Origin of the sequence: Brevibacillus porteri, assembly GCF_003013475.1 — a bacterium.
In the GTDB taxonomy this organism is placed as follows: domain Bacteria; phylum Bacillota; class Bacilli; order Brevibacillales; family Brevibacillaceae; genus Brevibacillus; species Brevibacillus porteri.
In genome coordinates, this window is the sequence record NZ_PXZO01000067.1 from 1 (window position 1) to 57208 (window position 57208).

A 57208-nucleotide genomic window follows, 5' to 3' on the forward strand; every position below is an offset into this window, starting at 1 on the left:
CCCTCATAGACGATGAGGTTGATAGGTTCGGTGTGGAAGCGCGGTAACGCGTGGAGCTGACGAATACTAATCGGTCGAGGACTTATCCACACACTTAGCAACTGATCATGCAGATCCAGTTTTCAGGGAATAAAAGAAACCTTCTTGCTGATGATGGCAGGAAGGTTTTTTCGTGTAGAGAAAGCAGTGGCAGGAAAACTAATACAGATCGGACGGCAAAGAGGGAAGGGACATCCGGTGATTTCGGTGAAAATGTCTTCGAATAACCGAGGGGAAAGTATCCATGTGGTTATCCAAAAAATGTTCGACCAAATATCGCTCAACAAGTCCGTGAGACATCGTCAGCTCTCCCCACCACTCCGTTTCATAGCGGCAAAGCATGCTGAGTACATAAAGCAGCAAGTAATGACTAGCCCATTCGGGAAGAGGTAGAGAAGAAGCAGACCCATTCCAGAAGAAGAGGACGTTCTGATGCAAACGAAATAACGGGTGTTGATCCAGTTCAGACAGGGCACACTGAGGAAGGGTCAGTTCCTTTATATTTTTGTTATTTACCGAAGCGAGTTTTTCCAAGTTACAAATAGCTGGAGCAAGCCTGCGAATGTATTGGATGAAGGTCTCAGTTGAATAGGATAAGGGCCCGTCCGTTTTTTCAGGAAAGGTAATGCGAACCAAATCATCCTGACTGATTTGATCAATCTTTAGCGTTAACCAGTTACGTGGTTTATCCGTAGCAATTCCGTAACTATCGCTGACGCTGGGGATGGATGAAAATAAGTTATGGACTGAATAGCGATCTTGTAACGGCGCAAGCTGGAACGCGTGAGCTAATTGGGCAAAAAAACCTTCCTTTTGTGGACGAACTTCATCCTCCATTAGCATATAGGCGTTTCGTTTAAGCTTTCGTGTCGTGACACCATGTTGAAGAACACGACTGTTTTGGGGATAATACGGATCTCGAGTCAATAACATCGCCTTCAACAAGTGAGAGCATCCATAAAACAGCAGTAATGGCTGGATGGACAAGTCGGCAACAGCGGAAGTGGAATAAAAATGTCTGGCTTGTCTCCAGAGAAACAGGAAACGCGAGCTTTGTTGAAAAGCTAGTCGCTCGGCATGCTCAACACCCATGTCATGATAGCAGGCAGCCAAATATTTACGTGCAGTTGGTTCTGTCTCAAAATAGCGTAATGTTTTCCAAGCGTTATCCATGATACCCACCTTAGCAATTTTCGTAATATGGTTAAGTTTCCCTAATTGTTTTTTGATTTATCTGTCTAATTGAATCTATAACCGAACGATATACTCATTTCTTGACAGTAAATTAAGCCGTTTGTTAAACTGTCTTAAACCATTCGCCGAGAGGAGCTTTCAACTGTGCGGGAAGACAAATTTGTTAAAGAGGGCTTAACGTTTGACGATGTATTGCTCATTCCAGGAAAATCTGAAGTTTTGCCAAGGGATGTTGATCTACGAGTACGATTGAGTGAGAATGTGAAGCTGAATATTCCTCTGATCAGTGCTGGGATGGACACCGTAACGGAGTCTGGACTTGCAATCGCCATGGCTCGCCAAGGTGGTATCGGGATTGTCCATAAAAATATGTCCATCGAGCAACAAGCAAGCGAAGTAGATCGTGTAAAACGCTCTGAAAGTGGCGTTATTACCAACCCATTCTCTTTGTCCCAAGAACACACCGTCGAAGAAGCAAATGCTCTCATGGGTAAATATCGTATCTCCGGTGTTCCGATTGTCGATGAGAATCAAAAACTGATCGGAATTCTCACCAACCGCGATCTGCGCTTTGTACATGACTTCTCCATCAAGATCAAAGAGGTTATGACCAAGGAAAACCTGGTGACGGCTCCTGTCGGTACTACACTGCAACAGGCAGAATTGATTTTGCAAAAACATAAGATCGAAAAGCTCCCGTTGGTGGATGATAACAACATCTTGCGTGGACTCATTACGATTAAAGATATTGAAAAGGCAATTCAATACCCGAATGCAGCAAAAGATGCACAAGGCCGCTTGCTGTGTGGTGCTGCTGTTGGGGTTTCTGCAGACACGTTTGAGCGTACAGCAGCACTTGTACAAGCTGGCGTGGACGTACTGGTGATTGATACGGCTCATGGGCATTCTAAAGGCGTAATTGAAACGGTAAGAGCAGTTCGCAAAGAATACCCAACGCTCACAATCGTCGCAGGAAACGTGGCAACTGGACAAGCTACTCGCGATCTTATCGAAGCTGGCGCATCTGTGGTGAAGGTTGGTATCGGTCCTGGTTCCATTTGTACAACTCGTGTCGTAGCAGGTATCGGTGTTCCTCAAATTACAGCGATCCACGATTGTGCACAAGTAGCGCGAGAGTACAATATTCCAATTATTGCCGACGGTGGCATTAAATACTCCGGTGATTTGCCAAAAGCAATTGGTGCAGGTGCTTCTGTGATCATGATCGGCAGTCTGTTCGCCGGTACAGAAGAAAGCCCGGGCGAATTCGAGATTTTCCAAGGTCGTCGTTTCAAGGTATATCGCGGAATGGGATCGATCGGCGCGATGAAAGCCGGCAGTAAGGACCGTTACTTCCAAGAGAACGCACAAAAGCTCGTTCCGGAAGGGATCGAAGGTCGTGTTCCTTACAAAGGCCCATTGGCAGATGTTACGTATCAGTTGATTGGTGGACTGCGTGCAGGTATGGGATACTGCGGGGCGAAGACCATTGAAGATTTGATTCAAAACTCCCAGTTCGTTCGCATTACCGGCGCTGGCTTGCGTGAGAGCCACCCACACGATGTTCAAATTACAAAAGAATCACCTAACTACTCGATTTCCTAAGCGAAAAATAGTACGGAAGACCTAAATCCCCTTTCTTTTAATAAGAGAGGGGATTTTTACTAGCTACTAACATGTGGAAATGGGAGGAATCTCGCTTCAAGCCTCCCTACAACCTATGGTACACTTACAATTGTGTGCTTGTTTCATGAAAAATGAAATCGATAGAAATAGGAGAGTGAGAGATTACATGAAGCGAAAGACATGGACAAAGCGATTGACAGGTCTGTTCCTTTCGGTCGCTGTTTTTGCTACAGCAATGGGAGGAATGGTTTCAAAGGTGGAAGCTGCCCCTGTAGCATCTCAAGCGAATTTACAACTGGAAGCGAAGTCTGCCATTCTTGTTGAGGCATCGACGGGAAGGGTTATCTATAGTAAAGATCCTGACGTAGCACTTCCGGTAGCTAGCATGAGTAAAATTATGTCTGAATACCTGGTTCAAGAAGCCGTCAAACAAAAGAAAATTAACTGGGATGATGTTGTCCCGGTAAGTGAGTATGCTTTTTATATCGCGAAAATTTCAGATTCGTCTGGTGTGTACCTGAATTTAGGTGAATCATTTACAGTTAAACAATTGTCAGAAGCGATGACAGTCGTTTCTGCTAACGACGCAACCGTACTTTTGGCTGAGAAGGTCGCAGGCAGTGAAGCTGCCTTTGTTGAAATGATGAACAAAAAAGCAGTAGAGCTTGGTATGAAAAATACGATGTTTGTCACTTCTACAGGTTTGCCAGCTAATGAGTTGGGCCCGTATTCAGTGAAAACCGATCAACCAGAAAATCTGATGTCGGCACGCGATTCGGCTATCCTCGCACGTGCTCTGATCCGTGATTTCCCTGAGGCATTGGAAGTTTCCAAAAAAACAAACTTCACATTCCGAACAGGTACCCCACAAGAGTGGAGCAAGAAAAGCTTCAACTGGATGCTGCCTGGTCTGATTAGCTACTATCCGGGCGTAGATGGATTGAAAACAGGGCATACACTTGCAGCGGGCTATTGCTTTACAGGGACGGCTGTTCGTGACAACATGCGTTTGATTAGTGTAGTAATGAATACAGATAGCAATACAAAGCGTTTCGCGGAGACCAGAAAACTGTTTGACTACGGTTTTAACAATTACAAACTGACGAAACAAATGGACAAGAATGTACCAGTTAAAGGGTTTGAAATAGCCCCTGTGAAAAACGGTGTAGAGGTAACAGTTCCAGCCGTTACAGGTAGCGAAGTAAATATGATTACAAAGATCGGTACAGAAGCAAAATTCACACCAACTGTTACCTTCCAGGAGCTGACCGCGCCAATTACGCAAGGACAGGTTGTCGGTAAGATCGTATTGAAAGAAGAAGGCATGAAGGATACGGATTATTTGCAGCCTGAAGACGCGACAAAAGCAGGTGTTGATGTAGTAGCAGGACAGGCAGTAGAGGAAGCGAGCTGGATTCGTCTGTTCTTCCGCAGCATCATAGAGTTTTTCAGCAATTTGTTTAGCAGTGGAACAGGAAATTAAATAATGGTTGTTTTCCCCTACATCTATCGTTTACAATGACGGTAACAGGAACCATAACACCGCATAACAGTTTCGGTTCTGACTCATGATGTAGGGGGTAATGACATGGTACAAGTAGGAACATCCCGCGTAAAAAGAGGTATGGCTGAAATGCAAAAAGGCGGCGTTATTATGGACGTCGTAAATGCTGAACAAGCAAAAATTGCAGAAGCAGCGGGTGCTGTTGCTGTAATGGCTTTGGAGCGTGTACCGTCTGACATTCGTGCAGCTGGTGGAGTTGCGCGTATGGCGGACCTTAGCATTGTAGAGGAAGTACTGAAAGCTGTTTCGATCCCTGTTATGGCAAAAGCTCGTATCGGTCATTTTGTTGAAGCGCGTGTTCTTGAGTCTCTGGGTGTAGATTATCTCGATGAGAGTGAAGTACTCACTCCGGCAGATGACTTGTACCATATCAATAAAAAAGAGTTCACTGTACCGTTTGTATGTGGCGCCCGTGATCTGGGTGAAGCTCTCCGTCGTATCGGAGAAGGTGCATCCATGATCCGCACAAAAGGTGAGCCAGGAACCGGAAACATTGTAGAGGCTGTTCGTCATATGCGTACGATGATGTCCCAAATCCGCAAAGTGCAAGCCATGTCCTACGATGAACTGATGGCGGAAGCCAAAAACCTGGGTGCTCCATACGAACTTCTTGAAGCGGTACACAAAACAGGTAAGCTGCCAGTCGTAAACTTCGCAGCAGGCGGAGTAGCAACACCAGCAGATGCTGCCCTGATGATGCAATTGGGCTCCGATGGCGTGTTTGTTGGATCTGGTATCTTTAAATCAGAGAATCCAGAGAAGTTTGCTCGCGCGATTGTGGAAGCGACCACCCACTACACGGATTACGAACTGATTGCTCGCGTATCCAAAGGCTTGGGGACGGCAATGCCAGGTATCGAAATCTCCAAAATTCGTGAAGCTGATCGCATGCAAGAGCGCGGCTGGTAAGGTGAGTAGCATGAAAATCGGCGTACTCGCTCTACAAGGAGCTGTAGCAGAACATGTGCGACTGCTAGAAGAGGTTGGTGCCACAGCCGTCCCGGTCAAAAAAGTAGAAGAACTGGATGACCTCGACGGGCTGGTCATTCCCGGCGGAGAGAGCACCACGATTAGCAAGCTGATGCACAAGTACGGATTCATGGAGGCGGTTCAAGAGTTCGGTAAGGCGAACAAGCCGATCTTCGGAACTTGCGCAGGAGCGATCCTTCTGGCAAAACAGATTCAAGGACAAGACGATTGCCATCTAGGGTTGATGGACATCAAAGTCGAGCGGAATGCTTTTGGTCGCCAAAAGGAGAGCTTTGAAGTTTTGATGCCTGTTGCGGGTGTGGCGGCAGATTACCCGGCAGTGTTCATCCGGGCACCGTATATCATGGAAGTGGGAGAGAACGGTCAAGTCTTGGCCAAGCACGAAGACAAGATTGTTGTCGCCCGAAGCGGTCACTATTTGGCAGCAGCCTTTCACCCAGAATTGACCGAAGATACAAGACTGCACAAATACTTCCTCGACATGGTCAAGGAATACAGAAGCTAGCTGTCATACCGGAAGATCGGCCGTCAAAAAGGCGCCGATCTTCTTTTTTTCTGAAAAGATCGAGGTGGGCTGCTCTTTACATACGTATAGAACCTGTAGTACAGTTAACAATAATAGTATTCATGAATGAGAATGCGATGATGAGAACAAGTACTTCACAAGAGCCAGGCCTAGAGAGTCGGTGGTAGGTGCAAACCGATCCGGTTATGTGAAGGAATCCATCTCGGAGTGGTAAAGGAACAACAACTTTGCCCGGAACCGTCCCGTTATGACGGAAGAGTGGGCATATGCATGAAGGATTGCTGCATGTGTCAACGAGGGTGGCAACGCGGGTATACAACACTCGTCCCTTACCAGGGGACGGGTGTTTTTTGTTTTTTTTCAATACGATTCGGAGGGATTTACACATGTTGGACGTAAAAGTATTACGCCAGGATTTGGAAGAAGTAAAACGCCGTTTGGCTTACCGCAATGAAGATATTTCTGCGTTGGATCAATTCGTAGAAGTAGATGAAAAGCGTCGCCAAATCATCCAAGAAGCAGAAGCGCTGAAAAATAAGCGTAACACGGTATCCGAGCAAGTAGCGGTTATGAAACGCAATAAGGAAAATGCAGACCATCTGATCGCTGAAATGAAAGAAGTAAATGAACGCATCAAGGCTTTGGATGAAGAGCTGCGCCAACTGGATGAGCAGTTGGAGTTCATTTTGCTGAGCCTCCCGAACCTGCCGCACGAAAGCACGCCGATCGGTACGACAGAAGACGATAACGTGATTGCCTGGACATGGGGAGAGCCACGTGCATTTGACTTTGAGATTAAGCCTCACTGGGAGCTGGCTAGCCAAGCAGGCATCCTCGATTTTGAAACGGCGGCAAAAGTAACAGGAAGCCGTTTTGTTTTCTATAAAGGCTTGGGCGCACGTCTGGAGCGTGCACTGATGAACTTCATGATGGATCTGCACTCGAATGAGCATGGCTATGAAGAAGTGATCCCACCGTTTATCGTCAACCGCACGAGCATGACGGGAACGGGTCAATTACCTAAGTTCGAAGAGGATGCATTTAAAATCGAGGGACCAGATTACTTCCTGATTCCAACTGCAGAGGTGCCAGTCACCAATATGCATCGTGATGAAATCATGGATGGAGCAGATCTCCCTCGCTACTACACTGCTTTTAGCGCATGTTTCCGTTCAGAAGCGGGTTCTGCTGGCCGTGATACGCGTGGGTTGATTCGTCAGCATCAATTCAACAAAGTTGAGCTGGTGAAATTCGTGAAACCAGAAGAGTCTTATGACGAACTCGACAAACTGGTGAAAAACGCTGAAAAGGTGCTTCAACTGCTTGGACTGCCATACCGTGTCTTGAGCATGTGCACAGGCGATCTAGGATTTACGGCTGCAAAGAAATTCGACCTGGAAGTTTGGATTCCAAGCGGTGGCACATACCGTGAAATCTCGTCTTGCTCGAACTTTGAAGATTTCCAAGCGCGCCGCGCCAATATCCGTTTCCGTCGCGATACAAAATCGAAGCCGGAATTTGTGCATACATTGAATGGTTCTGGTTTGGCGATTGGACGTACAGTAGCAGCGATCTTGGAGAACTACCAAGAGGCAGATGGAGCTATCGTGATTCCAGAAGTTCTTCGTCCGTACATGGGCGGAGTAGACAAGATCGCACCGAAGTAATAAGCAAGAGATAAGGAAAGCAGCTCTTGATCCATAACGGGTCAAGGGCTGTTTTATATTGTGTACTAATACAGGTGGAATTTTTTAAAAAACGTGTTGCACTGTACTAATCTCTGTTATATAATAAAAACAAATTTTAAGAATATTGTTTTAATACAGAAATGGAGGAATGGAGAATGGACTGCTATCGATGTGAAGGAAACGGAGAACAAAATTGCCCAAAATGTGGAGGCGTTGGTCATGATGCCAACGGAGCGGCTTGCCACAATTGCTTGGGAGATGGTCATGTATGCTGCAGCCATTGCAGTGGCAGCGGGTATCAGGAGTAAGGACATTTTTTTTGCTCTTTCTGTTATATAATAAAAAACATTTTATCAATCTGTATCATAATAACTTTGAAGTGAGGGAGGAGGAGCTGTTTTGACTACCGTACCAACGAATCCATATCCGCTGGAGGTGCAGATTTCCGGTGAGATGCACCCCGGTTATCAAGATATCCTGACACCAGAAGCGATTCAATTCGTGATGAAGCTGGAGCAAAGATTTGGCGACAGACGACAACAATTGTTGGCTAAACGCGTGGAGCGTCAATTGCAGATCGATACAGGTCAACTGCCCGATTTTCTACAGGAAACAGCGGATATTCGTAAAGGAGATTGGACTGTTGCTCCATTGCCCAAAGATTTGCAGGACAGACGGGTGGAGATTACGGGACCTTCGGGTGATCGGAAAATGGTCATCAATGCACTGAACTCGGGTGCTCGGCTTTTCATGGCTGATTTTGAGGACGCCAACTCACCGACATGGGAGAACACCATCCAAGGCCAAATCAACATGAAGGATGCGGTACGCCGCAATATCTCTTACATCAGTCCGGAAGGCAAATCATACACCCTCAATGAAAAGACAGCGGTTTTGATCGTGCGTCCTCGTGGCTGGCATCTTGAAGAAAAGCACATTCTCCTCGATCGAAAACCGATCTCCGGCAGCCTGCTTGACTTCGGACTTTACTTTTACCACAACGTAGACGCTCTTATCGCGAATCAGACAGCACCGTATTTCTACTTACCGAAACTGGAGAGCCATCTGGAGGCTCGCCTCTGGAACGACGTCTTCCTTTTCGCGCAGGATGAATTAAATATTCCACGCGGCACGATTCGCGCGACAGTATTGATCGAGACGATTCTTGCAGCTTTTGAGATGGATGAGATTCTGTACGAGCTGCGCGAGCATAGTGCAGGACTGAATTGCGGACGTTGGGATTACATTTTCAGCTATATCAAAAAGCTGCGGAATCAGCCTGATGTCATTACACCGGATCGTGCCCAAGTAACCATGACAGTTCCGTTCATGAAAGCATACACCACGCTGGCCGTGAAGACTTGCCATAAACGGATGGCGCCTTGCATTGGCGGAATGGCTGCACAAATTCCGGTGAAAAATGACCCGGTACAAAATGCAGAAGCCATCGCCAAAGTGCGCGCTGACAAAGAGCGGGAAGCGTACGATGGACATGATGGGACGTGGGTTGCTCACCCAGGGCTAGTGCCGGTAGCTATGGAAGTGTTCGATCGCTTGATGAGAGAGCCGAACCAAATCTGGTACAAACGTGAAGATGTGGATGTATCCGCTAAGAAACTGCTGGCAGTTCCAGAGGGCACGATTACAGAAGCGGGTGTCCGTACGAACATAAGCGTAGGCATACAGTACATCGAGGCTTGGTTGCGAGGCTCTGGGGCTGTACCGATCAACAATCTGATGGAGGATGCGGCTACAGCAGAAATTTCGCGGGCACAAGTCTGGCAATGGATGCGTCATCGTCACGGAGTCTTGCAGGATGGTAGAAAGGTGACGGAAGGTTTGGTGAAGCAATGGTTGAGTGAGGAGCTGCAAGCGATCAAGCAAGCGATCGGCCAAGAGAGGTACGACAACAGCAAGTATCCGATTGCTGGTGATCTGTTCTTGCAATTGGTAACGACAGAAGATTTCGAAGACTTCCTAACTGTACCGGGTTATCGCTATTTGTAAAAATAAAAAGAGTGGGGGAAATGAAAATGACGAAGGCAAACAAGCAAGAAGCGATTCAACAGGTGGAGCAAAGCTGGCAAGGCGAGCGTTTTGAAGGAATTACACGTCCATATACGGCAGAAGATGTCGTTCGTCTGCGCGGTTCCGTACAAATTGAACATACGCTGGCTCGTTTAGGGGCAGAACGTCTGTGGAGCCTCTTGCATACCGAGCACCATATTAAAGCGTTGGGGGCTTTGACCGGGAATCAAGCGATTCAGCAGGTAAAGGCAGGATTAAAAGCGATTTATTTGAGTGGCTGGCAGGTAGCGGCCGATGCCAATCTGTCTGGTCAGATGTATCCTGATCAAAGCCTCTACCCGGCAAACAGTGTTCCCCAAGTCGTAAAAAGAATTAATCAGGCATTGCAACGGGCTGATCAGATCGATCAATCAGAAGGGGGTACCGAGACGAATTGGTTTGCTCCGATCGTAGCAGATGCAGAAGCGGGCTTTGGTGGGCCACTGAACGTCTTCGAATTGATGAAGGGTATGATTGAAGCGGGCGCAGCAGGGGTGCATTTTGAAGACCAGCTGGCTTCCGAGAAAAAATGCGGCCATATGGGTGGGAAGGTACTGATTCCGACGCAAGCAGCCGTCCGTAACCTGATTTCCGCACGATTTGCGGCAGATGTGATGGGGGTTCCAACGATTATCGTGGCACGTACCGATGCAAATGGCGCTTTCCTGATTACCAGCGACATCGACGAGCAGGATAAACCATTTCTGACGGGTGAACGAACAGCAGAAGGCTTCTTCCGTCTACGCGGCGGATTGGATGCGGCGATTGCCCGTGGACTGGCGTACGCTCCTTATGCAGATTTGATCTGGTGCGAGACCTCTGAGCCGAATTTGGAGGAAGCACGCCGTTTTGCAGAAGCGATCCATGCCAAATACCCGGGCAAGCTGTTAGCGTACAATTGCTCTCCTTCTTTCAACTGGAAAAAGAAGCTGGATGAACAGACGATTGCTCGCTTCCAGGAAGAGATCGGCGAGATGGGCTACAAGTTCCAATTTGTCACGCTTGCTGGCTTCCACTCCCTGAATTACAGCATGTTTGAACTGGCGCGCGGCTATCGTGACCGCGGAATGGCTGCCTACTCTGAATTGCAGCAGGCTGAGTTTGCCAGCGAAGTACATGGCTATACGGCGACTCGTCATCAGCGTGAAGTTGGTACCGGGTATTTCGATGAGGTCGCGCAGATTATCTCTGGCGGCAATTCCTCTACGACTGCGCTTAGCGGGTCGACGGAAGAGGAGCAATTCGCCCATAATTAAATAGGAAAAACGAAGGACTACGGTGGTTCTCTGGTATTCAGAGGGCCACTTTTTGCGTTCACGTCTATTTTTCATAGAGTCTTAATAGCTTTTTAACAACGCATTTATATCAGTTTCATTTTTGTTGTTTACGATTAGCTTAGAAAAAACAAAGGAATCAAACACAAATAAAAACGAAAAGGGGCCTTAAAGATGAGAGGGAACCAGTTAAGCTGGAAACGAACTGTTGTTGTCATGACATCCGTTTTTCTGCTTGCGGGATGTGCCACCGAGACGAAATCAGGCACTTCTCTGGATACGTCGCAATTGACCCTGGATCAAATCGTGGAAAAAGCAAAGCAGGAGGGAGAAGTCAACTCCGTGGGTATGCCGGACACGTGGGCAAACTGGGGAGAGACTTGGGGCAATCTCGCAAAGGAATACGGCTTGAAGCATACGGACACGGACATGTCGAGCGCAGAAGAATTGGCTAAATTTGAAGCGGAAAAAGAAGACGCCACAGCAGATATCGGTGACGTAGGCATCGCTTTTGGACCGTTAGCCAAGCAAAAAGGGCTGACGCTGCCTTACAAAACCTCTTACTGGAACGACATTCCCGACTGGGCAAAAGATGATGAAGGACATTGGTTGCTGGGCTATACCGGAACACTGGCCTTTATTACGGACAAGACAAAGGTACAAAATCCTCCCAAGACCTGGGCAGATTTGAAAAACGGCAGCTTCAAGATCGCGATCGGCGATGTCATGAAAGCGAATCAGGCACAATTTGCCGTACTGGCCGCGGCCTATGCTAATGGGGGAGATGAGAAAAATATTCAGCCCGGCATAGACTTTTTCGCTGAGTTGGCAAAAAACAAGCGGCTCAGTACGAGCGATCCGAGCCTTGCCAATCTAGAAAAGGGTGAGGTCGAAGTCGCTATCTTGTGGGACTTCAACGCGCTCGGGTACCGGGACAAAATCGATAAAAACCGCTTTGATGTCCTGATCCCGGAGGAAGCATCAGTCAGCAGCGGGTACGCAACTGTAATTAACAAGTACGCCAAGCACCCACACGCTGCTATGTTGGCTCGTGAATACATTCTCTCCGACGCTGGACAGTCCAATCTGGCTCGTGGCTATGCTCGACCGATTCGTGCTAACGCCAAGCTGGACGAATCCGCTAAAGCCATGCTGCTCCCCGATAAAATGTATAAAAACGCACGTCCGGTGGGCGATTTGACTGCTTGGGAAGAGACAGCTAAAAAATTGCCGCAGCTATGGCAAGAGCAGGTGTTAATCCATGTGCGCTAGTAAGCTCGCCATGATTGTGCTCGACGGATTGAGATTTGACACAGCCATCTCGCACATGGGGTACCTGCATCACCTGGTCGAGTACGGTATTGCGGCTCGCTTCCAGGTACGATCGGAATTGCCCAGTCTCTCTCGTCCTTTGTACGAGGTTCTTTTAACGGGAACCCCTGTGTGGAAAAACGGAATTTCCAGCAATCAGGTGGTTCGGCTTTCGCACCAAGAGAGTCTCTTTCACTTGACGCAGAAAAATGGGATGTCCAACGCTGCTGCCGCTTATTGCTGGGTAAGCGAGCTTTATAACAAGGCCCCGTTCAATCCGTTTCACGACCGAATCCAATTGAACACCGATAAGCCGATACAAAACGGGATGTTCTACTGGGAAGATCACTATCCGGATACACACTTGTTTGCTGACGCCAACTTTTTGTTGAATGGGTACAATCCGGATTTTCTTTACGTCCACTCCATGAATATCGATGATGACGGACATAAGCATACGGCCGATTCCGCGCGATATCGAAATCGGGTTCTGGCGGCAGATTCGATACTGGCAAATGTGCTTCCTGCGTGGATCGATGCGGGTTATCAAATCATCGTAACAGCCGATCATGGGATGACAGCTGATGGAAATCATGGCGGCACTTCTAGCGCTGACCGGGACGTTCCCTTGTTTGTCATCAGCAACCTGATATCTCCGGGTATTCGCGAGGAGGCAATTCCGCAATTGCAGGTCGCGCCGCTTGCCTGCCATTTGCTCGGCATCTCCCCCTCCAAAGAGATGCAGCCATTGAACGTATGAGGGCTGAGTAAGACGTCTCCCTAAGGGGGCGTCTTTTCCTCTAAGAAAGGAGCTTTTGCGATGAAACGATTTGTCAGTATGCTCTGGGTCACGACGATTCCGTTCTTTGCAATGATCGCTCTGTTTCTCCTCGTCCCATTGCTTTCCATGATCGGAGGGAGCTTTCAGGCCGAGGGGGGCGGCGGTTTTACCATCAGTCACTATCGTGAGATTTTTTCAAATCCGTATTACTTGCAGGCTTTTGAGAACAGCGTGCTCATCTCATTCCTGTCTGCTCTCATTGGAATCGTCGTTGCTGTTTTCGCTACCTATGCGATTACCCGTTTCCCACAGTCACTGCAACAGCGAATTCTTGTCATTACGAACTTAACCTCCAATTTTGCGGGGATTCCGCTCGCATTTGCCTTCATTGTCCTATTGGGAAACAGTGGATTGTTTGTTTTGCTCGCGAAGCAACTGGGGATTGATTTTGGTCAGTCATTTACTCTGTATTCGTGGAGCGGCTTAACGCTTGTTTATATTTATTTTCAACTGCCTCTGGCAGTCATGCTGTTGTATCCCCTGTACAACGCCATTCAGAAACAATGGATGGAAGCGGCCGAGCTGCTTGGGGCCAGTCCCTCGAAGTTTTGGCTGAGAATCGGTTTTCCGGTACTGCTTCCAGGCATCGTCGGCACATTCAGCATTCTGTTTGCCAACGCAATGGGTGCGTATGCTTCTGCCTACGCGCTCACCGGGAGCAACTACAATCTGGTGCCCATTCGGATTGGTGCGTTAGTATCTGGCGACATTTTTGCCAGACCCGAGCTGGGTAGCGCTCTCGCTGTACTGCTCGGCCTGACGCTTGCCGCCGCCCTGCTCGTGAACGAGTGGCTGACGCGGAAGATTCGGAGGGATTTGTCTTGAAGCGGATCAGTTTGCCATCCTTGTCGTTTGCGTTGCTCTTGCTGTATTTGTTTTTGCCTGTCGCGGCTACCATCCTTTACTCACTGGCAACCGAGTGGAATAGCACGGTTTTGCCGGAAGGACTCACAGGAAAATGGTTTGCGGAGCTGTATGCCGATCCCCGATTTTTGCAGGCATTCGGGCGTTCTTTTTTGCTCAGCTTTCTGACGACTGTCGTTGCCGTTGTCATTATTGTTCCTGCTGTATTCTCCATTATCGTCTACGCTCCCCGGATGGAGAGGCTGGTTCAAATTTTGGTGATGCTGACCTATGCCGTTCCGGGTGTCATTATGGCGGTCGGATTGATCCGTACTTATTCAGGAAACGGAATTCCAATGGTCATCATCACCGCCGGGGCGTATTTGGTCGGTTTGCTTCCGTATTTATATCAGGGAACGCGCAACAGCCTGCTTGCCTTGCAGGCACGTTCGTTGATGGAGGCAGCCGAGCTCTTGGGTGCGAGCCACTGGCAGGCGTTTGTACGGATTATCGTTCCGAATATCATGTCTGGAATTTTCGTGTCCTCGCTCTTGTCGTTCTCCATTTTGTTTGGTGAATTCGTATTGATTAACATCCTGGTGGGAGGAAGATACGAAACCCTGCAGATGTATCTATACGCCAAGCTATCGTCAAGTGGGCATGTCGCCAGCGCAATTACCGTCACTTATTTTGTCCTCATGGCTATCATCACTGGCCTGGTTGTAAAATTCACGCGCCGAAGCTTCGCACGCAAGGAGGTTCCCTAATGAGCTACGTCCAAATCGAACACTTGTCCAAAACCTTTCACGGTCAACACGTGTTGCAGCAACTCGATCTTGCGATTGAAAAAGGTGAGCTGGTTACCTTGCTTGGTCCTAGCGGGTGTGGCAAAAGTACGCTGTTACGCATCCTCAGTGGTTTGACGGCCCCTGATACGGGCATGATCTACATTGACGGCAAAGATGTGACGGACGTGTCTCCAAAAAACAGGCAGATCGGCATGGTGTTCCAATCGTATGCGCTCTTTCCCAATCTTACGGTCAGTCAAAACATTGCCTTTGGCCTGGAAATGAACAAAATCTCGAAAACGGAGATTCGGGTGCGTGTCCAAGAAATGATTGAGCTGGTGGGATTGGTGGGAAAGGAGCAGGCTTACCCGCGTGAATTGTCTGGTGGCCAGCAGCAGCGTGTGGCACTTGCCCGTTCTCTGGTCACCCGTCCAAAAGTGCTTTTGCTCGATGAGCCGCTTAGTGCGCTTGATGCTCAGATTCGTAAAAATTTGCAAAAGCAGCTACGCACGATCCAACGAGAGTTAAACATGACGACTGTGCTGGTTACGCACGATCAGGAAGAAGCCATGGCTGTCAGTGACCGCATCTACATCATGAATGGTGGACGAATCGTTCAGCACGGCAGTCCTCAAGAGATTTACACGCAACCTCGCTCTGAATTTGTTGCTCGCTTCATTGGCAATTACAACGTGCTGACTGCCGAGCAGCTTAGCCAAATCGCGCCTCATTTGTCTCATCCGGCAGTTGAACGTTTCGCAATTCGTCCCGAGACGTTTCGCGAACAGCCTTTGACTGGGGAGGACATCTGCTTGACCGGGAATATCGCTCAAGTAACCATGCTCGGCAACATTACCCGTTACGAGCTGAACATTGGTGAAGTTCCTGTACTGGTGGACACTCTGCACCTGTCTTTCGAGCAGGAGCAGATAGGCACAACAAAAACAATGTATGTAGGTCCCAAGGATGTGATTCCGCTTTATGACACTATTGCCTGAAGAACGACAGCAAGTGATACTAGACGAATTGAACCGCCACGGTAAAATTCAGGTGATGAGTCTGGCAAAAAACCTGGCAGTAACACCGGAGACAATACGACGTGATCTGGACCAATTGGAACAGCAACGTTTGTTAAAACGAGTGTACGGAGGAGCTATCCCGTATCATTTGGCGAAGCGTGAACCGCACTTTGAAAAGAAACAGGCGATTCAACAGACGGCAAAAACGAAAATCGGGCAAATCGCGGCAGAACTTTTGTCTGACGGGGATACCATCGCACTCGATGTCGGGACGACAACACTGGAATTGGCACGTGCTATAAAAGGCCTCAACCAATTAACGATTGTCACGAATTCGCTCCCCGCGGCTTCTTTACTAAACGAGCTGTTGGAAGCCAATCAATTCAACGGTCAGGTCATTATGCTGGGGGGCCTGACCCATCCGGCCCAACAATCGGTTGCCGGGGCGTTTACCTGCGAGCTGCTCTCTCGTTTTCATTTTGATAAAGCGTTTATTTCCTGTGGAGGAATGACGGCTGATGGCTTCACCGACTATGACATGGAAGAAACGCTATGCTCGACCATGATGGTACAGCGGGCAGAGCAAGTCTATGTATTGGGAGACACAACCAAGATCGGCCAAACGCAATTTTTTCGTATTTGCGGCTGGCAGGATGTCAGCGCGGTTGTTTGTGACCAGCCGATGCCGGATGAATGGCTTTCGTCTGGCATTCAAACTACCTGGATAAGCGAACATCCGGGAAGGAGAGACTTCACATGCTGATCGACTATCATCTTCATCTGGAAGAGGGGCCTTTTTCATTGCGTTGGCTCGACCGTACCAATACTGCCCTCGACCACTTTTATCCGCTCACTGAACCTCGACATACCCGCGCCTGGCTGCTGGATAGTCTTGCGCGATTAAATAACCGCATGTCTCTGGGGTGCTACGACCCGTCCTGGATCGATCTGTATTTACGTGAAGCGTTAAACAAAGGCTTGAAGGAAGTGGGGATTGTCGATCATTTATACCGCTTTCGTGAAGCCCGTCCCTATTTTGAACGGTATCTAGACCTCAGTGATACCGATTTGGGTCGCTTGCAGCGTACTTGGCTTGATCAAGTATGCACCGAGAGTCTTAATGACTTTTGTGTCGCTATCGAGGCAGCGAAGCAGCGTTGGTCGGCAAGCGGTGTGGAGTTGCGGCTGGGGATCGAAGCGGATTACTTTATCGGCGGGGAGGCAGAATTGAAAAGCTTGCTGGCAGGCGCTTCGTGGGATTATGTGATCGGTTCTGTTCATTTTATGCAAGGATGGGGCTTTGACAATCCCGAGACTCGCCATCTGTTTGAGCAGCATGACCTGAAACAGTTATACGCGGACTTTTTCCACACGGTTGAGTCCATGATCAGGAGCAATTTATTTGATTTTGTTGCCCATCTGGACAATCTGAAAGTGTTCTCCTATCGCCCAGAGGAATCGGAGATAGTTCCCTATTACCACCGGATCGCAACTGCTTTGAGAGAAACGGATACAGCGACCGAAATCAATGCAGGCCTGTACTACCGCTATCCTGTTAAGGAAATGTGCCCAAGTCCCGCTTTTCTCGACGTTTTGGTGGCGCATGGTGTTCCACTGACACTCTCGTCCGACGCGCACTTTCCCGACGATATTGGGAGATACGTGGCGGCGAATCTGGAGATCCTCCATTCAATGGGAGTAACGGAGATTGCTACTTTTTCCGGTCGTCAACGGATCATGAAGCCAATCCGTTATGCATCAGCTATTCCAGACGAGAGCTGCTGATAGGAACTGGAACGGTTAGGATTTGCCGAAAAATGGATATACACATATAATAAGAAAGTAGGTGATCATATTTGTCCCCGTAGCTCAGCAGGATAGAGCAACGGTTTCCTAAACTGTAGGTCGGAGGTTCGAATCCTCTCGGGGACGCCATTGTAGGGAAAACCTTGGTGTATCAAGGTTTTTTCTTTTTTTGTGGGCGCTTTGATGACCAACAGTTTACCTTTTGAAATCAGGTAGACTGTGGTTTCAAGCGGCATGAAACTGTTGGTGTAATAGCCTAGCTTATGAATGACTGTGTTATCTCCTGTAGTCGATGTCAGGAGGAATAGACATTGGAAACAGGTACAGAAAGCAGAAAAGGGAAAAGAATCGTTCTGCAACGTGGGAAAGCTTCATCAGGGGATATAAGTACGCTTAGAGAGAGCCAGACGACCATTCAAGAGGCGTTTGAGCTGTTTGTGTGCATTAAGGAAGCAGAGAATGTAAAACCACGCACAAAGAGCGAATACTATGTCCAGTACCGATACTTTGTGGATTGGCTCCAAGAGCAGCATTCAGAGGTTTTGTACGTGCAAGACGTTTCCACTACATTGATTCGTTCTTACATCAATTACTTAGCGTATGACAAGGAGAAATATGAGGGAATACCCTACCGTAGTGCAAAGCTTGATAATCAAAAGGGGTTATCCCCTTACACCATCAATATCCGTATACGGTTTCTTAAATGCTGGTTCAACGTGCTGGTCAAAGAAAAGCTGGTGCTTGATAGCCCTGTAAAAAACATAAAGTTGATGAAGGTCGATATAGACGTGAAAGAGCCGTTGTCGGAAGATGAAGTTCGTTTGCTGCTTCAACAGCCAAATCAGCGGCAATATGCCCAATATCGTGATTATGTAATGCTCATGCTATTTATAGATAGCGGAATGAGGGTTCAAGAGGTGTGCGCCCTTGATGTGGAGGATATTGACCTTGCTACCAGATGTGTTCACTTGCCAGCAAGCAAAAATAAAAATCGGAAATCGAGGGTAATCCCGTTGTCCGTGGAAGTCATTCGCCTTCTCCAAGAATTGATTACGGAAACACGGCAATATTTCGAGACTAATACACTCTTTGTCAGTAACTTTGGGGAAAGATTGACACCAGACGGGATTAGGACGAACATCAAAAAATATGCAAAACGAGCAGGTCTTAGGAAGACCGTATCACCTCATGCATTTCGCAGGTTTTATGCGAAGTACTCTGCGCTTAACGGCATGGATTTGTTTTCGTTACAACGTATATTAGGGCATTCGGATCTCGCCACAACACGGCGCTATGTGCAATTAAATAACGAGGACTTGGTTCAGCAACATAATCAATATAGTCCCTTGTCAAATGTACTAACGAAGAAAAAGAGAGGATACTAACCACTTCAATAACAAAACGCAGGAAGTATCCCGCTTCCTGCGTTCATTTTTTATCTATAATGTATATTCACTTAAAATGAATTGTGGAGATAAAAAGTAATCAACAGGGTATAAATCGTCTCTCCTAGAAATTAAAGCTTTAACTAAACCAATGTTATACTGTTTCGTAATTTCAATGATTAAGAATACGTCATTCCTTTGGGAAAGTGGATATATTACGTTATTGGAATCAAACACTTTATGCTGATGATCAAAAGTTGCAATGTGGTATGGAAAGCTTCGCCATTCTGTTTTATATAGTTTATATGCTCCATTAGCCACTAAATCAATGAATTTCTCTTTAGACAGATTCAATTCAACACCGATTATATAACCATTATCATCAAGGTCATTTTTATATTCCTCACCTACCTCTGTTCCAACAGCTTCCCGATATGTTTGATATGATAATCTCATGGTTTCCAACAATTGCTCCATACACATATCTGTTAGCAAAGGAATATGTAGCGAAGACAAATCCACATAGTTTGCAATGCTATTCTCTTTTGTTTCATGGTATTCACTAATTTTTTTGTTTGGTGGCTGTAAATAGATATAACCCATACTGCAATAAGCATCACATGTAATAATCATTGTATATTACCTCCTGGTAGATGTGTTTAACATGAAAGGTGGGCATTATACTATTACTCTCATCCAAAATTTCCGCTATTAAAGTCATCATCGTCACCTTTTATTTTGTCGATCAGTTCCTTCAACTCTTGCTTATACATAGTAACTATTATTGCAATGTTGAAAGCTGTCAGAACAATTGTTAGTGGCTTTAGAGTACCTTTAAGAATCCATTCGGTAAAATTCCCACCAACTACAGCAATACTGCCACACAACATAATCATTCTCCATCTTTTTAGCATATTGCACCACCGATCGAGAAAAATGTGGAATTTCAATGGATTCCATAATCGTTAACCAAATGTTAGTTCGTTTACAAAGGATACTACATAATAAGCATAGAAAATCATTGATAAGTGCTTTTCCAAAGCATATCCCTCCTGCTTCATTAAAAAGGAGGAGGGATGCCATTCTACTAATTAGTCTGAATTAAATTCATTCTTGCTTCGAGCGTTGTTATCAAAGCAGTCAACCGATCAATGAGTTTGTCCTGGTCCTGTTGCTTGTTAATGAGTCCGTGAATTTTTGCTTCTAGCTGAGATAGTCGTTCTTGAATCGTTAGTTCTTCTACTCTTATTTTGCTATCTGAAATGTAGTCTTCGTATTCTTTGTCATAATCGTTATTTTCTCCCTCGAACAGAAAGGAAAAAGCACTCAATACGATTCCAGAAGGCGGTTCAGAGGTCATGGATTGCATTTTGGTAATTAACTGGTTTTGCTGATCTTGCAACTTTTTTAGTGCTTCTAAAATCTCCTTAAATTGTTCCATATCTTCAACTCCTTAAACTCAATCAAATTCATGTTTCATTTAATCCTTTGTGTCTTTCTCTAACTTAGCTTTAAGTTGATTCACCAGATCGATTGTTTGTTGATCTAAAAAAGCATTTTTTGTTTCAATACTCCCCAGTGTTTCAACCACAACAGGGATGTTAAGATTCATTATCAATGCATTCCTTATGTCCACGAAATGAATAGATGCACCTAACTCTATTCTGGAATTAACGTGAGTAATCCATCTTACTGCCAGTATTTCGCTATAACATGCGTATACTCGATTTTTATACTCAAACACACTCATGCCATGTTTCTCAGCAATGTATTGAATGGCAGAGTGCCACCTTTCAATTGAGATTCCATGTTTTTCACCATAACGTTCGAACCATATAAATGGGTTATGTGCGTTCTTTGAGGAATTAATGGAACGATCAAGAGGTATTATGTTAGCGTACGTGTTTCCTCCAATGGCATATTTATGTGCCGTAGAACCCCAATTCAAGGGAATGAAGTGATCTAAAGAAACTTGATGATATTTACCAGTGAGTGCACATTCATTCTTGAAATGATTTAATATTAATTCAACTTCGTTTTGACTTAAACTATTTGGAACTTCTTTCAATATTTGTTCTCTTTTGTAATTAGATTTCATTGCAGCTCCGAGCTCCTTTAAGAAGTATGGTTTTAACATGAGTACATTCAACATCAAATTGTTCAATCACTTGTCCTATAAATGAACCACCCCCTCTCAATGAAAGCCAAAGAAAGTACCCATAAAAAAACAGAGTGGCTAAGTCAGCCACTCTGTTTCGGTAATGCAGTATCTATGTATTTGTTAGTCTTTTGTATTGTTGGTCTATGCTTTAACATGCACTTACCTTCTAGTGTTTTTTAGTTATTTGAAAACATAGTAACACGGTCATTGCGTTATTGGAAGTTGCGCCAAAGAAAGTTCCGATATGATGGAGATATTTACAAGGAACTAAGGACAGGAATAAAATAGAACGAGCAAATGCTCGGTGTATTACTGCCGCGCCAAAAGCTTTGCTTTTGGCTTGTCCACGAATCGAAACGCTACGCTTTTTCGATTCGTCTGGGTTACTGTTCGATGCAGTATATTTTTTATACTTTTTATTTAAGGGATTCAGAAAAAAAGCCTTGTTTTTATTGATCTTTTTACATGCGGTTAGGCAGTATGTTGCCTAAATTATAAATGCCAGTCACTAGGCGGCTCATCAATGACTGTATTCTCAGGGGCGGTCTCGAAGAAATCACTACTCAGATACTTCTCTAGAAGACCTCTCATTCGACTGCTTGGTATATAAAGATCGATATGCTCTGGAATAGTTTTTCTAATTCTGCTTCTCCACACCCATTGAATCAATTCCGACAAAGCCCAAGCTTCTTGGTCAACTGAGACTCCATATTGTTCAAAGAACTTCTTCTCAATTGGATTCATGAATCGGTTAATTAGATATGCAAGGTGAATCTTGTTTTCATATTCATTTGTTGCTCTAGAGGTCATCGGAACAAAAGAATCTTTAAACCCTTTTGGTCTGACTTTATTCTTGATATTAGAACTATCTTTTTTGCGGTCTTTCTTCTTACTTTCCTTATTCCCCTTAACAGTTGTCCACATAGCTGTATCTTTTGTGGCTTTACATTTGTTTGTCAGAAAGTTGTAAGTGTTATTCTTTAGTGTGACAATTAAGTCCCCATTTTTTCCAAACCAACTTGTTGAGAGAGCATTTCTATTGTCTCCAATATTGTTTAGCTTCCCTTTATAGATGTTGATAAGAGAAGCAATCCTTGATTTATCGTGATGGCATCTATCTGCGTAGGGAACAAGAGAGTATTGATCGTGATTCTTTACAACTGAAAGGTATCTATACTTGATGCCATGTAGATCATAGTAATAGCGTTGAAACTGCCCTTTGAACAAATATGTCAAGATGAATACGTTATTGAACATTTTGAATATATCACAGGGAAGATTCCATATTAGTGCGGAATTATCGCAGAACATGAGATTTCCCGTCAGTGCCATTTGCATTATGTGATTGTATTCTGTATCATTTATTGATTTGTCTTCGAGCCATGTTATAAACTTCAAGCCTTTGCCATCTGTTACAATATCTATTACTCCTGCTTCGAATAAGAGTTTCAAATCATCCTTTTTTAGCGGTACTTGCTCAATTACATTCATGACTTCATCAAGTACAAGCGTGTAGTTATTGCTTCGTATCAATTCACGTGTCTCAGCATTTGCCATCTGAAATAGTGCATGAGTCGTGGCAATATCTTTGCCTTGTCCTAACAGTCGATGTAAGTCGTCCAGTTTGGTTTCTCCTTTAATCGACTCTGGCTCATAAAACTTTCTTGAATGTACCGATTGCTGTATTCTTGTGACCTCATCAAGAAACGGAGTGACATAGATAAATTTGTGAGAATCAACACACATTTCATTCATGTACTGGATTGCCCAAGAAGTCTTTCCATAGCCACAAGGTGCATCGATAATATTTACTGTAGTCATTTTACATTTCCCCTTTAGTCAGTTTGATGATTGTTCCTTTTAGCTGCTCTGAAATAGAATAGGAGTTACTATTGAGCCATCTGCTTAAATGCTCCCTTGAAACTCCGCATTTGTTAGCGATAAACGTGATCGATGTTCCGTTTTTCTTTTGGAATGCAAAGACTGCTGAACGTAATGTGTCATCACTCAATATTGGTCACCTCCCTTCACAAAAGTGTGATGTTGCAAGCAAAATAAAAACAACTCTCCGATTTTCTCAGAGAGTTGTTCATTTCTTAAAATGGTTATCGAGATTAAAGTTCCAGTCGTTTGGCAGAACGTCATAATTCCGACAATGGCTATTCAACTTATAAAGCTATATGCTACTATGTATCTACTAAAAATTGGTTAAAAAACTACAGGAGAATCGATTATGCACAAAAAATATCATTGTATCAGCACTCCTACTTAGTGGTGTTTTTACCGTCGGTGCTTTTACAGGTGCAACCGCAGAAACAAATTTGAACGGATGCTTTCGTCAAATAGTACATATATGTCTGTTTATTTCAATAAGAAGCGAACAACTCTGAAGAGTTATTCGCTTTTTTATGCTAAACAAGAGATATACAGTCATTTATGAAGAGGAAGAATGAGCAACTTCGTTTGACGATATGGAACAGAGTTTATCAACTCGCAACTAACAATTTTCTGAAAAATAGCATACTTTGTTTCGTATCGCCATTTTTTCTGTAAGGGTGTTTGTAAGAATGCGTACTACCAAATTTCTGAGGGTATGAAGTTTAATTGACTGTAAACCTAGCCCCGTCATATTGTGACTCCACGAAACTACGGAAACAATCCCACCATCTGTATTTATTATTATGGAAGTACCCCCTCACGTTTGATTTCCATCATTTATAGTTATACAGGAGCGTTGTGTAATCACACACTCATGGTAGTGAATGTGAAGAAAAAAACAGAACCTTTAGGAGTTCTGTTCAAGAAGATGAATTTACATATTTCGCATAGCATTAAGTTGTTCACTATATGAAGCGTCAATGCAAATAGCAGTTGTTTGAATTGACTCATGTCTTGATACGTATTTGATACAAAACGCCTACAAAAGACGTTTAGGCTTTATGTTCGTACTCTTTAACACGACGATAGAATGTATTTGGCTTCATATTAAGCCGTTTCATTGCTTCTGTTGCTGTGATTTGCCCTGCTTTCCAATCCTTGTATGCCTTAGTGAAGTCGGCTGTGATTGCTTGCTTTGGTCTGCCAAACTTCACACCATTGTTCAAAGCCACTTCGATGCCCTCTGCTTGACGCTGTTTGATGTTCTCTCTTTCCAATTCGTACAAAGCACCAAAGATCGTCAACATGAATTTGCCCTGTGGTGTGCTTGTGTCGATGCTTTCTTTAAGGCTAACAAGCTGAACGCCCTTGGCTTCACACTCTCTAACAATGCTAAGGAAGTCATATGTGCTTCTAGCAAGCCTTGAAATGGATTCAATGTAAATGGTATCTCCCTCTCTTACAAAGTCAAATAGGGCTTGTAGCTGTGGTCTATTACGGTCTTTACCACTGACCTTTTCAATAAACCATTTCTCAATCTGATGTGATTCCAATGCCTTCACTTGTCTTTCTTCGTTCTGCTCCGTAGTGGAAACCCTGACATATGCAACCTTCATTATCCGTTATCCCCTTATATGTCTATGTCAAAATATATATATCTGATTATGACATATTTCAATATGTAAAAACAACATTTTGACACACTGTTTTGTGTCTGTTTTTTTATCTTTCAAAAAGTATACTTTTTGACATTGGGGAATCATGTAGGAGCGGGGCTGTGAGTACTTCCTAACTGTATTGACAAGATGATAAGATGCAAGATTGGAACAGGGCTTAGAAGATGGTATAGGCATTCTAATGATATTGTAAAATAAGGGTGGAGGGGATAGATTACATCTTTTATATGTATGTCTATTCATAATGGGCTAAAGCAAACCCACAGTCCGACGATGGATAAAATGTGAGACGATGAGATAGCATAATATTCCAATTCGTGGTATGGTTAAAATGTCCTAAATAAACTATTGCAATAAAGGATTGAATGATGCGTATTAATATGGATTTAACCCGGGCTTTAAGAATAGATAACTTTAAAATGAAAAGAACGAATACATAGATTGAATTGTTTTTTAATGTAAATATTTGCAGGAGGTGAACTATGGCTATTAAAGTCCCTGTTAAAAAGGAATTATTAATATGGGCTTATCATCGTAGTGTTCAACGAGATAAGTTGCACAAAAAGTTCAAGTTATTAGATAAATGGTTGACAGGTGAGAAACAACCAACATTTAAGCAACTTGAAGATTTTGCTGCAGCTACTGCCACTCCTTTGGGGTATTTTTTCTTGAAGGAACCTCCAATAGAAACGTTACCTATTCCACATTACAGAACACTAGAGGATGGGGATAGCGAACAAGTAAGCCCAGACCTGATAGAAACTTTACATATTATGCAGAGAAGACAAGATTTTATGCGAGACTATTATGAGCAATATGTGGGAACAAAACTTGAATTTGTTGGTTCTTACCAAGGCGCTACTGTCTCCCAATTAGCAAATACTATTCTAAACTTATTAGAGTTACAGCAAAATTGGGCACGTCAACATAGAACTTTCCATGATGCATTAAAATTTTTAATTGAAAAATGTGAGAAGAATAGAATACTAGTAATGCAAAATGGAATTGTAGGTAGTAATACTCATCGTCCATTAAATGTTGCAGAGTTTAGAGGGTTTGTATTAGTGGATAATATGGCTCCATTGATTTTTATCAATGCAGCAGATACAAAGTCTGCTCAAATTTTTACTCTTGTACATGAAGTTGCGCATATTCTTATAGGTTCTAGTGCAATTGTTGAGGCATCCCCATTAAATGTCCATAATGCGGACGTTGAGAAATTGTGTAATGAAGCAGCAGCCGAAATGTTGTGCCCTAAAGAGATATTTATGGAGCAATGGCAAATTCATTACCCCGATGGAGTAGTTTATGAGACATTAAGTAACATATTTAAGGTAAGTCCAATTGTTATTGGAAGAAGGGCGCTGGACTTACACTGCATTACTAAAGAAGAGTTTTTTAGCTTTTACTATGATTATTTAGAAAGATTAAAAAATCAACAATCTAGACCATCTTCCGGGGGCGATTTCTATAATACAACCAAGAGCAGACTAGGCAATATTTTCACAAATGCAGTAATTTATCAGACTATCACAGGAAACATTCAATATACTGATGCATTTAAATTAACTGGATTAAGAAACAAAACATTTGAGAATTTGGTTAATTTAGTAAGGGAAAGGGGTGTTTAGCGTTGTATGTATTAGATGCGAATGTGTTTATCAGTGCACATAGAGGGTATTACGGTTTTGATTTAGCGCCAAGTTTTTGGGATTCTCTAGTGAGCCACGCTGGCAAAAATAATATTCGTAGTATAGATAAGATTCAAGATGAAATTATTTCCCCTAACCCCAAAAATGCTGATAGACTACATATGTGGACTGCTGAAAACTTTAAGGATTATTTTGAGCGAACAGATTCACAAGATGTGATTGAAAGTTATGCAGAAATACAACAATGGGCACATAGTAACCCGCAATTTACTCCTAGTGCTAAAGAGGAGTTCGCTCGAAATGCGGATGCTTGGTTAATTGCCTACGCAAAATCTAAACATTATACGCTTGTCACGCATGAAGCGTACAATCCTGAAATGAAAAAGAGAATATTAATCCCGGTAGTATGTAGAGAATTTAATGTTGAGTATGTAAACACTTTTGAAATGTTAAGAAGTTTACAGGTAAGTTTTTAATTAGAATTTTCTTATTCTCAATAATACATGCTTTTAAAATTGTTCATATTCCATGAGCCATCAATCCTAAATGCCACTCCATTATCAGGAGTGGCTTTGTCTTTATATACTGATGTATATTTTATGGTCAAACTTCACTTTGTGTTTAGATATTTAATGAAGGAGGACAAATATACTATGGCGCAACTAAGACCTTGCTTGATGAAATTATTGACGCTCTTACCGAACTTGGAGGGCATGGAACACTTCAAGAAATTTTTCTCGTTTAGGTTAAGTATAATATCTTCTCTGTATTGTAAGATGAATAATAATGTATATTAAAACTGTGTGAAAAAAAACATGAGACTGTTGGAGTAACCACAGTCTGTAGGCTTTGCTATAAGCCAATAAATGCAGATATATCAAGGTTTTGCACATCCCCGTAGCTCAGCAGGATAGAGCGTCAGTTTCCTAAACTGTAGGTCGGAGGTTCGAATCCTCTCGGGGACGCCATCGAAGAAAAAACCTTGGTGTATCAAGGTTTTTTCTTTTTTTGTTGAGACGTGTAGCATGCCTCCAATGTATAACGTATATCAAATGACGAACGAAATAAGGGGGGATTTCTTTTGAAAAAAGTGATTGTAGGATGTATGGCTATGGTCTTGGCGATTTTCTTCAGTGGTTGCAGCTCAGATGCGGTCGTACAAAATCAGACTGCCGCGCCACCTGCAAAAGAAGTAACGAACACTGGCACAGAACGGAAACAATCGATCGATAGCTCTACAAGCTATAACCAAATCGCAAGCTATATGGAAGAAGAGAGCAAGAAAGCTTTCTCCCCCTACTATGAGCTGCTGGAGTTTACACTATCGGATTATGAAGAGAAAACAGTAGATGGAAAAGTAGAAGCGACATTCGCATATCAAGTGAAATACAAAAACTTTCAGAAAGACCCTGACACCGTAGAATACATCAAAGTCGCCAAAGAAAAGAACGATCCCAACTACCAACAGCTGTATGATGAATATTTGCAGCCCAAGGACATGAATTTTCATTTGAAAGCGGTAATGGAAGATGCGGACTCCATAACGCTTTACACCAACGTGAGTCCAAAAGGAATCCAATGGGAGAAGGTAGTTATGTCTGATTTTATCCTTAAGAAATAGGATAGCGAATTGACTGTAGGGCCGCGTGGTTACGCGGTCCTATTCATTTTTCTCGCACCAGTACTCATACTCATTGTCGATCCAATCTTTGATATGATCGTAATTCCCCCAAGTATCTTCCACGTGGTACACGCTTGGCTCACAATCAAACGCTTCGAGATAATGATAGCGATACTCCCCCGTATCGAAATCGAAGTAAAACATTGCGAACTGGTTTCCTTCTTCATTCAGCATATCTTTAGCAAATACTCCACCCGTCTTCTCATAAACTTCAGGACCAGTCATCTTCCTTTGTTTAAAATCAGCAATCAGGTTTGCAAAACTCTTTTGAAAATCCTCGCTAACCATATCATTTTCAATCAACCAGCCGATGAAAAAACCTGTATGTACGTATGCCTGTTTTTGAGGCAGATCCTCCTCAAAGTTTTCGTAATGATATTTCGCTTTATCGTATACCGTTGTCACTAGCGAATCCTCTCTTTCTAATTGCCCATTTTTCAAAAATTATACAGGATAGATGTAATCGTAAAAAGCCAAAAGAGGATGAAGAAGGAAGGGTAGGAATTTTGTAGCATTGCCATGATGCGAAGTGGTAGTATTTAACTGTTATATAGAGAAAACCATTGGTTGGTTGATAGAGGGGTTATATTTCATGCGGAATTTGCTTGCCTATTTTCTTAGCGCTGTAATGATTAGTCTAGTAATCCTTCCTGTAGAGACTGCGTCATCTAGAGGTTCAAGTTCCTCTAGCTCCAGTAGTTCTGGCAGAAGCTCAGGTTCGTCTAGTACCAGCTCCTATTCGTCCGGCAAAAGTTCAGGATCATCTGGTACCAGCTCATATTCGTCCGGCAGAAGCTCAGGGTCATCTAGTACAGGCTCCTATTCGTCCGGCAGAAGCTCGTACTCTTCAGGAAAAAGCTCAGGCTCAACCAGCAAAAGTTCAAGCTCCTCGATAAAAAGCGCAAAACCGTCAAGCGGTTTCAAATCATCCAAGCCGGTTAAAATCAAAAAAAAGGCTGACGATGACGACGATGATGAAGAAGAAAACGTGGAAGAAGAGACAAGCCAAGAAGAGGAGACGAGCGAAGAAGCCGCTGCGGAAGAGGAAAGAATCCAGCGGTCCGAACTCTTAATCCAAATCGGTAGAGGTATTGGACCATACCATTTACAACCGAATCAATATTATCAATCGACCATTTGGGGTGACCCAACTCATAATGGTCCCCTATACTTTACCGTACATAATAACGGACAGTTAGAAGAGGTAGATGAGAGTGAGATAAGTGGGGCAACAGTATTTAACATCCCATACAATTTCGATCCAACACCATTTGAAAAAGAGTTTTATCTTAATAGCCTGCCAACGGATCAAATCTATGTGGCATCCTTTCAATATCAGGACATTTACATGTTTTTAGACCCAGATGGTATCATTCAATGGCTCCCTAAATATGAAGCCTTAGAGAAAAACCTCCCCATCATAGAAGCAGAAGAGGTACTGCTGTCAGAGCAAACGCTGGAAATGCATAGCAACGAAATGGCCTTGCATAATTTCCCGAAAAACAAAGTCTATCGGAAGAGTATCAATAGGATTCCGAGGTATTTTCTGTTCAATAATGATGAAAATGTTCAGTTAGTAGGAAAAAAAGAACGTAAGAACTATGAAGTTTTGGAATATGACCAAATGATTGATCCGACTTCTCCTGATCTTATGGGAGAGATCAAAGAAAAAATCCAGGATTCAGGTGTCCCGACAGGATACATATACCAGATGACAGTGAACAATGCCCTGCGGAATTTTATCTATTATGGAAGGGGCTCGGTTGGGTTTGTAAAGAACTTGTCGTCTGTTAAAGAAAATTATAAGGTTCTTGATTTTGAACAGGCTGTCCAAAAGATGCGGGAAGAAAAAAAGGAGGAAGAGAAAAGGCAATCGATCTGGAAGCTGTATCTCATTACGGCGGGTACGATTATGCTCGGTATTCTTCCTTTATGGTATTGGTATATGAATAGAGGAAAAAAGAAGAAGAAGCAACCTCCTAACAAGATCATGGAGAAAAACACCAACCATACGAGAAAGAAAAAGAATGTAACGCCAGAAAGAACACCGATTCAACAGCCCCTACCAAAAAAGAAAGAAATAAGAGAAGAAGAAAAAAAGAAGCATGATGGCGGACTGTTTCAGCAATTTGAAGCCGTAAACAAAAAAGAACAGCCAAAAAGCTCTGGAAGCGGGCTATTTGATCAATTTAATTCCTCCAATAGAAACCAATAAAAAGCAAAACCCGTCCTCAGCCGAGCTGGAGACGGGTTATTCATTCCTCTCTTTCTTTGAGAACTCGAGGAATGGTCAGAATTTTTCGGGTATGGTAGAATGGATTACCAATAAATGAGAATCGGAGGGAGCATGTCAGATGCAAAATGATAAGCGAATCAACTTCATTAACCCTGAAACAATGCCACCTACGTTTGGCTACACCCATGCGGTGGAGGTTCGGAACGCACGGACGATTTATGTATCGGGACAGGTGGCTCTCAACAGGGAAGGCCAAGTGGTCGGCACAGGCGATTTAGCCGCACAGACAAAACAAGTTTTCGATAATATCCAATTCGCGTTAGAAGAGTCAGGAGTCAGCTTTGAGCATGTAGTGAAATTGACTTTTTTCGTGACCGACATCTCCAAGATGCACATTGTCCGTGAGATTCGAGATCAGTACGTGAATACAGAAACCCCGCCAGCGAGCTCTGCCGTTGAAGTGAGCAAGCTCATCAGGGACGAGCTGTTGATTGAGATTGAGGCTATCGCCGTTGCAGATATATAGATGTCCCATCCCCCTTCTGTTCGATTATTCATCGTTCAGGAGGGTTTTTTTGTGCTCTTTTGGGAAGATTATGGAGCGAGATAAGCGGATCGGCAATGGTACGTGTCGGCTCTAAATCTTTTGCTATTGGAGTTGGTTGCATGAATTATATCATCGCAGGTATAGGTTTGATCACGGTATTTTTGCTTGCTTGGCTGGCAAGTAGTAATAAAAAGCACATTCGGTATCGCCCTATCCTCATCATGATTCTGATTCAGATCGTGTTTGGTTTGCTGTTGTTGCGAACCAGTATTGGACTCATTTTAATATCAGGCATTGCCAGCAGTTTTTCTGTACTCCTGGAGTATGCTTACGAGGGGATTAATTTTGTCTTTGGTGGCATTGCGAATCCAGGTGCGTCTCCGTTTTTCTTACAAGTTTTGCTGCCGATTTTGTTTGTATCTGCACTGATAGGCATTCTGCAATATACGAGAATTCTCCCTTTATTTATTCATTATGTGGGACTCGTATTGAGCAAAGTGAATGGCATGGGAAAATTGGAGTCGTATAATGCGATTGCTTCGGCGATCGTCGGGCAGTCCGAAGTGTTTATTACCGTGAAAAAACAGCTCAGTGCTATACCCGAAAACAGGCTGTACACGCTGTGTGCCTCTGCGATGTCCACCGTGTCTATGTCGATTGTCGGTTCCTTCATGACTATGCTCAAACCGGAGTATGTGGTAGCTGCGTTGGTACTCAACTTATTTGGTGGCTTTATTATTGCTTCCATTATTAATCCGTATAAAGTGAAGCCGGAAGATGACTTGCTCGATCAAGAAAAAGAAGAGAAACAGGCTTTCTTTGAAATGCTCGGGGAGTACATTCTGGATGGTTTTAAAGTAGCCGTGGTCGTGGCTGCGATGTTGCTCGGATTTATTGCACTCATTGCGATGGTGAACGGGTTATTCAGTGCGTTATTCGGCATCTCGTTCCAAGCGTTGTTAGGGTATGTCTTTGCTCCGCTCGCTTTTCTTATGGGGGTTCCTTGGCATGAAGCTGTACAAGCAGGAAGTATCATGGCCACCAAAATAGTGGCGAACGAGTTTGTCGCCATCCTCGATTTTACGAAGATTCAAGGTCAGTTGAGCGAAAGAACGGTCGCGATCGTGTCTGTGTTTTTGATTTCGTTTGCGAACTTTGGCTCCATCGGGACAATTGTTGGCGCGGTAAAAGGCTTGAATGAAAGGCAAGGAAATGTCGTCGCCCGGTTTGGACTGAGGCTGTTGTATGGGGCAACACTCGTCAGCATTTTGTCAGGAATTATCATCAGCATCGTGGTGTGAAGGGGACCCTTTTCGGGGTCTTTTTTGTTAGGGGCGGTTTCGTAACCAAATGATGGGAAGCAGCGTCTATCAATTGAGATATTCGTCTTTATTTCTCGGATCGTATCCTTCATCAAAGGAATGGGAATCACGGTTGTTACGCTCTATGAGGACTCTCTGCTTCCGGCGCTTGGCAATCCAATCGATGATGGCTCCAATCAGCAAGAGACCTCCGAAAATAAGTACGACGAGTAACCAGAGTGGCATTCATACAACACCTCACTTTCACTAAAAGATACGTCTTACCAGTGACGAAGTTGCGATGAGACCATTCAAGAGGAGATAAAGGAGTGAAGTCGGTTGAGAAAATGGGTGTGTATGACCGTAGTGGCAGGTTTGATTGTGGGAGGCTGTTCACCTGACACGAGCGTATCAACAGATTCTAAACAACAACCTGTTGCCGAGCAGAAGCAAGAGGCGGGAAATAGCGGGGGCGACCAAAAGCAAGAGAAGCAAACTGCTACCGTGCGTCAAATTACGCTGGATGAGCAATTTTTGCAGCTGCTTGCCAAAAACGAAATCAGTGGCTTCGATATCCACATCGGGATGAAGCGGGATGAGGTTTCTGCGCTATACGGAAAGGTAACGAAACAAGATTATTGGGATGGCGGACGCTATGAAGTCTTTGAGAAGCTAGAGAGTGCGCTCATTTATTTTGATGGGCAGGATCGCGTATATGGAATTGATTTGGCTGGTCTTCATCTAAATGAAACGAATCTGGACACAATCCGTAAAAATCTGGGAGCGCCTGTCAGTGAAGATAAGAGCATGGCCGATGAGGATTATGTCATGTTTTTTGAAGCGGGAGATAACTCCGTATTTATTAGTGCAAAGGACGAGCAATCTCCAGCAGACAAAATAAGAATCATCAATAAAAAAATGATCGAGGAATCGCCGCAAAAAGAATAAAGAGAAAAAGCCAGTCAGAAGGCTCGAATATGACCTTCAGACTGGCTTTTATACGTGTAACAATGGAATTACTCAACCGAGCTTTTTCCAAACAGAATAGTGTCCAGTGCGAACTTGGAGCTGCCGCTGATGCCAAGAGCAACCAACATCGCAAGCAAGGCCAGATCCAATTCATAACCAGCTCCACCTTCACCGCCCAGGAAGCCAACAGCGAGCTTGGCTGTAAAGATGGCACCAATCATAACAACAGACAACGCACCAGCGAACACGCGAGTACCCAGACCCAGAATCAAGGCGATACCACCGACTACCTCCAAGAAGGCTACGAGATAAGCAATGAATGCAGGAAGTCCCATGGTCCCGAAGAAACCAGCGACATTCTCCAGCCCCATTTGGAATTTAGCCACTCCATGAATGGCAAAAGTAAGACCAGCAATCACACGTAGAATAAGTGCGCTCCATTCAAAACGATTTGACATGTATGAATCCCTCCGATAAATTTAAATGTGTAACAAAGTTACTTTTCGTTAGTAAGTATACAATAATAATTTCTTAAGTCAAGTCATTCGATTAAAATCCCAACGGTTGGCAAGTGCAATTTTCAAGGTTGATTGGCATCATTGGTTTTGATGGATTGAACAAAGAGCGGTATACTGAAAGGAGAATGAGGTGATACCTATGAAAGAGTCTACCCTCTGTCCGAAGTTCGAAAAAGGTATGCAGTTGTTGGGAAAGCGATGGACAGGTCTAATCCTATACCAGTTGTTGTCGGGACCACAGCGATTTTGTGCATTGGAAGGGGCCCTGCCAGTTAGCGGAAGGCTACTTTCTGAGCGTTTGAAGGATTTGGAGAAGGAAGGACTCGTGCATCGGCAGGTGTTTACTGATTCTGCTCCTGTCCGCGTAGAGTATTCCTTAACGGAGATGGGGAAAGCTCTGACTCCAGTGCTCAAAGGGATTGAGACCTGGTCGCAGAGCTGGATCGAGTTGAATGCAGACGAAATGGCTAACGACAGCGAAGAATAACACAGCCTATATAAAAAAGCATCAGGAGAGTACGCCTGACGCTTGCCACGATGAAAACCCCTGGAGACAGGGGTTTTTCTGTTATCTGTTCATCTTTACGAAGGATCTTCGTTCTTTTCTTGCAAAGCCTTCCACTTTAAAAATTCAATATGGCGCTTGACCTCAACCAGCTCGTTCTCTGACAGGCCATCGACATCTAAGAAGGTCGCCGGTGTTTCCCGGACAGAACCGCGTTGCCAAGATGGTTCCTCCGTGCGCCCGTGGAGAAAATCGGTGGATACTTCAAATAAATCTGCGACTTTGGAAATCAGATGAAAATCGACGCCCTTCTTTTCGCCTGACTCGATCCGCGAAAGTACCGTATTATGTATGCCCAGCTTTTCAGCTAATTGAAGTTGTGACCATTGTTTTTGTTCGCGCAGCCATTTTATGCGTTGACCAATTATGGACATCGTGAGACCACCTTTATCGTTTTGGCAATTCCATTCTAACAATTTTCCAAAACGGAAAAAACAAGATTGCTAATATGACAAAATCTGTATTGACTTTGCTAAAATTGAAAGGATATGATGTAACTATAAATATTTGCCATTTTTGCAAATCAGGAGGGGATAACTGGTGGAACGACTCAACCTCCCGTTTATCGCGCAACGACGTAATGAGTGCAAGCTGACCTTGCAAGAAATGGCGGAAGCACTCGGGTTTCGAAATGCTTCGACATACTTGAAGTACGAGAAGGGAGAATATGACTTCAAGGCTAATCATTTGCCAGTGTTGGCTAAAAAACTAAGATGTAACATGCTTGATCTTTTTATCCGAATGGTTTGCTGATTTGGCAAAAGGGGTGGGGGGCTTGAACGCTTGGGAGGCAAATAGAAGGCAGCTGGAAATATGGAGAAAAACCGTCGCTTACGAAATTGAAATGATGGCGCCACAGAGTATGCCGGCTTGCGAGGGATTTCTCGAGCGCTTGATACTATTTGAAAAGGAGTTGGAAAACAACGCGCGATGCCCATATAGTACGACACATGGTGGGAATGATGCCGGGTCGCGTCCGTTACCCGTTCAGGAAACAGAAAAAAGCCCGGTACGGACTTCACCGTGACCGGGCATTCGTTGTATTTTATAGCTTGCTGATCTCTTCTTTTAGCAGCTCCGAATGGGTTCCGAAGACGACTTGCACGCTTCCTTGACCCAGTCGCATAACACCTGCTGCACCGAGGTCCTTCAAGGCCTTGTCGTTAACCTTCTTGTCATCCTTCAAGACGAGACGCAAACGAGTGATGCAAGCGTCTACGCTAACGACGTTTTCTTTTCCACCAATGTGAGTGAGCACTTGGATCGCTTTATCCTGCATCGAATTGTTCCTTCCTGTAGCTGTAACTGTCATTTCTTCGTCATCTTCTCGTCCTGGTGTCTTGAGGTTCAGCTTCACGATCAGGAAACGGAACAGGACGTAGTAGACCACGGCGAATGCCAGACCAATCGGGATGATCATCCAAGCATTCGTAGAGAGGTGGTAGTTGATGCCGTAGTCGATCAGACCCGCTGAGAATCCAAAGCCGTGCTTGATACCTAGAGAGGTCACGATATACCCGGACACACCCGTCAATATCGCGTGAACAAAATACAGGAGTGGAGCAGCGAACATGAACGCAAATTCAACTACCTCGGTAATCCCGGTCAGGAACGAAGCGAGAGCTGCACCGATAAACATAGAAGCAACTACTTTGCGTTTTTCAGGACGCGCTGAGTGAATAATAGCGAAAGCCGCTCCAGGAAGTGCGAACATCATGATCGGATAGAAACCAGTCATAAACATTCCTGCTGATGGGTCTCCCGCAAAGAAACGATGCAAGTCGCCGTGTACGACTTTTCCTGTCGCATCGGTAAAGTCACCGATTTGGAACCAGGCAATCGCATTGAGTACGTGGTGCAGACCAAATGGAACGAGCAATCGGTTGAAGAATCCGAACAAGAAAGAACCTGTTGCGCCGAGACCTACGATCCAAGAGCCCAATGAGTCAAGGGCAATCTGGATGGGCCCCCAAATGATCCCGAAAATCAAACCGATGACAACCATGGAAAGAGACGTGATGATCGGGACGAAGCGTTTTCCACCGAAGAATCCTAGCCATTCTGGTAGCTTGATCGAATGGTAGCGGTTGTAGAAAAACGCTGCAATACCACCCGCCATAATACCGCCGATGACACCCATGTTCAGTTTCAAATCGTCCGCGATGAAAGGCAAGGCAGCAGGAACAGCTGCAAGTACTTTCGTTAATACGACGTAGGCGATGACAGCAGCCAAAGCAGCAACAGCATCTCCCGCCAATCCAATGGCAACACCGACAGCAAAGATTAAAGCCAGGTTGTCAAAAATGGCTGAACCACCAGCAGCCAAAAGCGGAGCGATGTAGGAGTCCATGAATGCACCAAAGGCGCCGAGATTGAGGTCCTTCTCGAATTTGAGAAGACCAAAGCTTTGCAAAATCGCTGCGGCTGGCAACGTTGCAACCGGGAGCATGAGGGCTCTCCCAATCTTTTGCAGAAAAGCGAGCATAGGATAAAACCTCCTTGGAATGAAATGAATTTATCAGGGAAGCCGCTCTCCGGATGAATGGCAAAATGATGAGGGCACAAGGAATAAGCCGGAGAGAGACCATTCTGATCGATATGTTGAAAGCGCTTACACTACTCAGGCGACAAAACCTTTTATAAGGCTTTGTCTTTCAGATATTGAACAACCTCGTATACAGTAGAGAGTGTAAGAACGTGTTCGGCCAGTTGCTTCGCTTCTTCTACGCTGGTGGAGCGGATACGTTCTTTGACTTTTGGCATCACCGAAGCGGCACCGCTGAACTCATCGAGTCCCAATCCGAGCAGGAGCTTTGTTGCCAACGGATCTCCCGCCATTTCCCCACACAGTCCGGTCCAAATGCCCGCCCGATGGGAAGCTTGGATGACTTGGGAAATCAATCGTAATACGGCTGGATGGTAGTAGCTGTACAGCTCGGCAATATTGGCATTCATCCGGTCTACGGCCAGCGTATATTGAACGAGATCATTCGTGCCGATGCTGAAAAAATCTACCTCTTTCGCAAACGCATCTGCTTGCAGGCAGGCACCCGGAATCTCCATCATCATGCCTACTGCGATCTTCTCGTCAAAAGCAATTCCTTCTGCCCGCAACTCTGCTTTCGCTTGCTCCAGCAATCGTTTGGCTTCACGCAGCTGCTCCAGATGGGAAATCATCGGGAACATGATCAGCAGGCGACCAAATGCACTGGCACGCAAGAGAGCGCGTAATTGCACCAGGAACAATTCCGGTCTGGCTAATGAGATGCGCATGGCGCGGAAGCCAAGGAACGGGTTTTCCTCCTGTGGAAGCGCGAGTGCTGGCAAATGCTTGTCACCGCCAACATCCAAGGTGCGAATGATGACTGGCTTGTCGCCAAAAGCTGCGGCTACATGCTTGTATGCAGCAAATTGTTCGTCCTCATCGGGAAGGGTGCTGCGATCCATGAACAAAAACTCGGAGCGGAACAACCCGATTCCTTCTACACCAGATGCGACCAGTGCATCCGATTCTTCTGGCACGGCCATGTTTGCCATCAGGTGAACACGGTGGCCATCGGTTGTTTCGGCAGGCAGCTCCTTAATGGCTTCGTACATTTGGCGTTCCTTTTCTTCCTGCGCGGCTTTTTCCTGATAGGCAGCCAGTGTATCCGCATCAGGCGAAACAATCAGCTGTCCAGAGGTTCCGTCGATGATCAGCAAATTTCCGGAGTCTACTTTTTCCATTAAGGTATCGCCTGCACCCATGACAGCGGGAATACCGAGAGAGCGTGCCAATATGGCTGCATGAGAGGTAGCGCCGCCTTTTGCCGTGACAATTCCCCGTACATGCTGGAGTGGAAGCTGAAGCGTCTCGGATGGGGTGACGTCCCATGCAACCAGGATGAAAGGCTCTTCCGGGTAGGAGATGACGGTGTCACCGCCCGAAATATTTCGAATCAGACGGCGGCTCACATCACGAATATCATCCGCGCGCTCTTTCATGTAGGCATCGTCCATACTCTCAAAGAGAGCAATGAATTGATCGGCTACTTGCGAGACAGCGGCAGATGCCGCCAGTTGTTGATTTTCGATGAGCGCATTCATCTCCCCGACAAATGCCGGGTCATCCAAAAAGGCGATATGAGCAGAGAGGATGGCCGCTTTTTCCGAGCCTAATTGTTCCTCTGTCTGTTCCTTTAGCTTTTCCAGTTGTTCGCGTGCTTGCTCTACGCTTTTGCTAAGTAGTCCTAGCTCCTGAGTCGTATCCACTGGAGTGGTGGACTCTGCCTGCGCGATGGCTGTTTCGTGTGTGAGGCGTAAAACAGGGGCAATCGAAATGCCAGCGGAAACTGGGATTCCTTTTAACATACATCCTTCACCTTCCTGTCCGTCGTTTACACTATATGTTTGACGAGGATTGCTCCAATAGCTGCTGAATCGCAGTGGCTACGTTTTGTTCATCCGCTCCGTCGATCTGAATGGTCAGGGTGTCGCCTTGGGAGACACCCAACGTCATAATGCCGAGAATGCTTTTGCCATCTGCGTGTTTTGTCCCTTTGCTCAGCGTAATCTTTGATTGAGATTGTGACGAACAATTCACGAGTAGAGCTGCTGGTCTCGCGTGGAGCCCACCCTCTACATTGACGGTTACTTCAAATTGAACCATGTTGTACCTCCTTCAACCATGCACTTCGCTTTATTTTAAGACGACAGTCATCAGTGGCTCTTGACCTGCTTGCACAGTTGCTTTTGCCACCACATTTTTTTCAGCAACCCGATCACCGTTTGTAATAACGATCGGTGTTACAATCGGACAACCCGCCTCTTCCAGTACGCTCTTGTCGAATTGGATGAGCTTATCGCCAGCTTTCACTTGATCGCCAACGGAGACAAATGGGGTAAAGCCTTTCCCGTTTAATTTCACGGTATCGATTCCAATATGCATCAATATCTCAAGACCACTTTCAGTCGACAGCCCGATAGCATGGTGAGTAGGGAAAAGATGCGTTACCTTTCCATCGACAGGGGAGACGAGAGTGTCTGCACTTGGCAAAATCGCTACTCCATCACCGACGACTTTCCCTGCGAATACAGGATCAGGAACTTCGGACAGGGGGAGTACGGTACCTGTTAAAGGTGCAAGAAAGGTTACCTCTTGTTGTTGTTTTTTTCGGGAAAAAAGACTGCGTAGCATAGTATCCTCCTTTTGCGTCTGAACCAAAAAAGGCATGAGACGGTTGAATTCATACGACGACATACTTACTATGTCCGTATGATCTCACCGCTCATGCCTAGTCGAACTAGTAACACGCAGGATTATGATTTAATTTTGTTGTAATAAGCGATAAAGGTGCAGAGCCATGTAACCAACCTCGTCTTCTGGTACAGCGATCTCGAGACGGGTGGAGATGTATTCAGCCAGCTCTGTTGCCAATTGATAGGCTTCTGGCATGGTGGTTTTGACTCGGTCCAGAAGCGGGTTCTTGATGAATTTTTGTTGACGGATGCGCTCAACGGCAAAGCGCAAATGGGTAATGAGGCGAACGTAGTCAATGGTACTGCGTTCAATCGTAATAGCTGTTCGTTCTTCAATCAGGCTTACCAAATCCGTGATGATGTTGGTGAATTGGACAGCCTTTTTTACTGGGACGTAGCTGATCGCGGAGTGAATGTGCAAGGCCAGAAATCCGATTTCACTATCGGGAATGTCCAGGTCGAATGCGTTCTTGATCATATCCGCTGCCCGGTTTGCCAGCGCGTACTCCTTCGTGTACAGCGTCTGGATTTCGAACAAGAACGGATTCACGATTTCCATGCCGTTCTTGAGCCGATAGATGGCAAATTGGATATGGTCAGGCAAGGCAACGTGGACGTGTTCGTTCAATTCTGGCGTAATCTCACTCGCAATGAGAGCGATAATTTCTTCCGCAATTCCTACGACAGCAGGATCTACTTGGCTCAAGATGTTCTGATACTGCTTCTGATGGTTCTCATTTTCGAGCCTGAAGCGCTTTTCCACACGCGAGTCTTGGGCGGGGACGGTATTCCCGGGTTTTGCGCCAAATCCGATTCCTTTTCCGAACAGGACAATTTCTTGTCCGGATCCGGGTTCTTCCACGAGTACGACGTTATGGTTCAACACACGCGTAATTGCGTACGTTTTTTCCTTTTCACGGGACAATCCATTCCACCACCTTTAGATAGACAAAAACGGTCCATGACCGTATTTGCTTACCGCAAGCGGTCACATCCAATTTAATGAAAAATGTCGATGAACCATGACATTAATCAGAAAAAAGAGCCGAAAAAACCTTTTTAACAAGAAAAAGATCTTCTCGGCTCATGCCTGCATTACCAGTAACACGCCTTGTGAAAACGCTTCAATTAAAGCTTATAATAGCTCACGTCTCGTACATTGTCAATCACCCTGTTAACGGGAAAAAACACGGTGGGCAGGAGAAGCAGAAGCCTGTCCCGAATTGTTTGAACCAAGCAGGATAAGGGCAAAACAAAGCCAAGCGGACGCCTCATTAGCAATCCGCCTGGTTTGTTACTTGGTGTACTTGTCGGCAATCGTAGATGCACAGAAGGAGTTCGGTTTGATTTCGGCACGAAAGTGATTGGTTTCTGCTAAGCTCAACAAAGACTGGATAAACTTACGGGTAGGGCCATTCGTACCGATATCAAAATGCAGGCGGATGGGAGTATCTAAGTGGTGGTCCCGCAAATATTGGCGTACTTCTGTGGCAAGTCCGACTGCGTACATCGCTTCCTGAAATATACGCTGTTGCAAGGATGAGTACCGGCGTTCTTGAAATTTGTGATAAAAGAAGGTGCCCCCATGGCCGGGACGAATTACTGTGATCACAAGAGCAAAAAAAGTCCCGCGGCTTTTTAATTGAGAGTCGGCCCCCACAATAATTTCAAATGGACCACCTATTGATGAGATGGTATGTTCGATGTGGGAAAACACTTCTTCTTTTGCCAGTAGACCTCTAGTCGGACTGTGAAAGCGATCAAATAACGTATTTGCAGAGGTTAAGCCCACTCACATCCCTCCAGAAAGAGGCTAACAATGATTTGCATACTTCTTCCTTACATCATTAATGTATGTAATCTCGCAGATAGTATGTGAACGGGTAGGGACAAAAACTTCTTGAATCAACTTTTTTGGGTAAAATGGTCCGTTTATTCGGGACGAAAGACTGTTTTTGAAGGAGCTTTAGGGAAACGTGATACAAGCAAATGAACATGATTATTATATGAAACAAGCCATGGAAGAGGCCCGGAAAGCCGCTGCGATTGGCGAGGTTCCGATCGGTGCGGTCATCGTGCGCGACGGGGAAATCGTAGGTCGCGGCTACAACTTGCGGGAAACACAAAAAGACCCTACCTTGCACGCGGAATTAATCGCGATACGGGAGGCAAGTGAACGCTTGGGTGGATGGCGCTTGATCGGGTGTACGCTGTACGTGACGTTGGAGCCGTGTCCGATGTGTGCAGGTGCAATCGTTCAAAGCCGTATCGAACAGGTCGTGTATGGCGCTCGCGATCCGAAGGCTGGCTGTGCCGGGACATTAATGAACCTGCTCGCGGAACCACGCTTCAATCATCAGGTGCCAGTCTTAGAGGGTGTTCTTGCAGAGGAATGCGGGCAGATGCTCAAGGACTTCTTTCGTGGATTGCGGAAAAAAAGACAGCCGGTACAGGAATGACCGGGCTGTCTGGACAAACCGTCTGCATGCAGACGGTTTTATTTGTTTACGTTTTGCAGCATGTGCAGCTCTTCTTCGGTCAGTTCGCGATACTCACCTGGGGCGAGTGACGGGTCAAGGTGAAGCGGGCCCATACGAATCCGTTGCAGATAGGTGACTTGCAGGTCGAAAGCAGCAAACATCCGTTTTACCTGATGGAACTTTCCTTCCATGATGGTGACGCGAATCTCTGATGCTTCTCCTGAAGAGATAATCTCCAGCTTGGCTGGTAGTGTAGTGAAGTCCTCCAATTCCACGCCTTTGGCAAACTCCTGTACATGGTGCTCAGTAACTCGGCCATCGATGCGGGCAAAGTACTCCTTGTCCACTTTCTTTTTCGGGGACAAGAGACTATGGGAGAGGTGACCGTCATTGGTCAAGAGTAAGAGACCCTCTGTATCAATATCCAGTCGGCCTACCGGATGCACCTTGATAGCCCACTCGTACGGGAGCAAGTCCACTACGGTTTCATGGACATTGTCCTCTGTAGCAGAAACGACTCCAGGCGGCTTGTTCAGTAAAACGTATACCCAGCGCTTAAAGTTAAGCGGTTCTCCATCCACAAGAATTTCCTGTTCCTCGGCAATGACATGCATCCCCGGGTCTGTTGCGACAACGCCGTCCACGACGATCAGTCGCTGTTTCACTAAGGCTTTCACTTCCTTGCGCGTGCCGATTGCCATATTGGCCAGCACCTTGTCCAAACGTTCACGTTTCATATATGTTCCTCGCTTTTCTTCTGATCGGATACAATCGTGTGTGCTGTTATTAGTTTGGCCTAATGAGCCGCGCAAATCAAGGGGAATGCAAAGGAATGAGTCTTGCATTTTTGATTGTATTTTGCTATAGTAAATAATGTTTCTGACAAACCAAATATGGAGAGATACCCAAGTGGTCATAAGGGGACGCACTCGAAATGCGTTAGGCGTCGTGAGGCGTGCGTGGGTTCGAATCCCACTCTCTCCGCTTAGATTTTTCGGATCGAAGAGAATGAAGCATATTTTTGCCAGTGCGGCAGAGATATGCTTCATTTTTTTATATCACAAAAACTGTAAGCAAATCTCGTTTTTGCGTCTAATAAGGTACAAACCCATAAAAAGGAGCGTACGAATGGATTCCGATCACCGAATAGAGCGATGGTTCCAGCAATACGGCCATGATATTTACAATTACCTCGCGTATTTTACCGGACGTAGAGATGTCGAGGATTTAGTCCAGGAAGTTTTTACGAAGGCGCTAAGATCCGTATCAAGCTACGAAGGAAGGGCACAGCCCAAGACATGGCTTCTGACCATCGCGCGCCATGCAGCGATTGATTATAGGCGAAAGCAAAAAATGATGGATTGGTTCCCCGAAAACGTCCTCCGACTCCTCACTTCCAAAGAGCGCACACCTGAGAAGGCACTGGTGTTAAAGGAACAATTGCAAGAAGTTTATGAAGCGATGAATCACCTCAAAAGCACGTATCGAGAGGTTCTAATCCTGCGATTGATAGAAGGAGTATCTACAGCAGAGACAGCAGAAATCTTGGGCTGGAGCGAAGCAAAAGTCAGCACGACGCTCCATCGGGCCATAAAAGAATTGCAAAAACAAATGGGCAATAGCAGCAGGGAGGTCAATCTACATGACGTCATCTATTGAAGAAAAAGAGATAAGCACAGTGCTGCAATCGTTTCCGTCGCTTCAGTTGGATGAGGATAAGCGACGTGAAATCGCGAGTCATATCCGTCGAGAAAAGGAGCTGCTCGTACAAATGGAAAGGCGAAAAAAGTATGTCAAGGTCATCGGGGGCGTAGCTGCTTCATTTGCTTTGTTGTTTATCGCTTATCAGTGGATGCCTTCGGAGGTAACCCCATCTGTGCCAAGCGCACAACAGATGAATACAGGGGAGAGTCAAAAGGCACAAGCCGCGGAAACGACATCCCAAGCAGATATGGTTCTGACCCTCGATTCACAAATTCAAGAGTATGTAGAAGAAGCGATACATAAGACCGGCAAGGCCTATCAGCCCCAAAATATGACAGTAATCGTTACCAATCCAAATACCGGAGAAATTCTTGGGATGGGGAATCTGAAAGGACCCAATGACCGGGTTCCACACATAGTCAGGGCGATACCAGATCCTGTGGCCGCATTTCCGATCGTGACGTTGGCGGCTGCTATTGAAGAGGGGAAGTATAAAGATAACGAAACTTACGGGTCCGGAACCTACGAGATTACCCCGGGTAAGTTTATAAAAGACCATAATGGTGGTTATGGCTGGGGACAGATTACGTATTCAGAAGGTATCCAGCGTTCTTCTCAAGTCGCTTTTGCCAAGCTAACTGAACAGATACCAGAGGACTTGTTACAGAAATATTTTGAACGGTTCGGTTTTGGAGCGAAAACGGGCACCGAACAAATTAATGAACAACCAGGAAAGATACCAAATATGAATACTCCTTATGATAAAGCAATGGCAGCTTATGGACTTGCTGGCTCTGCCTCTGCGGTTCAACAAGTAGCTGCTGTCGGGGCCGTTGCCAACGGTGGTGAGTTAATGAAACCACATATGACGAAGGAGGAAAGGAACCACGTTGATAAAGGGCGTCGAGTCATATCAGAAGAAACAGCAAAACAGGTTCGAGAAGTTTTAGAAGCGTTAGTAAACAACAAACCTGGCTCAGATATAGCCTTTTCCATAAAAGAATATGCAGTTGCTGGGCGAACAGGAATCGCAGAGAAACGCGACCACCAAGGAAAAATTATCGAAGGCAAATATACGTATTCGTTTATAGGCTTTGCACCAAGTGATGATCCAAAGCTATTGGTTTACATAGCTGTTGATGACCCGCAGACAGACCTCTGGGTAAAATTATGGGGGCAAGAAATTGTGGCTCCCCCTTTCAAAGAGATTATGGAAAACAGCTTGCAGTATCTCCAGCAACGATAATCAACCCATCCATCAAAAAAGGAAGCATAGCGGCATACCCCTAAAGGTATCCGAATGCTTCCTCTTTTTGTTTTCCCCATCCCTACTTCCTAGCAAAATAAGGCCCACACCATTGGGTTTCATGGGTCTTCACATACGTCCACGTAAAATCCTTATCCACGACATACACATCGTATTCCATTTCCAAGTCCGCGACAGAAAACACCGCAGCATTTTCCAAGATCAACACTTCATTGGAAAGCTGGTAAAACACATAGTACGACTCATGGGCAACTTGCTGAAAGGCTTCATCCGCTTCCTCGCGTTCAAGACAATTCCTCAGCTTATTGCTGAATAAATGCCACAGATACCCCTGGTAGCCGTCTTTATTTTTGAGAAAAATCCTCTCTTTATCTTCTTCGGTCAGATGGCTCGCAAAATGCTTCTCCCATTCTTCCCGTAAGTACGGTCCCCAAATAGACAGCTCTGTTGTCTTCGTGTTCTTCTCCTTCATCCGATCAGCTAGTTTCATTGGGCGCCTCCATGTTGACACAAGATCATTTCTAAGAAAATACGTATGAATGAGTGAGTCGGTCACGTCTCGCCTATTGACAAAGAAAAACGAGGCGCATATTATAATACCCATAGGGGTATATGTATAAAGTTGATCAATCACATTTCTACTCAAAACATAGGAGGTAGACAAAATGTCTGCACAACCGAATTTTACCGCTGATAAAACGTTAGATTGCAAAGGCTTGGCATGTCCAATGCCTGTCGTACGCACAAAAAAAGCGATGGAAGAGATGCTACCGGGTCAAGTGATGGAGGTAAAAGCGACTGATAAAGGCTCAATGGCCGATTTGAAAAGCTGGGCAAACAATACCGGGCATGAATTTCTGGGCACGATTCAGGAGGGGGAAGTATTCAAGCATTTCCTGCGAAAAGCGAGTACCCATGAGGTGAAGGAGGAGACGAACTTCCTACAGACCATTTCCAATGAAGAACTGCAAAAAAGGCTGGAAGCCAACGAGAAGCTGACACTCATTGATGTGCGAGAGCCGGCAGAATACGCTTTTCACCGCATTCCTGTAGCTATTTCAATACCCCTGGGAGTATTGGGGCAGCGCTTGGATGAGCTACAGCTCGATGATGACATCTACATCATCTGCCGATCCGGCAAACGCAGCGACATGGCTTGTCAGTTGCTGGCCGAAAAAGGTTTTACCAAAATCACCAATGTAGTACCGGGTATGTCTGGCTGGAATGGCCCGGCAGAAAAACAATAAGGGGGAGAGAAAGATGATGGAACAACAAACAAGTGTGAAGGCGATGACAGCACACGAGCTAACGCAGCTTCTTTTTGCGCAGGAGGAATTGTTTATTCTCGACGTTCGCAATACGAGCGATTACGAGGCTTGGCAAATAGAAGGGCATCGAGTAGTGAGCATGAACATCCCTTACTTTGATTTGCTGGATGGGGTGGAGGCTGTTCTTGAGAAAATCCCTGTGAAACAGAAGGTGTTGGTCGTCTGTGCAAAAGAGGGCTCTTCCATTTTTGTCGCAGAGATGCTAGCAGAAGCGGGCTTTACGGATGTTTCTTACCTACAAGGAGGAATGAAGGCGTGGAGTGAGCATCTGGAGCCAGTGAAGGTGGGAGACCTCCGTGATGGCGGAGCGATTTATCAGTTTGTCCGCATTGGAAAAGGCTGCTTGTCTTACATGATCGTATCAGGAGGGGAGGCGGCTGTCGTCGATACACTGCGGATGACGGATGTGTACGAAGCATTTGCAGCAAAGCATCAGTGGACGATCAAGCACACCATCGATACTCATCTGCATGCCGACCATATTTCCGGTGGAAAGAAGCTGGCAGATCGGCTCGATGCATCGTATTGGCTCCCAGAAAAAGATGCGGAAGAAGTTACGTATTCCTATCGTAAGCTAGAGGAAGGGCAAGAAATTCAGGTGGGTGCAACCAAAATTGCGATCCTGCCGATCTATTCCCCCGGACATACCATCGGGAGTACGTCACTGATTGTTGATGATACGTATTTTCTCACGGGAGACAGTCTGTTCGTAGCTTCGATCGGACGCCCGGATTTGGCTGGGAAAGCAGAAGATTGGGTGGGAGACCTGCACAACACCTTGTATAATCGATATAAAGAGCTTCCCGAGCATTTAGTCGTGTTGCCTGCTCATTTTGGCAACTACACGGAGCTTGGTCCAATGGGTACCGTATCTGCCCGTTTGGGTGACCTGTATCGCAACAATCCAGGGCTAACGATTGCGGATGAAAGTGAATTCCGGCATATCGTTACGCATCATTTGCCGCCGCAGCCGAATGCGTATCAAGAGATTCGTCAAGTGAATATGGGGAAATTAAAACCGAGCGAAGAGGAACAACAAGAGATGGAAGTAGGGCCAAATCGCTGCGCCATTCACGATAAATAACGAAAAGGTTGTTCAAAAAATCGTCTTTTGATCACGAAGTAGTCCTGAAAAGTCGACTTTTTGAACAGGCATTTATATAACAGGAGGAATGAAAAATGGCGGATATTGTGGTAGATACAAAAGGTCTGGCTTGCCCGATGCCAATCGTCAAAGCAAAAAAAGCCATGGACGGAATGCAATCCGGTCAAACCATGGAAGTACTCTCGACGGACAAAGGCTCTCTGAACGACTTCACTGCTTGGGTCAAGCAAACAGGGAATGAGCTGGTTTCCCATGAGGTTGAGAACGGTGTGTACAAATTTTTAGTGAAAAAGCTGTAAGGAGACAGAAGCGAGCACTTTTGACCGTTTTTGTAGTGCTCGCTTACTCCTGATTTTCATAAACGATACGTACGCCAAGGTGCGTATAGATTTCTTCTTTATAGTGGCCATTGGGGCATTGCTTTTCACTGAACAAGGCATTTTTGTGTGAGCGCAAAGGTTCTTGGCAGGTGGGGCACCGATGCTGAAAAATGGATTTGAAAAAACGGACCATTTAAATCACCTTATTCACAGTTATTTACTTGGAATTGATTTTACTTGAAGATGGTTCATTTGAAAAGAGGGTTGAGCATTCCGATGTGTTAGGTTGAATGCGAGGAGGATATATGGACGTTTTACTGCTTCTGCTCATGGTCTCTCTCGGTTTTGTCGGTTCCTTTTTTTCCGGATTACTCGGGATTGGCGGAGCGATCATCAGCTATCCGATGCTCCTGTTTATACCACCGGCACTAGGCGTGGCGCAGTTTTCTGCCCAGGAAGTTTCGGTGATATCGATGTTTCAAGTATTTTTCGCGTCGCTATCTGGCGTACTGGCTTTCCGCAAAAGAAACGGGAAAAACTCGCCCCTGATTCATAAAGGACTCGTCAGAGATATGGGGGTAAGCATCTTGGCGGGCAGCCTGATTGGTGCGGCTCTCTCCCAATACTTGTCGAATGAAAACATCAATGTGGTGTACGGGATACTGGCGATCATCGCCGTGATTTTGATGCTCGTGAAAAATAGGGGGACAGAAGCGGCAGCAGGGGAGGTCGCATATAACCGCTTCATTGCTGCTGGTGCTGCGTTTGCCGTAGGAATTGTATCCGGGATTGTCGGTGCAGGGGGGGCGTTCATCCTCATTCCGATCATGCTGACCGTGTTGAAAATACCTACGCGGGTGACGATTGCCTCATCTTTGGCTATTGTATTCATCTCCGCAATAGGTGGTGTGATCGGGAAGCTGTCGGGTGGGCAAATTCCGCTCTTGCCCGTTTTGTATACGGTCATCGGAAGTGTTTTGGGTGCACCGATGGGCAGTATGGTCAGCGCCAAGAGCGATGTGAAATATTTGCGCTACGGCCTGATTGTGCTGATCTGTGGAACAGCTATCAAGATTTGGAGTGACATTCTATAAGGAAAGATGCTTTTCGTTGTGAAAGCTTCTTTCGTTTATTTTTATACCTATACAAGTATAAGTATATTGAAGGGGTGTTCTTACATGGAAAAACAAAAAGAAAAAACGACGATTGTGTTGTTCAGCGGTGACTTGGATAAAGCGATTGCAGCCTTTATTATTGCGAACGGAGCTGCGGCCTATGATCATGATGTCACGATTTTCTTCACCTTCTGGGGACTGAATACCATGCGCAAGGACGAGATCGTGAAGGTAGAAAAGGGGTGGCTTGAAAAAGCGTTCGGTTGGATGATGCCAAGAGGCGCCAAGAAGCTCGGACTGTCGAAAATGAATATGATGGGCATGGGGCCAGAGATGATCAAGCATGTCATGAAAAAGCACAATGTCCTGACGCTTCCACAACTCATCGAGCTGGCTCAGGAGCAGGGAGTGAAGCTGGTCGCTTGTACGATGACGATGGACTTGCTCGGTCTCAAACAGGAGGAATTGCTCGACGGAATGGAGTATGCAGGTGTGGCTGCTTATTTGGGGGATGCGACAAAGGCAAAAGTAAATTTATTCATTTAAACAGCACGCGTAGGCAGCTTGCTTGACATTACCTGGATTTCGCATAAGATACCTGTATGTAAGGTAGTTCCAAGATTGATACGTATGCCTTGTCGTGAAACAGGAGGAATTCATATGGATTACAACTACAGTGACGATATCAAAAGACGTTTAAAACGAATCGAAGGACAAGTCCGCGGTGTGCTGAAAATGATGGACGAGCAGAAAAACTGCAAAGACGTAGTAGCGCAGCTCTCCGCTGTTCGCAACGCTTCAGATAAGGCTATTGCCCAGATTGTAGCGGAAAACCTGCAACGCTGTTTGTTAGAAGAGCAGGCTGCTGGAGGAGACACGAGCAAGCTGGTGAAAGAAGCCGTAGAGCTTTTGGTCAAGAGCCGTTAAACCGATTTTGGAGAGGAGCTTCCTATGAGTTTCACTACGATTCTTTTGCTGTTAGCCTACGCGATCATCATTTGGTATTTGGTCTCTCGCTTCCTTCCTGTGAAGGGATTAGAAAATCTCAAAACAGATCAGTTCAAGGAACGGGTCAACCAAAAAAGCAGGGTACTGCTCATCGACGTACGGGAGCCGCACGAATATAAAGCGGGTCACATTCCATCAGCGGTGAACATCCCTTTGTCTCAGCTTGACCATCGTGCAAAAGAAATTTCCAGCAAAAACGATATATTGCTATACTGTCGGAGCGGGATGCGTAGTAAGCAGGCAGCAAAAATTTTAAAGAAACACGGCATTCCACAGATGGCTCATCTGCAAGGCGGGTTCATTACCTGGAATGGTCCGACGAAAAAGAAATAACAGCTAGCACCTGGTGTATGTTTGAATACCTGGGTGCTTTTTTCATGCGATAAAAAACAGGGTTGACATTTTGTTTCGTTGTAACTACAATAATTACAACAAGGCGATGCGGTAAGCGCCTATTCTTTTCGAAAGAGTTGTAACTAATTCGGTTACATCTACAACATACAAAATGGAGGAATATCATCATGAAGATTGCAATTGTAGCAGCAAGCGGTAAAGCAGGTAAGGTAATTATGAAAGAAGCGCTGGATCGTGGCCATCAAGTGACAGCGATTGTGCGTGATGCATCGAAAATCGAGCAAGCCGACGTAGCTGTGATTCAGAAAGATGTGTTTGACCTGACAGCGGCAGATTTGAACAGCTTTGACGTAGTCGTGAATGCCTTTGGGGCACCAGCAGGTCAAGAACATCTGCACGTAGAATCAGGGAAGGCTTTGATTGAAGCGTTGAAGGGTGCTTCTTCTACACGTTTGCTCGTTGTAGGTGGTGCAGGCAGTCTGTTTGTAGACGAGGCCAAGACACTGCGCCTCGTAGAAACTCCTGATTTCCCTAAGGCTTACTTGGCAACTGCGCAAAAGCATGGAGAGTACTTGCGTGTATTGGAAGAGTCAAACGGCATTCAATGGACGTATATCAGTCCATCTGCCTTTTTTGACCCAGCAGGGGAGAGAACAGGCGCGTACCGACTCGGAAAAGACCATCTGTTAGTGAACGCTAGCGGACAGAGCTATGTGAGCTATGCCGATTATGCTGTAGCTATGCTCGATGAAATCGAAAATCCGAAGCATCGCAATGAGCGCTTCACAGTAGGCTCCTAATCTCGATTGGAATTAGGCTCCTTAACAAAAAGACCAGCTTCCTACAAAAGGATAGCTGGTCTTTGTTGTGTATCGAGATTATCTGCCAATCCCACCGACGAATGGGTAGGAAAACGGGCGTCCATTTAAGGAATAAATGATACCTTTGATCGGGTAGTAGATCGCCATCAGTCCAAACACAATCAGGAACGGAATCCCAATCAACAAGAAAGTGAAGAACCAAGAAATAGCGATGAGCACTGTCATAATGATGTGGAAAAACAAAGCTTGCAGCGCCATATTTTTGGCGTCACGATTTTGTACGAGCAGCCAGACAAGAATGGGTACAAGGATCGGTGCAAAAAATGTGCTAGCGTGCGTTATGACTTTTACACCTTTATAATCCATAAATAAGTCCTCCTTGATTAGATGTAAAACTTGATCTACTGTCATTGTAACGTATGGATATCACTCAAAAAAACCATCATAAGCGTGATTATTTGATCCGACTATAGACGGAGGAATTTTTATTTCCATTCGTTTACTGTTATAGTAGTAAGAAAATCTTTCGTTTTTGGTAGATAATTCGTAATGTTTTTTGGATATGATAAATGGATAAGCAAGAACTGAGAAGGGAGCATATAGACATGATGATCGATTGTCATCATCCGTCCAGCATGAAGGATCGGATGATGTTCTTCTATAATTTTTTGCGGTCACCTGGCCAAGTAGGCAGTATTACTCCTAGCTCCCGTGCGCTTTGTAAACAAATGGTTGCGCCCATCGACTGGGAGCACGCACATACAATTGTGGAATTAGGAGCGGGAACGGGGATTTTTACGAAGTGGATCGAGCAAAAGAAAAAACCGGAAGCCGTACTGGTATCTTTTGAAAAGGAGACCAAGATGCGCAAAAGGTTGGAACCACTATTTCCTGATGTACGATTCCACGAAGATGCGGTAGATTTGAATCGGGTTCTTTCGGACGCGGGATTGGGCAAAGCCGACTGTATTTTGTCAGGACTGCCATTTGCCAACTTCCCACAAGAGCTGCGTGATCAAATTATGGATCAGGTATATCATGCACTAAAACCAGGCGGAGTATTTGTCGCCTTTCAATATTCGCTGCAAATGAAAAAGCAGCTTTCCTCTGTATTTGAGCAAGTATCGGTGAAGATGGTTCCATTGAATCTGCCACCTGCCTTTGTCTACATTTGCCGGAAGGATGATAGCAAGGGTGTCGGCTAGGAGGATTTTTACATGATTGTCGATATGCTGTCCGAGTCTGTGGGTCAGTTTGGCTATTTTGCTCTTTTCTTTATGTTATGGCTAGGGATTGTTGGTATGCCGATTCCTGACGAGGTGATCGTGCTGTCTGCAGGAGTGCTGACCTCGATGGGACTTCTGCATGTTGTTCCTGCATTTATTGCGACCTATTTGGGTGTCGTGTCTGGGCTGTCATTGGGATATGTGCTAGGGAGATGGCTAGGTGCACCTGCACTGAACTGGATTAGTCGCAAAAAAGGAATGAACAAGTACGTAGATCAAGCGCAGTCGCTGCTCGATCGTTACGGAAGCTACGCTCTATGTATCAGCTATTTCTTTCCTGTCGTTAGGCATGTGGTTCCTTACTTGGTCGGGATCGGGAAAATGACGTTTCCACGGTACGCCCTGTTTTCGTACACAACCGGCTTTGTATGGACGTTGATCTTGTTTTTGCTTGGTCATTTCATGGGAAATAAGGTGGAGATGCTTACTTCTTATGTGGCCTTGTTGAATAATCGAACCGTGATTTTCTCTGTCTTAGGTGTACTGGTTCTCATTGCTGCTGCTTATTATGGGTTTACTGTTTGGAAAAAACAAAAAAGCATCGCAGCTGCACCACAGCCTCTGATGATCGATCGTGATCGGCAAGAGTAATCTGAATGTAATCATAACGAACCCTCTGCGTGAAGCAGAGGTTTTTTGCTTTTTATCATAAAAAAACCCGTCCGTATGTGCGGCAGTGGCACAATGGATGGGCTTTGGACAACGATTATGAGGTAGCCTTGTTTCTTCGAATGTTTCGCTGGCGCAGCCATTCCGGCAAGATGATTCCGAGTAAAATGATCACGACACCGCTCACTTGGAGTAGAGAGACAGATTCATTCAGAATGACATAGGAGGAGAGCACAGCCATAGGTAGCTCAGCTGCTCCTAATATAGCTCCCATCCCCGGCCCTATGTGAGGCATACCATAATTGAAAAAAACGGTCGGGATAAAAATACCGAAGAAGGCGAGCAAAAATACGTATGGAAACAACCCGTCCAATAATGCTCCGTTGAATAGAAAAGCGGGTGGGTAAATCAGGCTGGCCAACAGAAAAGAGCCAGTCGCCATGCTGGAACTACGAATCCACGGATTAATGGCAATGGCGATTTTTCCGCTGAACAAAATAAACAATGTAAAAGAAACGGCTGAGAAAAGACCGAAGACGACACCAAGGATATGAAATTGGGCCAATCCGCCGCTCTCAAAAATTCCTCCTGAAAGAAGGGTTCCTGTCAGCAGCAATAGGAGGGAAAAAATCGTCTCCTTCCCAGGCATTCGGCGAGTCATCACAGCTTCAACCAGTACGCCCATCCATGTGAACTGAAACAAAAGGACGATGGCGATCGAGGCAGGGATATATTGCAGGGCATTGTAGTACATAATTCCCGTGGAGCCGACAGACAGACCTACGGCTACCAATAAAAACAACGGGCGGAGGGGAGGCTTGGTCCGCAGGAAGAAAAGAGCGGGTATCCAGGTCAGCACAAAACCCAAAAACATTTGCCCACCAATTACTTCTGCGGGCGAATAGCCTTGCTTGTAGGCAAGCTTTACGATGGTTGATAGTATGCCGTAACTACATGCTCCGAGAAAAACCAGGAGGATGTATCTCATCTGATGCATCTCCTCACATACGATAATAATTCTTAGCTAGGATATTACGACAGCGTCCGTTTGTCTATGGATGAAGAAGATTCCATTTTTAGTTCGAACAAAGGTTTATGTTTGATCCCAGCGGGAAATAGTGAAATGACACTATGTAATCGTACCCACTACAAATGGAGTAGCTATAGGTTTGGAACAGCTCAGAAAAAAGGGGGAGGCTCGTGTACCTGAAGTGGAGGGATCGATTATTTTCCACATTTTTATTGTTGATTCTTGGCCCTACTATTCTTATTTGCTTCCTTTTTTATGAAGAAGCCGAAGAGGCAGTATTTGTACTATACGAGACGAACATGGATGCGAATATAGGGCTCGTCGATGAACGGCTTTTGTCCCTTTTTCAGTCTATCCAAAAGGATACCGATGAATTGGCGAATAGACTGACCAGGCGAATAACAGGGGAACCATCTTTTGTCGAAGGGAAAAAGATTGGCTTTAGGCGTGAATGGACATCGAAGGAACAAGCCGTCCAAAATCTATTTGAGCGTTTCTCCCGTAACCAAAATGTGGTAGGAAATATTGTTTTTCTCGGTGAGGATGGAAGAGTTTTCTCCTTACACGAAGATAAGAGCTGGAGTACAGATAATCAATCTCTGGAACGCGAGCAATGGGGAACCGGAGAAAACAGAGTGAATTTTCTTACCAAAAGGGAGCAAGAGGGGCGGCCAAAATCATTTTTTCTCGAGAAGCGCCTGGAGAGTTCGAATCCAAAAGCTACGGGACTTTTATTAGTGGAAATCAATCTGGATAAACTGACTGACTGGATCCGTACCTATGTGGTTCCAAAAGAGTATGGCATGATGGTCCTTTCCCCCTCCCGAACCATTATGATTCACACCGATAAAGCTATGATTGGAAATCATGTTTCGGAGCTTCCTCATTATGAAATGGCACGCAGTCAGTGGGAACAATCCAATGAAAATGGACTCTTTTCGTTGCTCATCCAAGGCAAGGACATTTACATATACCGTCAAGTATCAGAAAAAAGCGGTGGTGCTTATTTTGAATGGTTGCCGAGAGAGGGGATAAACGAACGATTACAACGATTGAACCTCATCTTTTGTTTCACCCTTTTTATTGTTGTTTTATTTGCCTGTTATGTGGCTCATCGTTTATCAAAATGGATTGGTGAGCCGATCTATAGCTTGGTATCCGCCACGGACTCCTTGTTGAAAGGTGATTTTTCCATACGCGTCCCGATACAGGGGATGAAAGAAATAACGTTACTGGAGAATAAGTTCAACACGATGGCAGAACAGATGCATGCGTTAATTACTCGAGAGCGGGAGTATTCCCAACAGAGCTTGGATCAAATCGTTCGCAGCTTTTATTTAGCCGTAGAAATGAAGGACCCTTATACAGCAGGACATACAGAACGAGTTACGCACTATGCCCTTATCATTTACGATTATTTACAGCAACAGGAGCAGCTTGCTTTTTCACGAGATGATTTACGTTATGCTGGCTTAATGCATGATATCGGAAAAGTAGCCATTCCTGATCACGTCCTTTTAAAAACAGGAAAGCTATCACCTGACGAGTATGAATGCATGAAAACTCATTCCATCATCAGTGGAGAAATTGTGGAGCAGATAGAAAATCTGTCACATATCAGTCCAGGGGTAAGGCATCATCATGAGCGCTGGGATGGAAAAGGTTACCCTGATCAGCTCAAAGGGGGAGAAATTCCACTGATTGGCCGTATTCTGGCCGTAGCAGATACATTTGATGCCATGACCTCTACGCGTTCCTATCGCAAAGCTATGTCAGCAGAAGAGGCATACGAAGAAATTCTGCGATGTGAAGGAACTCAGTTCGACCCCTCCATTGTTTCGATTTTTAAGAAGGCTTTTGAAGATGGAGCTATTCAGATTACACAATCGGCGGATTGTAAGGGAAGAGTTAGTAAGGATAGAGAGATTTCCTAGCACTGGATAGGTTTACTCCTTGCTATCGGTTACTAACTTTGGTATTCTAGTTCTACCGTGCTAGACGGGGAGGTTGCGGTGCCCTGTAACCTGCAATCCGCAATAGCAGGGTTGAATTCCTATCCTAGGTTTTCTTATGTGAGGCTGCCTTATGGCGGCGGTGTTGAGGAGCGGGTCCTGTGCAACGCGAACCCATGAACCTGGTCAGGTCCGGAAGGAAGCAGCCATAAGTGGATCATCGCGTGTGCCGCAGGGTAGCCTGCTCTGAGCTGCTACCATAAGTAACGCTCGGATAAGGATTATCGAAGATAGGTGCACGGTACTTATCACGCATGTACAGATAGCATGTTTCCGAAGGGAAGCATGCTATTTTTATTTTGCGATCCAATTATTTTTTGTTGGAAATTGACGATAACTAGCGAAACATTTCCGTACTTTTCAAGTGGATAGAATGAAGGTTTTATAAGTATTTTCACGAATTTTCATAATAGGCGGAAAGGATTTGGTTTCTTTCCTTTCAAAATACGTCATAGGCCAGGAGGGACAAGCTATGAGTGCTCTTTCTTCGTTACATCTCGTTGGCTCGTCCGGTCGATTGCAGCGGTTCATGCATCAACTGCCTACTGCCGTTTTATTGGTAAATCAAGCGGGTAGTATCGTGGAGGTCAACGAACAACTGCTTCGTGTAACCGGATATTCACGCGATCAACTTATTAATCAACCTATCAGCTCTCTTCTTCCCCATCGAGGCTCCATGGAGCACCTGTATGAGGAATATTTGCGAAAGGAAGAAGAAGTGGGAACCAAAGGCGAGGTCGAACTGGAATGGTGTAATAAACAGGGGGGATACAGGAGCACATCTGTCATGATCATGGCACAGCAAGCAGAAGAACTTCTGTACATGATCTATTTTCCCCAACTCGCAAAAGAAAGCGACCAGCTTTTGTCGCAACGATTGCTGACCAAACTGACCTATGATACAAGCATGGGCTTGTTTATCCTCGACGAGAAATCGATCATTATCGAAGCCAGTCAGACGGCGTGCAAGCTACTGGGTATGGAGAGACTGGACGTCATCAATAAACACGTTGATCAAGTATTTAGCGGCATCCCCGAACCGCATCGGTTCATTAAAAAAGAACTGTTGGAAGGCGTAAAGCTGCAAAATGTCGCGACTTCCTGGACCAATGACAACCAACGCTATGAGCTGATTGTCGACGCAAATACGCTCCAAGACGAGTCAGGGAAAACAGTAGGGGCGTTTATTCTATTCAAAGACATAACAAACCTGCGATCCTTCGCCCAAAAGCTCGAGCGGAATGAACGCTTGGCGATGATCGGGCAAATTGCTGCTGGTACAGCACACGAGATACGCAATCCGCTTACCTCAATCAAAGGATTTCTGCAAATGTTCCTCAGGTTATTCGGTGACAGCGGCATGGACAGGGAGAAAACGTACACCGA

Annotated in this window: 61 protein-coding genes, 2 tRNA genes, 1 rRNA gene, 1 other RNA gene and 1 other annotated feature (1 of these 66 cut by a window edge); of the genes, 43 read left to right on the plus strand and 22 right to left on the minus strand. The window is 45.2% G+C overall.

All coding sequences use genetic code 11. The features are described from left to right. Positions 1 to 90: ribosomal RNA gene (locus C7R92_RS29120) — 23S ribosomal RNA — on the plus strand; the annotation flags it as partial. 108 nt (positions 91 to 198) lie between these two features. Here the strand turns inward: C7R92_RS29120 and C7R92_RS29125 are convergent. Continuing rightward, positions 199 to 1212 carry a YaaC family protein gene (locus tag C7R92_RS29125; protein WP_106836571.1) on the minus strand — a complete coding sequence of 338 codons (1014 nt, stop codon included), beginning with the start codon at positions 1210 to 1212 and terminating at the stop codon, positions 199 to 201. Between the two features lie 165 nt (positions 1213 to 1377). On the opposite strand from C7R92_RS29125, the gene guaB reads away from it, so the two are divergent. From guaB to C7R92_RS29210, 16 genes are all read left to right on the plus strand, one after another. Then, entirely contained in the window at positions 1378 to 2838 is a 1461-nt protein-coding gene (gene guaB / locus C7R92_RS29130; RefSeq protein ID WP_106836572.1) for an IMP dehydrogenase, read from the plus strand. 187 nt (positions 2839 to 3025) lie between these two features. Next, positions 3026 to 4342, plus strand: coding sequence for a D-alanyl-D-alanine carboxypeptidase family protein (locus tag C7R92_RS29135; protein ID WP_017246860.1), 1317 nt, complete (start codon positions 3026 to 3028; stop codon positions 4340 to 4342). A gap of 105 nt (positions 4343 to 4447) precedes the next feature. Next, complete coding sequence (pdxS, locus tag C7R92_RS29140; RefSeq protein ID WP_017246861.1) at positions 4448 to 5332, plus strand: pyridoxal 5'-phosphate synthase lyase subunit PdxS; 885 nt, start codon at positions 4448 to 4450, stop codon at positions 5330 to 5332. A gap of 10 nt (positions 5333 to 5342) precedes the next feature. Continuing rightward, a complete protein-coding gene (pdxT, locus tag C7R92_RS29145) occupies positions 5343 to 5918 on the plus strand; it encodes a pyridoxal 5'-phosphate synthase glutaminase subunit PdxT (RefSeq protein ID WP_069852470.1) in 576 nt (191 codons plus the stop codon). A gap of 128 nt (positions 5919 to 6046) precedes the next feature. Beyond that, positions 6047 to 6272 (plus strand) — a binding site (T-box leader). 53 nt (positions 6273 to 6325) lie between these two features. Continuing rightward, a complete protein-coding gene (gene serS / locus C7R92_RS29150) occupies positions 6326 to 7606 on the plus strand; it encodes a serine--tRNA ligase (RefSeq protein ID WP_069852472.1) in 1281 nt (426 codons plus the stop codon). Positions 7607 to 8026: 420 nt separating this feature from the next. After that, positions 8027 to 9634 carry a malate synthase A gene (gene aceB / locus C7R92_RS29160; protein WP_106836574.1) on the plus strand — a complete coding sequence of 536 codons (1608 nt, stop codon included), beginning with the start codon at positions 8027 to 8029 and terminating at the stop codon, positions 9632 to 9634. 26 nt (positions 9635 to 9660) lie between these two features. Continuing rightward, positions 9661 to 10950 carry an isocitrate lyase gene (gene aceA, locus C7R92_RS29165; protein WP_069852474.1) on the plus strand — a complete coding sequence of 430 codons (1290 nt, stop codon included), beginning with the start codon at positions 9661 to 9663 and terminating at the stop codon, positions 10948 to 10950. A gap of 192 nt (positions 10951 to 11142) precedes the next feature. Further along, positions 11143 to 12240 carry an ABC transporter substrate-binding protein gene (locus tag C7R92_RS29170; RefSeq protein ID WP_106836575.1) on the plus strand — a complete coding sequence of 366 codons (1098 nt, stop codon included), beginning with the start codon at positions 11143 to 11145 and terminating at the stop codon, positions 12238 to 12240. Then, complete coding sequence (locus C7R92_RS29175; protein WP_106836576.1) at positions 12230 to 13039, plus strand: alkaline phosphatase family protein; 810 nt, start codon at positions 12230 to 12232, stop codon at positions 13037 to 13039. The genes C7R92_RS29170 and C7R92_RS29175 overlap by 11 nt, the downstream gene beginning before the upstream one ends. Positions 13040 to 13099: 60 nt before the next feature. Next, positions 13100 to 13945, plus strand: coding sequence for an ABC transporter permease (locus C7R92_RS29180; RefSeq protein ID WP_017246869.1), 846 nt, complete (start codon positions 13100 to 13102; stop codon positions 13943 to 13945). After that, entirely contained in the window at positions 13942 to 14730 is a 789-nt protein-coding gene (locus tag C7R92_RS29185) for an ABC transporter permease (RefSeq protein ID WP_106836577.1), read from the plus strand. Before C7R92_RS29180 ends, C7R92_RS29185 begins: the two co-directional genes overlap by 4 nt. After that, positions 14730 to 15749, plus strand: coding sequence for an ABC transporter ATP-binding protein (locus C7R92_RS29190; RefSeq protein ID WP_106836578.1), 1020 nt, complete (start codon positions 14730 to 14732; stop codon positions 15747 to 15749). Before C7R92_RS29185 ends, C7R92_RS29190 begins: the two co-directional genes overlap by 1 nt. Next, the gene (locus C7R92_RS29195; RefSeq protein WP_017246872.1) at positions 15733 to 16533 is read left to right on the plus strand and encodes a DeoR/GlpR family DNA-binding transcription regulator; all 801 of its coding nucleotides are present in this window, start codon (positions 15733 to 15735) and stop codon (positions 16531 to 16533) included. The genes C7R92_RS29190 and C7R92_RS29195 overlap by 17 nt, the downstream gene beginning before the upstream one ends. Then, complete coding sequence (locus tag C7R92_RS29200) at positions 16527 to 17555, plus strand: histidinol phosphate phosphatase domain-containing protein (RefSeq protein ID WP_106836579.1); 1029 nt, start codon at positions 16527 to 16529, stop codon at positions 17553 to 17555. The genes C7R92_RS29195 and C7R92_RS29200 overlap by 7 nt, the downstream gene beginning before the upstream one ends. Positions 17556 to 17628: 73 nt before the next feature. Next, positions 17629 to 17705 (plus strand) — tRNA-Arg (locus tag C7R92_RS29205). A gap of 182 nt (positions 17706 to 17887) precedes the next feature. Then, complete coding sequence (locus tag C7R92_RS29210) at positions 17888 to 18961, plus strand: tyrosine-type recombinase/integrase (RefSeq protein ID WP_106836580.1); 1074 nt, start codon at positions 17888 to 17890, stop codon at positions 18959 to 18961. A gap of 54 nt (positions 18962 to 19015) precedes the next feature. Here C7R92_RS29210 and C7R92_RS29215 read toward each other — a convergent pair whose 3' ends face one another. The 7 genes from C7R92_RS29215 to C7R92_RS29245 all read right to left on the minus strand — a co-directional run bounded on the left by C7R92_RS29215 (position 19016) and on the right by C7R92_RS29245 (position 24616). Continuing rightward, positions 19016 to 19594 carry a hypothetical protein gene (locus tag C7R92_RS29215; protein ID WP_106836581.1) on the minus strand — a complete coding sequence of 193 codons (579 nt, stop codon included), beginning with the start codon at positions 19592 to 19594 and terminating at the stop codon, positions 19016 to 19018. A 59-nt stretch (positions 19595 to 19653) separates the two neighbouring features. Continuing rightward, positions 19654 to 19875, minus strand: a complete 222-nt coding sequence (locus C7R92_RS29220; protein ID WP_146147640.1) for a hypothetical protein — start codon at positions 19873 to 19875, stop codon at positions 19654 to 19656. A 173-nt stretch (positions 19876 to 20048) separates the two neighbouring features. Further along, positions 20049 to 20402 (minus strand): hypothetical protein, encoded by a 354-nt coding sequence (locus C7R92_RS29225; RefSeq protein WP_106836583.1) that lies wholly within the window; start codon positions 20400 to 20402, stop codon positions 20049 to 20051. 39 nt (positions 20403 to 20441) lie between these two features. Continuing rightward, the gene (locus tag C7R92_RS29230) at positions 20442 to 21125 is read right to left on the minus strand and encodes a hypothetical protein (RefSeq protein ID WP_106836584.1); all 684 of its coding nucleotides are present in this window, start codon (positions 21123 to 21125) and stop codon (positions 20442 to 20444) included. A gap of 489 nt (positions 21126 to 21614) precedes the next feature. Next, positions 21615 to 22943, minus strand: coding sequence for a DEAD/DEAH box helicase family protein (locus C7R92_RS29235; protein ID WP_106836585.1), 1329 nt, complete (start codon positions 22941 to 22943; stop codon positions 21615 to 21617). Position 22944: 1 nt separating this feature from the next. Continuing rightward, positions 22945 to 23133 carry a hypothetical protein gene (locus C7R92_RS29240; protein WP_106836586.1) on the minus strand — a complete coding sequence of 63 codons (189 nt, stop codon included), beginning with the start codon at positions 23131 to 23133 and terminating at the stop codon, positions 22945 to 22947. A 919-nt stretch (positions 23134 to 24052) separates the two neighbouring features. After that, positions 24053 to 24616, minus strand: a complete 564-nt coding sequence (locus C7R92_RS29245) for a recombinase family protein (protein ID WP_208636245.1) — start codon at positions 24614 to 24616, stop codon at positions 24053 to 24055. Positions 24617 to 25158: 542 nt separating this feature from the next. On the opposite strand from C7R92_RS29245, the gene C7R92_RS29250 reads away from it, so the two are divergent. From C7R92_RS29250 to C7R92_RS29265, 3 genes are all read left to right on the plus strand, one after another. Continuing rightward, the gene (locus tag C7R92_RS29250) at positions 25159 to 26307 is read left to right on the plus strand and encodes an ImmA/IrrE family metallo-endopeptidase (RefSeq protein WP_106836588.1); all 1149 of its coding nucleotides are present in this window, start codon (positions 25159 to 25161) and stop codon (positions 26305 to 26307) included. Positions 26308 to 26309: 2 nt separating this feature from the next. After that, complete coding sequence (locus C7R92_RS29255; RefSeq protein ID WP_106836589.1) at positions 26310 to 26804, plus strand: DUF4411 family protein; 495 nt, start codon at positions 26310 to 26312, stop codon at positions 26802 to 26804. Positions 26805 to 27409: 605 nt separating this feature from the next. Beyond that, on the plus strand, positions 27410 to 27949 hold the full coding sequence (locus tag C7R92_RS29265) for a hypothetical protein (protein ID WP_328138598.1): 540 nt from the start codon (positions 27410 to 27412) through the stop codon (positions 27947 to 27949). A 39-nt stretch (positions 27950 to 27988) separates the two neighbouring features. On the opposite strand, the gene C7R92_RS29270 is transcribed toward C7R92_RS29265, so the two are convergent. Further along, on the minus strand, positions 27989 to 28414 hold the full coding sequence (locus tag C7R92_RS29270) for a DUF7832 domain-containing protein (RefSeq protein WP_069852486.1): 426 nt from the start codon (positions 28412 to 28414) through the stop codon (positions 27989 to 27991). A 187-nt stretch (positions 28415 to 28601) separates the two neighbouring features. Between C7R92_RS29270 and C7R92_RS29280 the strand changes: the two genes are divergently transcribed. From C7R92_RS29280 to C7R92_RS29290, 3 genes are all read left to right on the plus strand, one after another. Next, positions 28602 to 30224 (plus strand): hypothetical protein, encoded by a 1623-nt coding sequence (locus tag C7R92_RS29280; RefSeq protein WP_244195864.1) that lies wholly within the window; start codon positions 28602 to 28604, stop codon positions 30222 to 30224. A 139-nt stretch (positions 30225 to 30363) separates the two neighbouring features. After that, entirely contained in the window at positions 30364 to 30771 is a 408-nt protein-coding gene (locus tag C7R92_RS29285; RefSeq protein WP_106836591.1) for a RidA family protein, read from the plus strand. A gap of 140 nt (positions 30772 to 30911) precedes the next feature. Then, a complete protein-coding gene (locus C7R92_RS29290) occupies positions 30912 to 32093 on the plus strand; it encodes a NupC/NupG family nucleoside CNT transporter (RefSeq protein WP_106836592.1) in 1182 nt (393 codons plus the stop codon). Positions 32094 to 32162: 69 nt separating this feature from the next. Here C7R92_RS29290 and C7R92_RS32500 read toward each other — a convergent pair whose 3' ends face one another. After that, positions 32163 to 32339: a hypothetical protein gene (locus tag C7R92_RS32500; RefSeq protein WP_007719793.1), complete on the minus strand. Its 177-nt coding sequence runs from the start codon at positions 32337 to 32339 to the stop codon at positions 32163 to 32165. A gap of 93 nt (positions 32340 to 32432) precedes the next feature. On the opposite strand from C7R92_RS32500, the gene C7R92_RS29295 reads away from it, so the two are divergent. Next, positions 32433 to 33041, plus strand: a complete 609-nt coding sequence (locus tag C7R92_RS29295; protein WP_244195865.1) for a hypothetical protein — start codon at positions 32433 to 32435, stop codon at positions 33039 to 33041. Positions 33042 to 33109: 68 nt separating this feature from the next. Here the strand turns inward: C7R92_RS29295 and C7R92_RS29300 are convergent, their stop codons facing one another. Next, entirely contained in the window at positions 33110 to 33520 is a 411-nt protein-coding gene (locus tag C7R92_RS29300) for a DoxX family protein (RefSeq protein ID WP_106836594.1), read from the minus strand. A 199-nt stretch (positions 33521 to 33719) separates the two neighbouring features. On the opposite strand from C7R92_RS29300, the gene C7R92_RS29305 reads away from it, so the two are divergent. Beyond that, entirely contained in the window at positions 33720 to 34067 is a 348-nt protein-coding gene (locus C7R92_RS29305) for a winged helix-turn-helix transcriptional regulator (protein WP_017246884.1), read from the plus strand. A 95-nt stretch (positions 34068 to 34162) separates the two neighbouring features. Here C7R92_RS29305 and C7R92_RS29310 read toward each other — a convergent pair whose 3' ends face one another. Continuing rightward, complete coding sequence (locus C7R92_RS29310; RefSeq protein ID WP_167403242.1) at positions 34163 to 34519, minus strand: helix-turn-helix domain-containing protein; 357 nt, start codon at positions 34517 to 34519, stop codon at positions 34163 to 34165. Between the two features lie 166 nt (positions 34520 to 34685). Between C7R92_RS29310 and C7R92_RS29315 the strand changes: the two genes are divergently transcribed. Then, positions 34686 to 34898 (plus strand): helix-turn-helix domain-containing protein, encoded by a 213-nt coding sequence (locus tag C7R92_RS29315; RefSeq protein ID WP_017246886.1) that lies wholly within the window; start codon positions 34686 to 34688, stop codon positions 34896 to 34898. Between the two features lie 292 nt (positions 34899 to 35190). Here the strand turns inward: C7R92_RS29315 and nagE are convergent, their stop codons facing one another. The 6 genes from nagE to C7R92_RS29350 form a co-directional block, all read right to left on the minus strand. Then, a complete protein-coding gene (gene nagE, locus C7R92_RS29325) occupies positions 35191 to 36630 on the minus strand; it encodes an N-acetylglucosamine-specific PTS transporter subunit IIBC (RefSeq protein WP_069852501.1) in 1440 nt (479 codons plus the stop codon). Positions 36631 to 36782: 152 nt separating this feature from the next. Beyond that, complete coding sequence (gene ptsP, locus C7R92_RS29330; RefSeq protein ID WP_106836596.1) at positions 36783 to 38495, minus strand: phosphoenolpyruvate--protein phosphotransferase; 1713 nt, start codon at positions 38493 to 38495, stop codon at positions 36783 to 36785. A 31-nt stretch (positions 38496 to 38526) separates the two neighbouring features. Further along, positions 38527 to 38793, minus strand: a complete 267-nt coding sequence (locus tag C7R92_RS29335; RefSeq protein WP_106836597.1) for an HPr family phosphocarrier protein — start codon at positions 38791 to 38793, stop codon at positions 38527 to 38529. Positions 38794 to 38823: 30 nt separating this feature from the next. Continuing rightward, positions 38824 to 39321 (minus strand): PTS sugar transporter subunit IIA, encoded by a 498-nt coding sequence (locus C7R92_RS29340; RefSeq protein WP_017246890.1) that lies wholly within the window; start codon positions 39319 to 39321, stop codon positions 38824 to 38826. Between the two features lie 129 nt (positions 39322 to 39450). Beyond that, positions 39451 to 40308, minus strand: coding sequence for a glucose PTS transporter transcription antiterminator GlcT (gene glcT / locus C7R92_RS29345; RefSeq protein ID WP_106836598.1), 858 nt, complete (start codon positions 40306 to 40308; stop codon positions 39451 to 39453). Positions 40309 to 40677: 369 nt separating this feature from the next. Next, the gene (locus tag C7R92_RS29350; RefSeq protein WP_056496045.1) at positions 40678 to 41175 is read right to left on the minus strand and encodes a ribonuclease H-like YkuK family protein; all 498 of its coding nucleotides are present in this window, start codon (positions 41173 to 41175) and stop codon (positions 40678 to 40680) included. 184 nt (positions 41176 to 41359) lie between these two features. On the opposite strand from C7R92_RS29350, the gene tadA reads away from it, so the two are divergent. Next, positions 41360 to 41842, plus strand: coding sequence for a tRNA adenosine(34) deaminase TadA (gene tadA / locus C7R92_RS29355; protein ID WP_017246893.1), 483 nt, complete (start codon positions 41360 to 41362; stop codon positions 41840 to 41842). A 38-nt stretch (positions 41843 to 41880) separates the two neighbouring features. Here tadA and C7R92_RS29360 read toward each other — a convergent pair whose 3' ends face one another. Further along, positions 41881 to 42600, minus strand: a complete 720-nt coding sequence (locus C7R92_RS29360; RefSeq protein WP_106836599.1) for a pseudouridine synthase — start codon at positions 42598 to 42600, stop codon at positions 41881 to 41883. 158 nt (positions 42601 to 42758) lie between these two features. On the opposite strand from C7R92_RS29360, the gene C7R92_RS29365 reads away from it, so the two are divergent. The 3 genes from C7R92_RS29365 to C7R92_RS29375 all read left to right on the plus strand — a co-directional run bounded on the left by C7R92_RS29365 (position 42759) and on the right by C7R92_RS29375 (position 44813). Continuing rightward, positions 42759 to 42847 (plus strand) — tRNA-Ser (locus C7R92_RS29365). Positions 42848 to 42991: 144 nt separating this feature from the next. Continuing rightward, positions 42992 to 43522 carry an RNA polymerase sigma factor gene (locus tag C7R92_RS29370; RefSeq protein ID WP_106836600.1) on the plus strand — a complete coding sequence of 177 codons (531 nt, stop codon included), beginning with the start codon at positions 42992 to 42994 and terminating at the stop codon, positions 43520 to 43522. Then, a complete protein-coding gene (locus tag C7R92_RS29375; protein ID WP_106836601.1) occupies positions 43506 to 44813 on the plus strand; it encodes a peptidoglycan D,D-transpeptidase FtsI family protein in 1308 nt (435 codons plus the stop codon). Before C7R92_RS29370 ends, C7R92_RS29375 begins: the two co-directional genes overlap by 17 nt. An 82-nt stretch (positions 44814 to 44895) precedes the next feature. Here the strand turns inward: C7R92_RS29375 and C7R92_RS29380 are convergent, their stop codons facing one another. After that, the gene (locus C7R92_RS29380) at positions 44896 to 45324 is read right to left on the minus strand and encodes a DUF4275 family protein (RefSeq protein WP_106836602.1); all 429 of its coding nucleotides are present in this window, start codon (positions 45322 to 45324) and stop codon (positions 44896 to 44898) included. A 175-nt stretch (positions 45325 to 45499) separates the two neighbouring features. Between C7R92_RS29380 and C7R92_RS29385 the strand changes: the two genes are divergently transcribed. The 8 genes from C7R92_RS29385 to C7R92_RS29420 all read left to right on the plus strand — a co-directional run bounded on the left by C7R92_RS29385 (position 45500) and on the right by C7R92_RS29420 (position 50864). Then, a complete protein-coding gene (locus tag C7R92_RS29385; RefSeq protein WP_106836603.1) occupies positions 45500 to 46081 on the plus strand; it encodes a sulfurtransferase TusA family protein in 582 nt (193 codons plus the stop codon). A gap of 13 nt (positions 46082 to 46094) precedes the next feature. Further along, on the plus strand, positions 46095 to 47246 hold the full coding sequence (locus C7R92_RS29390) for an MBL fold metallo-hydrolase (protein WP_106836604.1): 1152 nt from the start codon (positions 46095 to 46097) through the stop codon (positions 47244 to 47246). Between the two features lie 95 nt (positions 47247 to 47341). After that, the gene (locus tag C7R92_RS29395; RefSeq protein ID WP_007719853.1) at positions 47342 to 47566 is read left to right on the plus strand and encodes a sulfurtransferase TusA family protein; all 225 of its coding nucleotides are present in this window, start codon (positions 47342 to 47344) and stop codon (positions 47564 to 47566) included. Between the two features lie 326 nt (positions 47567 to 47892). Next, positions 47893 to 48681: a sulfite exporter TauE/SafE family protein gene (locus C7R92_RS29400; protein WP_106836605.1), complete on the plus strand. Its 789-nt coding sequence runs from the start codon at positions 47893 to 47895 to the stop codon at positions 48679 to 48681. An 84-nt stretch (positions 48682 to 48765) separates the two neighbouring features. After that, a complete protein-coding gene (locus C7R92_RS29405; protein ID WP_106836606.1) occupies positions 48766 to 49248 on the plus strand; it encodes a DsrE/DsrF/DrsH-like family protein in 483 nt (160 codons plus the stop codon). A 114-nt stretch (positions 49249 to 49362) separates the two neighbouring features. Further along, complete coding sequence (locus tag C7R92_RS29410; protein ID WP_012683835.1) at positions 49363 to 49629, plus strand: metal-sensitive transcriptional regulator; 267 nt, start codon at positions 49363 to 49365, stop codon at positions 49627 to 49629. 24 nt (positions 49630 to 49653) lie between these two features. Then, entirely contained in the window at positions 49654 to 50043 is a 390-nt protein-coding gene (locus C7R92_RS29415; RefSeq protein WP_106836607.1) for a rhodanese-like domain-containing protein, read from the plus strand. A 188-nt stretch (positions 50044 to 50231) separates the two neighbouring features. Beyond that, positions 50232 to 50864 (plus strand): NAD(P)-dependent oxidoreductase, encoded by a 633-nt coding sequence (locus C7R92_RS29420; RefSeq protein WP_069852525.1) that lies wholly within the window; start codon positions 50232 to 50234, stop codon positions 50862 to 50864. Between the two features lie 78 nt (positions 50865 to 50942). Here the strand turns inward: C7R92_RS29420 and C7R92_RS29425 are convergent, their stop codons facing one another. Beyond that, entirely contained in the window at positions 50943 to 51251 is a 309-nt protein-coding gene (locus C7R92_RS29425) for a DUF4870 domain-containing protein (protein ID WP_069852527.1), read from the minus strand. Between the two features lie 239 nt (positions 51252 to 51490). Here C7R92_RS29425 and C7R92_RS29430 point away from each other — a divergent pair, with 239 nt between their 5' ends. Next, positions 51491 to 52090, plus strand: coding sequence for a class I SAM-dependent methyltransferase (locus C7R92_RS29430; RefSeq protein WP_017246909.1), 600 nt, complete (start codon positions 51491 to 51493; stop codon positions 52088 to 52090). A 12-nt stretch (positions 52091 to 52102) separates the two neighbouring features. Next, positions 52103 to 52762: a DedA family protein gene (locus C7R92_RS29435; RefSeq protein WP_106836608.1), complete on the plus strand. Its 660-nt coding sequence runs from the start codon at positions 52103 to 52105 to the stop codon at positions 52760 to 52762. A 115-nt stretch (positions 52763 to 52877) separates the two neighbouring features. Here C7R92_RS29435 and C7R92_RS29440 read toward each other — a convergent pair whose 3' ends face one another. Further along, the gene (locus tag C7R92_RS29440; RefSeq protein ID WP_106836609.1) at positions 52878 to 53768 is read right to left on the minus strand and encodes an EamA family transporter; all 891 of its coding nucleotides are present in this window, start codon (positions 53766 to 53768) and stop codon (positions 52878 to 52880) included. A 212-nt stretch (positions 53769 to 53980) separates the two neighbouring features. On the opposite strand from C7R92_RS29440, the gene C7R92_RS29445 reads away from it, so the two are divergent. The 3 genes from C7R92_RS29445 to C7R92_RS29455 form a co-directional block, all read left to right on the plus strand. Further along, positions 53981 to 55744 carry an HD domain-containing phosphohydrolase gene (locus C7R92_RS29445; RefSeq protein WP_106836610.1) on the plus strand — a complete coding sequence of 588 codons (1764 nt, stop codon included), beginning with the start codon at positions 53981 to 53983 and terminating at the stop codon, positions 55742 to 55744. A gap of 55 nt (positions 55745 to 55799) precedes the next feature. Continuing rightward, an RNA gene (gene ffs / locus C7R92_RS29450) (signal recognition particle sRNA large type) lies at positions 55800 to 56064 on the plus strand. A gap of 230 nt (positions 56065 to 56294) precedes the next feature. Further along, positions 56295 to 57208: the 5' portion of a PAS domain-containing sensor histidine kinase gene (locus tag C7R92_RS29455; RefSeq protein WP_106836611.1), read on the plus strand. Its footprint extends 520 nt past the window's final position; only the first 914 of its 1434 coding nucleotides appear in the window; it begins with the start codon at positions 56295 to 56297; its stop codon lies beyond the right edge, outside the window.

Bases quoted from the DNA above. Each gene is read 5' to 3' on its own strand.
- C7R92_RS29135 (WP_017246860.1), top strand. From the start codon at position 3,026: ATGAAGCGAAAGACATGGACAAAGCGATTGACAGGTCTGTTCCTTTCG.
- C7R92_RS29310 (WP_167403242.1), bottom strand. From the start codon at position 34,519: ATGTCCATAATTGGTCAACGCATAAAATGGCTGCGCGAACAAAAACAA.
- C7R92_RS29190 (WP_106836578.1), top strand. From the start codon at position 14,730: ATGAGCTACGTCCAAATCGAACACTTGTCCAAAACCTTTCACGGTCAA.
- C7R92_RS29395 (WP_007719853.1), top strand. From the start codon at position 47,342: ATGGCGGATATTGTGGTAGATACAAAAGGTCTGGCTTGCCCGATGCCA.
- C7R92_RS29290 (WP_106836592.1), top strand. From the start codon at position 30,912: ATGAATTATATCATCGCAGGTATAGGTTTGATCACGGTATTTTTGCTT.
- C7R92_RS29420 (WP_069852525.1), top strand. From the start codon at position 50,232: ATGAAGATTGCAATTGTAGCAGCAAGCGGTAAAGCAGGTAAGGTAATT.
- C7R92_RS29225 (WP_106836583.1), bottom strand. From the start codon at position 20,402: ATGGAACAATTTAAGGAGATTTTAGAAGCACTAAAAAAGTTGCAAGAT.
- C7R92_RS29220 (WP_146147640.1), bottom strand. From the start codon at position 19,875: ATGCTAAAAAGATGGAGAATGATTATGTTGTGTGGCAGTATTGCTGTA.
- C7R92_RS29360 (WP_106836599.1), bottom strand. From the start codon at position 42,600: ATGAAACGTGAACGTTTGGACAAGGTGCTGGCCAATATGGCAATCGGC.
- C7R92_RS29170 (WP_106836575.1), top strand. From the start codon at position 11,143: ATGAGAGGGAACCAGTTAAGCTGGAAACGAACTGTTGTTGTCATGACA.
- C7R92_RS29410 (WP_012683835.1), top strand. From the start codon at position 49,363: ATGGATTACAACTACAGTGACGATATCAAAAGACGTTTAAAACGAATC.
- C7R92_RS29125 (WP_106836571.1), bottom strand. From the start codon at position 1,212: ATGGATAACGCTTGGAAAACATTACGCTATTTTGAGACAGAACCAACT.
- C7R92_RS29300 (WP_106836594.1), bottom strand. From the start codon at position 33,520: ATGTCAAATCGTTTTGAATGGAGCGCACTTATTCTACGTGTGATTGCT.
- C7R92_RS29435 (WP_106836608.1), top strand. From the start codon at position 52,103: ATGATTGTCGATATGCTGTCCGAGTCTGTGGGTCAGTTTGGCTATTTT.
- C7R92_RS29215 (WP_106836581.1), bottom strand. From the start codon at position 19,594: ATGATTATTACATGTGATGCTTATTGCAGTATGGGTTATATCTATTTA.
- C7R92_RS29175 (WP_106836576.1), top strand. From the start codon at position 12,230: ATGTGCGCTAGTAAGCTCGCCATGATTGTGCTCGACGGATTGAGATTT.
- C7R92_RS29280 (WP_244195864.1), top strand. From the start codon at position 28,602: ATGCGGAATTTGCTTGCCTATTTTCTTAGCGCTGTAATGATTAGTCTA.
- C7R92_RS29250 (WP_106836588.1), top strand. From the start codon at position 25,159: ATGGCTATTAAAGTCCCTGTTAAAAAGGAATTATTAATATGGGCTTAT.
- pdxS (WP_017246861.1), top strand. From the start codon at position 4,448: ATGGTACAAGTAGGAACATCCCGCGTAAAAAGAGGTATGGCTGAAATG.
- serS (WP_069852472.1), top strand. From the start codon at position 6,326: ATGTTGGACGTAAAAGTATTACGCCAGGATTTGGAAGAAGTAAAACGC.
- C7R92_RS29405 (WP_106836606.1), top strand. From the start codon at position 48,766: ATGGAAAAACAAAAAGAAAAAACGACGATTGTGTTGTTCAGCGGTGAC.
- C7R92_RS29380 (WP_106836602.1), bottom strand. From the start codon at position 45,324: ATGAAACTAGCTGATCGGATGAAGGAGAAGAACACGAAGACAACAGAG.
- C7R92_RS29375 (WP_106836601.1), top strand. From the start codon at position 43,506: ATGACGTCATCTATTGAAGAAAAAGAGATAAGCACAGTGCTGCAATCG.
- ptsP (WP_106836596.1), bottom strand. From the start codon at position 38,495: ATGTTAAAAGGAATCCCAGTTTCCGCTGGCATTTCGATTGCCCCTGTT.
- C7R92_RS29440 (WP_106836609.1), bottom strand. From the start codon at position 53,768: ATGAGATACATCCTCCTGGTTTTTCTCGGAGCATGTAGTTACGGCATA.
- C7R92_RS29200 (WP_106836579.1), top strand. From the start codon at position 16,527: ATGCTGATCGACTATCATCTTCATCTGGAAGAGGGGCCTTTTTCATTG.
- C7R92_RS29245 (WP_208636245.1), bottom strand. From the start codon at position 24,616: ATGAAGGTTGCATATGTCAGGGTTTCCACTACGGAGCAGAACGAAGAA.
- C7R92_RS29340 (WP_017246890.1), bottom strand. From the start codon at position 39,321: ATGCTACGCAGTCTTTTTTCCCGAAAAAAACAACAACAAGAGGTAACC.
- C7R92_RS29370 (WP_106836600.1), top strand. From the start codon at position 42,992: ATGGATTCCGATCACCGAATAGAGCGATGGTTCCAGCAATACGGCCAT.
- C7R92_RS29235 (WP_106836585.1), bottom strand. From the start codon at position 22,943: ATGACTACAGTAAATATTATCGATGCACCTTGTGGCTATGGAAAGACT.
- aceA (WP_069852474.1), top strand. From the start codon at position 9,661: ATGACGAAGGCAAACAAGCAAGAAGCGATTCAACAGGTGGAGCAAAGC.
- C7R92_RS29285 (WP_106836591.1), top strand. From the start codon at position 30,364: ATGCAAAATGATAAGCGAATCAACTTCATTAACCCTGAAACAATGCCA.
- pdxT (WP_069852470.1), top strand. From the start codon at position 5,343: ATGAAAATCGGCGTACTCGCTCTACAAGGAGCTGTAGCAGAACATGTG.
- C7R92_RS29425 (WP_069852527.1), bottom strand. From the start codon at position 51,251: ATGGATTATAAAGGTGTAAAAGTCATAACGCACGCTAGCACATTTTTT.
- C7R92_RS29390 (WP_106836604.1), top strand. From the start codon at position 46,095: ATGATGGAACAACAAACAAGTGTGAAGGCGATGACAGCACACGAGCTA.
- C7R92_RS29430 (WP_017246909.1), top strand. From the start codon at position 51,491: ATGATGATCGATTGTCATCATCCGTCCAGCATGAAGGATCGGATGATG.
- C7R92_RS29195 (WP_017246872.1), top strand. From the start codon at position 15,733: ATGACACTATTGCCTGAAGAACGACAGCAAGTGATACTAGACGAATTG.
- nagE (WP_069852501.1), bottom strand. From the start codon at position 36,630: ATGCTCGCTTTTCTGCAAAAGATTGGGAGAGCCCTCATGCTCCCGGTT.
- C7R92_RS32500 (WP_007719793.1), bottom strand. From the start codon at position 32,339: ATGCCACTCTGGTTACTCGTCGTACTTATTTTCGGAGGTCTCTTGCTG.
- C7R92_RS29305 (WP_017246884.1), top strand. From the start codon at position 33,720: ATGAAAGAGTCTACCCTCTGTCCGAAGTTCGAAAAAGGTATGCAGTTG.
- C7R92_RS29180 (WP_017246869.1), top strand. From the start codon at position 13,100: ATGAAACGATTTGTCAGTATGCTCTGGGTCACGACGATTCCGTTCTTT.
- C7R92_RS29385 (WP_106836603.1), top strand. From the start codon at position 45,500: ATGTCTGCACAACCGAATTTTACCGCTGATAAAACGTTAGATTGCAAA.
- C7R92_RS29415 (WP_106836607.1), top strand. From the start codon at position 49,654: ATGAGTTTCACTACGATTCTTTTGCTGTTAGCCTACGCGATCATCATT.
- C7R92_RS29400 (WP_106836605.1), top strand. From the start codon at position 47,893: ATGGACGTTTTACTGCTTCTGCTCATGGTCTCTCTCGGTTTTGTCGGT.
- C7R92_RS29335 (WP_106836597.1), bottom strand. From the start codon at position 38,793: ATGGTTCAATTTGAAGTAACCGTCAATGTAGAGGGTGGGCTCCACGCG.